41 protein-coding genes, 1 tRNA gene and 1 pseudogene (1 of these 43 running past the window's edge) are annotated in these 57671 nt (G+C 65.3%); 29 read left to right on the forward strand and 14 right to left on the reverse strand.

Annotated elements, in window-relative coordinates:
* The 5 genes and pseudogenes from O3684_RS06650 to O3684_RS06670 form a co-directional block, all read left to right on the forward strand.
* Positions 1–126: pseudogene (locus O3684_RS06650) on the forward strand (IS30 family transposase); the annotation flags it as partial.
* Between the two features lie 79 nt (positions 127–205).
* Complete coding sequence (locus O3684_RS06655; protein WP_500065838.1) at positions 206–1555, forward strand: N-acetylmuramoyl-L-alanine amidase family protein; 1350 nt, start codon at positions 206–208, stop codon at positions 1553–1555.
* Positions 1556–2076: 521 nt separating this feature from the next.
* A complete protein-coding gene (locus O3684_RS06660; protein WP_500065840.1) occupies positions 2077–4692 on the forward strand; it encodes a leucine-rich repeat protein in 2616 nt (871 codons plus the stop codon).
* Between the two features lie 197 nt (positions 4693–4889).
* Positions 4890–8804 (forward strand): S8 family serine peptidase, encoded by a 3915-nt coding sequence (locus tag O3684_RS06665; protein WP_500065842.1) that lies wholly within the window; start codon positions 4890–4892, stop codon positions 8802–8804.
* A gap of 444 nt (positions 8805–9248) precedes the next feature.
* On the forward strand, positions 9249–13313 hold the full coding sequence (locus tag O3684_RS06670; protein WP_500065843.1) for a S8 family serine peptidase: 4065 nt from the start codon (positions 9249–9251) through the stop codon (positions 13311–13313).
* 789 nt (positions 13314–14102) lie between these two features.
* Here O3684_RS06670 and O3684_RS06675 read toward each other — a convergent pair.
* Positions 14103–16043, reverse strand: coding sequence for a solute carrier family 23 protein (locus tag O3684_RS06675; RefSeq protein WP_500065844.1), 1941 nt, complete (start codon positions 16041–16043; stop codon positions 14103–14105).
* A 593-nt stretch (positions 16044–16636) separates the two neighbouring features.
* Between O3684_RS06675 and O3684_RS06680 the strand changes: the two genes are divergently transcribed.
* Positions 16637–16918, forward strand: coding sequence for an HU family DNA-binding protein (locus tag O3684_RS06680; protein ID WP_003790058.1), 282 nt, complete (start codon positions 16637–16639; stop codon positions 16916–16918).
* A gap of 209 nt (positions 16919–17127) precedes the next feature.
* On the opposite strand, the gene O3684_RS06685 is transcribed toward O3684_RS06680, so the two are convergent.
* From O3684_RS06685 to O3684_RS06700, 4 genes are all read right to left on the reverse strand, one after another.
* The gene (locus tag O3684_RS06685; RefSeq protein WP_500065846.1) at positions 17128–19179 is read right to left on the reverse strand and encodes an ABC transporter ATP-binding protein; all 2052 of its coding nucleotides are present in this window, start codon (positions 19177–19179) and stop codon (positions 17128–17130) included.
* Positions 19180–19189: 10 nt separating this feature from the next.
* Positions 19190–20089, reverse strand: a complete 900-nt coding sequence (locus O3684_RS06690) for an ABC transporter permease (protein WP_500063167.1) — start codon at positions 20087–20089, stop codon at positions 19190–19192.
* Positions 20086–21045: an ABC transporter permease gene (locus O3684_RS06695; RefSeq protein ID WP_500063168.1), complete on the reverse strand. Its 960-nt coding sequence runs from the start codon at positions 21043–21045 to the stop codon at positions 20086–20088. Before O3684_RS06695 ends, O3684_RS06690 begins: the two co-directional genes overlap by 4 nt.
* Positions 21046–21124: 79 nt before the next feature.
* Positions 21125–22921, reverse strand: a complete 1797-nt coding sequence (locus O3684_RS06700) for a peptide ABC transporter substrate-binding protein (protein WP_500065848.1) — start codon at positions 22919–22921, stop codon at positions 21125–21127.
* A gap of 249 nt (positions 22922–23170) precedes the next feature.
* On the opposite strand from O3684_RS06700, the gene O3684_RS06705 reads away from it, so the two are divergent.
* The 7 genes from O3684_RS06705 (at position 23171) to O3684_RS06735 (ending at position 30434) form a co-directional block, all read left to right on the forward strand.
* On the forward strand, positions 23171–24319 hold the full coding sequence (locus O3684_RS06705; RefSeq protein WP_500063170.1) for an ROK family protein: 1149 nt from the start codon (positions 23171–23173) through the stop codon (positions 24317–24319).
* Positions 24316–25773, forward strand: a complete 1458-nt coding sequence (locus tag O3684_RS06710) for a M81 family metallopeptidase (RefSeq protein ID WP_500065850.1) — start codon at positions 24316–24318, stop codon at positions 25771–25773. The genes O3684_RS06705 and O3684_RS06710 overlap by 4 nt, the downstream gene beginning before the upstream one ends.
* A complete protein-coding gene (locus O3684_RS06715; RefSeq protein WP_500065852.1) occupies positions 25770–26702 on the forward strand; it encodes an ROK family protein in 933 nt (310 codons plus the stop codon). Before O3684_RS06710 ends, O3684_RS06715 begins: the two co-directional genes overlap by 4 nt.
* The gene (locus O3684_RS06720) at positions 26699–27379 is read left to right on the forward strand and encodes a copper homeostasis protein CutC (RefSeq protein ID WP_500065854.1); all 681 of its coding nucleotides are present in this window, start codon (positions 26699–26701) and stop codon (positions 27377–27379) included. The genes O3684_RS06715 and O3684_RS06720 overlap by 4 nt, the downstream gene beginning before the upstream one ends.
* A 75-nt stretch (positions 27380–27454) precedes the next feature.
* On the forward strand, positions 27455–28228 hold the full coding sequence (nagB, locus tag O3684_RS06725) for a glucosamine-6-phosphate deaminase (RefSeq protein ID WP_007590223.1): 774 nt from the start codon (positions 27455–27457) through the stop codon (positions 28226–28228).
* 134 nt (positions 28229–28362) lie between these two features.
* Complete coding sequence (locus O3684_RS06730; protein ID WP_500065856.1) at positions 28363–28695, forward strand: DUF3039 domain-containing protein; 333 nt, start codon at positions 28363–28365, stop codon at positions 28693–28695.
* On the forward strand, positions 28692–30434 hold the full coding sequence (locus O3684_RS06735) for a DEAD/DEAH box helicase (RefSeq protein WP_500065857.1): 1743 nt from the start codon (positions 28692–28694) through the stop codon (positions 30432–30434). Before O3684_RS06730 ends, O3684_RS06735 begins: the two co-directional genes overlap by 4 nt.
* Before the next feature lie 105 nt (positions 30435–30539).
* On the opposite strand, the gene O3684_RS06740 is transcribed toward O3684_RS06735, so the two are convergent.
* Positions 30540–31883 (reverse strand): nicotinate phosphoribosyltransferase, encoded by a 1344-nt coding sequence (locus O3684_RS06740; protein ID WP_500065859.1) that lies wholly within the window; start codon positions 31881–31883, stop codon positions 30540–30542.
* A gap of 81 nt (positions 31884–31964) precedes the next feature.
* On the opposite strand from O3684_RS06740, the gene clpS reads away from it, so the two are divergent.
* The 4 genes from clpS to O3684_RS06760 are packed head-to-tail and all read left to right on the forward strand — an operon-like array spanning position 31965 to position 34473.
* Complete coding sequence (gene clpS / locus O3684_RS06745) at positions 31965–32252, forward strand: ATP-dependent Clp protease adaptor ClpS (protein WP_500063177.1); 288 nt, start codon at positions 31965–31967, stop codon at positions 32250–32252.
* 3 nt (positions 32253–32255) lie between these two features.
* Complete coding sequence (locus O3684_RS06750; RefSeq protein WP_500063178.1) at positions 32256–32828, forward strand: DUF2017 family protein; 573 nt, start codon at positions 32256–32258, stop codon at positions 32826–32828.
* A 17-nt stretch (positions 32829–32845) separates the two neighbouring features.
* Complete coding sequence (gene murI, locus O3684_RS06755; RefSeq protein ID WP_500063179.1) at positions 32846–33676, forward strand: glutamate racemase; 831 nt, start codon at positions 32846–32848, stop codon at positions 33674–33676.
* A complete protein-coding gene (locus tag O3684_RS06760) occupies positions 33673–34473 on the forward strand; it encodes an MBL fold metallo-hydrolase (RefSeq protein WP_500065861.1) in 801 nt (266 codons plus the stop codon). Before murI ends, O3684_RS06760 begins: the two co-directional genes overlap by 4 nt.
* A gap of 46 nt (positions 34474–34519) precedes the next feature.
* Here O3684_RS06760 and O3684_RS06765 read toward each other — a convergent pair whose 3' ends face one another.
* Positions 34520–35437, reverse strand: coding sequence for a LysR family transcriptional regulator (locus O3684_RS06765; protein ID WP_500065862.1), 918 nt, complete (start codon positions 35435–35437; stop codon positions 34520–34522).
* Positions 35438–35523: 86 nt separating this feature from the next.
* Here O3684_RS06765 and O3684_RS06770 point away from each other — a divergent pair, with 86 nt between their 5' ends.
* Positions 35524–35856 (forward strand): CBU_0592 family membrane protein, encoded by a 333-nt coding sequence (locus O3684_RS06770; RefSeq protein WP_048677472.1) that lies wholly within the window; start codon positions 35524–35526, stop codon positions 35854–35856.
* Positions 35857–36128: 272 nt separating this feature from the next.
* The gene (locus tag O3684_RS06775) at positions 36129–36251 is read left to right on the forward strand and encodes a hypothetical protein (protein WP_016460073.1); all 123 of its coding nucleotides are present in this window, start codon (positions 36129–36131) and stop codon (positions 36249–36251) included.
* Between the two features lie 75 nt (positions 36252–36326).
* Here the strand turns inward: O3684_RS06775 and rdgB are convergent, their stop codons facing one another.
* Complete coding sequence (rdgB, locus tag O3684_RS06780) at positions 36327–36941, reverse strand: RdgB/HAM1 family non-canonical purine NTP pyrophosphatase (RefSeq protein WP_500063182.1); 615 nt, start codon at positions 36939–36941, stop codon at positions 36327–36329.
* Positions 36938–37705 (reverse strand): ribonuclease PH, encoded by a 768-nt coding sequence (rph, locus tag O3684_RS06785; protein WP_500065864.1) that lies wholly within the window; start codon positions 37703–37705, stop codon positions 36938–36940. Before rph ends, rdgB begins: the two co-directional genes overlap by 4 nt.
* Positions 37706–37741: 36 nt before the next feature.
* Between rph and nudC the strand changes: the two genes are divergently transcribed.
* Both nudC and O3684_RS06795 read left to right on the forward strand, forming a co-directional pair.
* A complete protein-coding gene (gene nudC / locus O3684_RS06790) occupies positions 37742–38677 on the forward strand; it encodes an NAD(+) diphosphatase (RefSeq protein ID WP_500065865.1) in 936 nt (311 codons plus the stop codon).
* A gap of 26 nt (positions 38678–38703) precedes the next feature.
* Positions 38704–40719 carry an ATP-dependent DNA helicase UvrD2 gene (locus O3684_RS06795; protein WP_500065867.1) on the forward strand — a complete coding sequence of 672 codons (2016 nt, stop codon included), beginning with the start codon at positions 38704–38706 and terminating at the stop codon, positions 40717–40719.
* Here O3684_RS06795 and O3684_RS06800 read toward each other — a convergent pair.
* Both O3684_RS06800 and O3684_RS06805 read right to left on the reverse strand, forming a co-directional pair.
* The gene (locus tag O3684_RS06800; RefSeq protein ID WP_500065869.1) at positions 40697–41599 is read right to left on the reverse strand and encodes a hypothetical protein; all 903 of its coding nucleotides are present in this window, start codon (positions 41597–41599) and stop codon (positions 40697–40699) included. The genes O3684_RS06795 and O3684_RS06800 overlap by 23 nt on opposite strands.
* A gap of 110 nt (positions 41600–41709) precedes the next feature.
* Positions 41710–43176, reverse strand: coding sequence for a zinc-dependent metalloprotease (locus tag O3684_RS06805; protein WP_500065871.1), 1467 nt, complete (start codon positions 43174–43176; stop codon positions 41710–41712).
* A 136-nt stretch (positions 43177–43312) separates the two neighbouring features.
* Between O3684_RS06805 and O3684_RS06810 the strand changes: the two genes are divergently transcribed.
* Positions 43313–44491 carry a YlbL family protein gene (locus O3684_RS06810; protein WP_500065913.1) on the forward strand — a complete coding sequence of 393 codons (1179 nt, stop codon included), beginning with the start codon at positions 43313–43315 and terminating at the stop codon, positions 44489–44491.
* A gap of 99 nt (positions 44492–44590) precedes the next feature.
* On the opposite strand, the gene O3684_RS06815 is transcribed toward O3684_RS06810, so the two are convergent.
* Entirely contained in the window at positions 44591–45160 is a 570-nt protein-coding gene (locus tag O3684_RS06815) for a PPA1309 family protein (protein ID WP_500065873.1), read from the reverse strand.
* Positions 45161–45261: 101 nt separating this feature from the next.
* Here O3684_RS06815 and O3684_RS06820 point away from each other — a divergent pair, with 101 nt between their 5' ends.
* The 4 genes from O3684_RS06820 (at position 45262) to O3684_RS06835 (ending at position 51692) form a co-directional block, all read left to right on the forward strand.
* Entirely contained in the window at positions 45262–48378 is a 3117-nt protein-coding gene (locus O3684_RS06820; protein WP_500065874.1) for a UPF0182 family membrane protein, read from the forward strand.
* Positions 48379–48826: 448 nt separating this feature from the next.
* Complete coding sequence (locus tag O3684_RS06825) at positions 48827–49486, forward strand: hypothetical protein (protein WP_500065876.1); 660 nt, start codon at positions 48827–48829, stop codon at positions 49484–49486.
* 104 nt (positions 49487–49590) lie between these two features.
* A tRNA-Met gene (locus O3684_RS06830) sits at positions 49591–49667 on the forward strand.
* 147 nt (positions 49668–49814) lie between these two features.
* Positions 49815–51692, forward strand: coding sequence for a vitamin K epoxide reductase family protein (locus tag O3684_RS06835; protein WP_500065878.1), 1878 nt, complete (start codon positions 49815–49817; stop codon positions 51690–51692).
* Between the two features lie 73 nt (positions 51693–51765).
* On the opposite strand, the gene O3684_RS06840 is transcribed toward O3684_RS06835, so the two are convergent.
* A complete protein-coding gene (locus O3684_RS06840) occupies positions 51766–52458 on the reverse strand; it encodes an MgtC/SapB family protein (RefSeq protein WP_500063653.1) in 693 nt (230 codons plus the stop codon).
* Positions 52459–52673: 215 nt separating this feature from the next.
* Here O3684_RS06840 and O3684_RS06845 point away from each other — a divergent pair, with 215 nt between their 5' ends.
* The 3 genes from O3684_RS06845 (at position 52674) to O3684_RS06855 (ending at position 55502) form a co-directional block, all read left to right on the forward strand.
* Positions 52674–54176, forward strand: a complete 1503-nt coding sequence (locus tag O3684_RS06845; protein WP_500065879.1) for an amino acid permease — start codon at positions 52674–52676, stop codon at positions 54174–54176.
* A gap of 114 nt (positions 54177–54290) precedes the next feature.
* Entirely contained in the window at positions 54291–54923 is a 633-nt protein-coding gene (locus O3684_RS06850) for a DUF4232 domain-containing protein (protein WP_500065881.1), read from the forward strand.
* Between the two features lie 228 nt (positions 54924–55151).
* The gene (locus tag O3684_RS06855; protein WP_016460057.1) at positions 55152–55502 is read left to right on the forward strand and encodes a hypothetical protein; all 351 of its coding nucleotides are present in this window, start codon (positions 55152–55154) and stop codon (positions 55500–55502) included.
* A gap of 126 nt (positions 55503–55628) precedes the next feature.
* Here the strand turns inward: O3684_RS06855 and O3684_RS06860 are convergent, their stop codons facing one another.
* A protein-coding gene (locus tag O3684_RS06860; protein WP_500065883.1) for a glycoside hydrolase family 66 protein crosses the window boundary here: on the reverse strand, positions 55629–57671 show its 3' portion. It continues 759 nt past the right edge of the window; only the last 2043 of its 2802 coding nucleotides appear in the window; its start codon lies beyond the right edge, outside the window — the gene reads right to left on this strand; it ends in the stop codon at positions 55629–55631.

Genomic DNA, 57671 nt, shown 5'->3' on the forward strand with positions numbered 1-57671 from the left:
ACCACTAGAAACGAGAAGCCCTACCTCGACGCCATCGCCTACGAACCGGGCAACTGCCCCAGAGCCACCCTCGACTACCGCACCCCCACCCAAGCATTCAACGAACCCATCGCTACCACCCATTGACACCGCCGCCACATATTATTAGAATTAGAACGAGCTGCTTTGCATTCTCATTTCGCACTATCAATAGAGGAGGACGATGATGTCCTGTCGAAAAGTGTCTATGCTGGCTGTCGCTGCGGCTGGTGCTCTTGCTCTTACTGCGGTTAGCGTGCCCGCCGCCTACGCGACTGAAGAACACGTCACCAACGAGAGTAGTGTTGTTGCGGGTGGCGACCCCGGATGGACGTGTCCCCCCGAAGAACAGTTCCGTATTACTCCTAAAGTCATTACGTTGACCCCGGGGCAGCAGTACCAGATGTCGTGGTACTTCTGGTGGGATCCATACCACGACATGTGGTACGCAGTGGATACCTTGGATCAGAAAGTTGCAACTGCAACTGACCAGGGTCTCCTCACAGCTGTTGGTGAGGGCGATACACAAGTGGTTGTGTGGGTTCCGTATCACTTCTATCAGTGTGCCCGTGCTCGTGTTCAGGTTCGTTCCGTGTCTGAGGATGCGGGCATCGCCTTGGCGCAACCGTTATTTCAGGTTAAGCCTGGTTCAGAGCTGACCGTGGGAGCCTTTCTCACGCCTTCGCTCCAGGGGCAGCAGGTGACCTGGTCGTTGGAGCCTTCATCGTTGGGCGCAATGACAACGATTGAGGGGACTCTTCCCGCTGTCAAGCTTGCTGCTTCGGATGTGGAGGGAACGGGCACGCTGACGGCCAGCGTAACGACACCCTCGGGTGAGGTAAAAACGACGTCTGCGCAGGTTGAAGTGACAAGAAATGCGCCTTCAGACGAATTAAGGCCGGAAGCGCGCGTGGGAAAGTGGTTGCAAGATGCTCACGGTTGGTGGTATCGGAACCCGGATGGGACCTTCCCGGCCAATAAGGCGGTAGTTATTGATGGTGCCACTTATCGTTTTGATGAGCAAGGCTACATGCGCACTGGATGGGTACCTGAGGGGGACACGTGGTTCTATCACGATGCTTCGGGTGCTCAGGCGAGTGGCTGGGTGCAGGATGGTGGCTCCTGGTATTACCTGATGCCCGGTAGTGGTGCGATGGCGATCGGCTGGGTGAAGGACGGTGAGTCCTGGTACTTTATGCGTCCCAGTGGGATGATGATGACCGGTTGGGTCAACGATGGTTCTGCCTGGTATTACCTGTCCCCTGGCAGTGGCGCGATGGTCAAGGGCTGGGTGCAGGTCGGTAGCTCGTGGTACTACATGAACCCCGATACGGGAGCGATGATGGTCGGCTGGGTCAAGGATGGTAGCGCGTGGTATTACCTGAGACCCGGTAGTGGCGCGATGGCCACTGGTTGGCTGATGGATGGTGGTTCCTGGTATTACCTGAGCACTGACTCGGGTGCGATGTATACCGGTGGTCACTGGATTGGCTGGACGTGGTACAACTTCGCCGATTCGGGACGCCTCATGAGCTGACGCCTCACGCGAGAGGTTGAGCTGGGAAACCATGTGCCCGCGCCCCCGGAGAATCTCCGGGGGCGCGGGCCTTTTCTCACCCATACACCAAGCCATCTGGTCGATGGATGTCAGGGGAGTCTGCGCGAGGAAGAGTGAGATTGGAAAAGAGACTCGTTCATTGCCACTTCGACCATTAGGTCGATTCATCGACAAGGAGGACACGTGTATGCGGCTAATTGTTGGGTCCTGTCACCATAATCTGCGCGCTCGGTCGATTTGTCAGATGCGTTGGAAAGATGCTGTGAAACCCTAGATAAATTGGGCGCAATCATGCCCGTGCCCGATCCCTGAGTGCTCTCCGATCGTGTGGGTTGACGCAGGGTACCCCATGCAAAGAAGCGATACACTCACCGACACATGGTGAGAAGGTGAGTCTCAGGGGGTATCTGAAAACCCTTCGAAGGGATATGTTTGACATCGGGTATCGCGTTGCTAACACGGATCCCACCCTTACCAGCTGTCAATAGAAGGGGTTTCATATGTCCCATCGCAACTCAATTGTGCTGGCGTTTGCGCTCGCCGGCGCCCTGTCCCTGACCGGGGTAGGTGTCCCTGCCGCGCTCGCGGCCGACACGGGCGCATTCGGTCAGGTCAATGTTGCCGCCCCGCTGCGCGCCGATGCCGATGGGTTCACCATCGACGACGGCGTCCTCGTGTCGTACACGGGTAGCGCAACGCAGGTGCGCATCCCCGAGGGGGTGACCGAGATCAGCACGAACGCCTTCAGCGGTGCGCAGCTGACCAGCGTGTGGATCCCCGCGAGCGTGCGCACGATCGACGACTCTGCTTTCGCCGGCCAGCCGCTCACCCAAGTCACCTTCCAGGATGAGGACGCGCACCCCTCGCAGCTGGAGACGATCGGAGAGCGCGCCTTCGCCTACACCCATCTTGAGAGCGTCACCCTGCCTCGATCCCTCAAGACGGCAGGCCTCGAGACCTTCAGCGATATGGACAAGCTGCGCTCCGTCCACGTCGGCCCGAACGTCCAGGCCGACGGCCTGTTCGCAGCATTTGCGCGCACCCCGCTCCTGGAGAGCATCGAGGTTGACGCGGCGAACCAGAACTACCAGAGCCTCGACGGTGTCCTGTACACGAAGGATCTGACGCACCTGGCGACATACCCGCAGGCGAAGAACTCGGGCGGCTCGTACACCGTTGCCGAGGAAACCGCATTCATCGACGAGGGTGCTTTCGCCTCTGCGCAGATCACCTCCGTGACCCTGCCCTCGCATCTGCGTAACGTTGGCAAGGGTGCGTTCGTGGGGGCGCGGATCACGTCCCTGACCCTGCCTGACGCCTTCGAGTCCATGGACGACACGGCTTTCTGGTACATGCCCAAGCTGGAGCGCGTTGACCTGGGTGGTGCCACGATGCTGCCGGATAGTGCCTTCCGCTACGACAAGTCCCTCGCCGAGGTGAATTTCCGTCCCGACCTGAATCGCCTGGCCGAGGTCGGCGACTTCGCCTTCGATACCACCGCGCTCACCTCCGCCACACTCCCCGACTCGGTGACATCGATCGGTAAGGGTGCCTTCTCCAACGACACCGCGCTGACCTCTGTCCACCTGGGCTCGGGCATTGCCACCATCGGAGAATCCGCATTCGTGGACGCGAACAACCTCGCCTCGCTGACCGTGGACCCCGCCAACACGGTGTACTCCGTCGAAGACGGTGCCCTGTACAGCAAGGGCGACGCTGGTCGCACCCTGGTCCTGTACCTGCCCACGAAGACGGACACAGACGTGACGGTTCCCGACGGCACGGTCGCTATCGCTGATGCTGCCTTCGCGAACAACACGTCCCTGCGTCGTGTCGTCCTGCCCGAGGGCCTGACGACCATCGGCTACGGCGCCTTCGACGGCGATACGAACCTCACCGACATTGTCATCCCCGACTCGGTGACGGTCGCCCGCGGCCTGGTCAACAACGGCCTGGATACGATCGAGCTGGGTTCGAAGGTCACGGAACTGTGGATGACCCCGCGCGAGACCACCACCCCGCGCCACATCATCGTGCGCGGCGGAAACGACGGCGAGTTCTACTACGAGGGCAAGGCCTCCAACGGCCGTCCTGACAGTGCCTTCTTCGGCGAGGGGATGACCCGATTCACCTTCTGGTTCGACACGCCCCGCGTCCTGGTGCTGCCCTCGACCGTCGAGGAGATCAAGCTCGCCGCCGACATGGACGATGACCTCAAGGCGGGCACCGAGATCTACGTCGCCGCCCCCAAGGGCTCGAAGGCGTGGACGCTCACCGAGACTGCCATGAAGGACGCCGGCTACAACACGGCCAACCTCTTCGAGTACGCGAAGCCCCAGGTCACGGTGTCGGGCACCGGCATCAACGAGGCCGGGGCCGGGTACACGCTCACCAGCGCGGTGGGCACGCCGACGACCGTCAACGTCTCCGCGCAGGGCGGCACCCTGGGCGGACGCGAGCTGCGCGTCGTGCAGGTCGGCGCTGACGGCACCGAAACGGTCCTCCAGGATTGGGAGTCGATGCAGGGCAGCTCGGACGAGAGTGCGTCCACCGACTCCTACACGTGGACCCCGACCAGCGCTGATGTTTCCCTGCGCGTCGACGTGCGTCAGGACCCCCACGCCGTCACCTCGACGACCGTGACCCTCAAGGCCTCGTCTGATACGACGCCCGCCGAGGGTGCATGGGCCTGGGGCGCTCGCGGCTGGTGGTACCGCTACTCGGATGGCACCTATCCGGCCAACACGAGTAAGACCATCGACGGCCAGGTGTACCGCTTCGACGCGGATGGCTACATGCGTACCGGCTGGGTCTTTGACGAGGGCAACTGGTACTACCACACCCTCTCGGGCGCGCAGGCCAGCGGCTGGGTCCTCGATGGCGTCTCCTGGTACTACATGGATCCCGCCACGGGCACCATGGTCACGGGATGGGTCAAGGATGGCGCGCACTGGTACTACCTGAACCCTGCCAACGGCAAGATGCTGACTGGCTGGGTGAAGGACGGTGATGCCTGGTACTACCTGAAGCCCGGAAGCGGCCAGATGGTGACGGGTCGCGTCTGGATCGGATGGAAGTACTACCGCTTCTCCGACTCGGGCCAGTGGATCCACTAAGCGCCTGACGACAATGCATACCCACGCGTCGCGCCCGCCCTCCCCGGACTTGTTCCGGGGGAGCGGGCGCGCTCGCGAGGAGACGCGGGTGCAGCCGCTGGCCGCACCCGCCACATCGTGCGTCCATGCGAATGCAGCGCGCGATCACTCACCCTCATGCAGCTCAACACTTTAGGTGTGAAGAAAGCGAGCCGACAATGTTCCACTACCGACGCGTAGCGCTCACGCTGATAGCGGCCGGTGCTCTCGCATTCACGACGACCGGCGTGCCCGCGGCCTTCGCTGCTGACGCCGACGCAACCCAGGCCTCGTCGTCCCAGCAGGCCGGCGATGACTCGCCCAGCACGATCATCGTCCAACTCGACGCGCGTGATGACGGAGTCGACCGCGCAGTGTACTACGCGCAGATGAAGAAGCGCATCGGCGAGGCCGTGGCTGCGGCCAGCCCGGGCTCCACCATTTCCGATGTGCGCGACTACCTCCACGCCTTCGATGGATTCGCGATCCAGGCCCCCGCCTCGACCCTCACGGCGATCCGATCGACGGCCGGCGTGAAGGGCGCGTTCCTGGACGGCTATAACACGTTCGTCACCGACGAAGAGATCAACGGACAGTACCGCGCCGCTGCTGGCGGCGGCGACTCCGGCATCACGTCCGGAGCGGCAGCGCGGATGATGCGCGCCAACGCGGCCACCCAGAAGGGCCAGGGCCAGGTCATCGAGCTCATCGACAGCGGCATCGATACCTCGCACGAGGCCTTCGCCGGCGACATGGAAGCAGCGTCGCTGCGCCTCACGCAGGATGGGGCGGCTTCCCTGACCTCACAGCTGGGCGCAGGCAAGGCGGGAGTCTGGGTCAGCCCCAAGATTCCTTTCGCCTACGACTACGGTGACGGGGACACGAACGTGCTCGCCACGGACGAAGGAGACGACCATGCGCACGCTGCGAACACTCAGGGCACGCGCGTCGCCGCCCTCGCGGCCGCCAATGGGGGACAGTTCTCCGGAGCCGCACCCCAGGCGCAGCTGATCGTCGCGAAGGTGACGAAGGATCCGGGCAACAACGCGAGTGATGTCGACCTGCTGGCGGCGCTTGACGACGCGATGGTCCTGCGTCCCGACGTCGTCTCCGTGTCTTTCTCCAAGACCGAAGGAATGAGCGACGCCGCCGCGTCCCTCTATTCCCAGGTCTACGAGACCCTCGGCGCGCAGGGCACGACCGTCTACGCGCCCGCCGGGGACGTTGAGCGCTACGGGCGCGCGGACGACCCGGACAACGGCGCGCTCGGTTTCCCGGCCTCTTTTTCCTCGACCCTCGCGGTCGCCTCGGTCAACGAGCAGGAGATCATGGGAGCCATCACCTTCGGTGATCACCTGATCGGATACCGTCCCGTGACCCGCATGGGCAAGGGCGACGGACCAGGCTTTGACTCTCTCGCCGAGGGAACGTACCGCGTCGTCTACGCCGGTAACGGCTCGAGCGAGGACCTGACGAAGTACCTGGGCGCGGACTATGGGGACCTGTCCCACACGATCCTTCTCGAAGAGCTGGGAGGCACCGACTCGCGGGGCAAGGACGTGGAGGTCAAGCACAAGATCAAGGCCCTGAAGTCCCTGACGAGCAAGCCTGCAGGCGTTCTGCTCGGCCACTGGTACGACACCGAAACCCCTGTGAAGTGGTCGGTCGACCGCTGGTTTAGCATCCCGATGGGCACCATCACGACCTCGGATCGCAACCGCCTCTACGACGCGATCAAGGCCTCCGGCACCGGATCGATCGAGGTCAGCGTCTCGCCCTCCACGACTCTCACCGTGCCCGAGGGCCTGTCCGCGTCGGACTTCTCCTCGAGCGGTGCCACCCCTGACCTGCGGCTCAAGCCCGAGATCGCAGCACCCGGCGGCAGGGTCGCGTCCGCCACGCCCGGAAACGACTACGATAACGAGTCCGGCACGGCCGAGGCCTCGGGTCAGGCCGCCGCGGTCGCTACCCTCGTGCGTCAGCGCGTGGCATCCGACCCCGCCTTCGCGGGTCTGTCGGACGCCGAGAAGAACGCCGTGGTCACAAAGCTCCTGATGGGCACCGCACGCCCGATCGCGGATGCGCAGCAGGATGACGGTACCTTCTACTCGCCTCGCCGAGTGGGTGCCGGCCTGGTCGACGCTGCGGGGGCCACGACCTCGTTCGTGTACCCGAGCGTCGTTGGCGCGGCCAACCCGTCACGTCCCAAGGCTGACCTGGGTGAGGGCACCTCCGGCTGGAGCTTCCAGGTCACCCTCACGAACGTCTCCGACAGTGCGCGCACCTATACCCTCGGCGGCCAGGCGCTGTCCGAAAAGGTCGAGAGCATGCTGCTGTCGCACCACTCGACCAACTGGGCGGGGAAGGGCATTGACCTGACGTTCTCCGCGGACTCGGTGACCGTGCCCGCCAAGGGGGAAGCCACCGTGACCGTCACCGTGACCCCGCGCGAGGCCTTCGCCTCGTACGCGGCCGCGAACACCCCCAAGGGAACGTTCATCGACGGTGCCGTGACCTTCACGAGCACCGACGGGGCACCGAACCTCACCGTCCCCTACATGGGCTTCTACGGCTCCTGGGGCGCGCCCGCCATCTTCGACCAGGTCACCCCGAACAACCACATCAGCGGCTACGGGTCGACCTTCATGGATGGAAACCTCCCGTTCGGACAGCAGAGCCCCTTCGACGTCGAGGACGAGCGGATGATCAACGGGGTCAATCCCGACCTCTTCATCATCACCCGTTCGACGGATGAGAACGCGCGCAGGGGCGTGCGCCCGGGTACCGTGCTGCTGCGCTCCGTGTCTTCCCTGACCTACACCTTCGCCAACGAGGCAGGCCAAACCATCCGCACCTTCACGTGTGGGCGCGCGGATCGGTCCATCTACGACGTGCAGGAGCGCTCGCCGCGTACCGTCGAGGACTCTGTGCCCGGATGCGCCCCCTGGTTCTCCGGCTACGCGCCCGATGGAAGCGAGCTGCCGGACGGACGGTACACGCTGACGATCGAGGGCACGACCGAGGGGCCCTCGCCCTCAACCCAGCAGATCAGCTACGGCCTCACGCTGGACACCAAGGCCCCCGTCATCTCGAACGTGACGGTCAGTGGCGATGGTAATGAGCGAACGCTCTCCTTCGACGTCGCCGACTCCTCGCCCATATCGGCCGTCGGCTTCTCGGCCACCGCCGATGGCCCCATCGTCGAGCGCGGCGCCGAGGTCTACCCGACCGAACGCGGGGAGGATGGGCTGGTTCACCGCCACTTCGACATTGCGCTGAAGGATACTCTGGCCAGCATCGGTGGGGACCCGTCGTCCATCTACCTGCACGTGTGGGACTGGCCCGCCAACAAGGGAACGGCTTCGGTCGCCCTCAAGGCGATCCCCATGACGTCGCTGGCGCTCTCCCAGACGTCCGCGACGCTGAGGGTCGGTGAGACGCTGACGCTGAGCGCCACCCACGAACCCTCGGACGCCAACGTGACGGCACTTACCTGGTCCTCCTCGGACGAGGCCGTGGCAACCGTCAGTGCCACCGGCGAAGTCAGCGCGGTGGGCGCGGGCGACGCGACCATCACCGTGACCGACCCGACGCAGCCCAGCGTGACTGCCAGCGCCACCATTCACGTGAGCGCTCCCGCGCCCGAGGCGAAGAACGGAACATGGAAGTGGGACGGCCGCGGATGGTGGTACCGCTACGAGGACGGGACCTACCCCGCCGACACGACCCTCGCCATCGACGGGGCCACGTACCGCTTCGACGCGCGCGGCTACATGCGTACCGGCTGGGTCAAGGAACAGGGCTCCTGGTACTACCACAAGGCATCGGGCGCGCAGGCGAGCGGATGGGTCCTCGACGGTATCTCCTGGTACTACCTGGATCCGGCCACGGGTGCCATGGCGACCGGCTGGGTCAAGGACGGTGAGACCTGGTACTACCTCAATCCCACCACCGGCAAGATGATGACGGGGTGGCTCAAAGACGGCGGTGCCTGGTACTACCTGAAGACCGGGAGCGGCGCGATGGCCACGGGCCGCCTGCGCATCTTCTGGACCTGGTACACCTTCTCGGAGACGGGACAGCTGATCAGCTAGAACGCCACTGAGGTGGCTCCAGGCCCGCGGCCCCAGCATCGTGCTGGGTCCGCGGGCCTGCGCATCTGTCAAGGAGATCAGCGCCAAAATTCCCAGGGTTTTTTCAGGTTGTCTTGTCGTTGTCGCAAGGTTCGTCCGTTACACTCAATGTCATCACAAGGGAATACGGCACGGACCACGAGGGTCCGGGACATGCCGACGAAACTTTTTCGAGGAGCTTTCTGGGAAGACTTGCACTGTGTTGATGGGATAAGCCGAGGGGCCGACCGCCAGGTCGGCCCCTCGGCTTATGCGCTGCCGTGCACAAAATGTCAATGGGTGGACGCTGCTGCTCTCTATCGGACATGCATACTGCACAACTGGGAGAACTTGCGCATAATGGGACGGCGCGCCACGCGGGTGCGCAACTCATCGTCACGTCGTCGATACGTAAGTGAGCCATTGATGTCCCATCACTCCACCCCGGCACTCGCCCTCGTCGCCGCCCTTGCCCTGACCGGCGTGAGCGTTCCGGCGCTCGCGGTGAGCCCCCAGCCGGGCGGTGTCCTCCCCGCCAACCCTGCCCAGGCCTCGTCCCCCGAGGCGCGCACGGGCACGCGCGTCGAGGACCCCCTCCTCTCCATCCGTCAGGCCGAGGCCGGGGGAGTGACCCTGCCTGACGCCGCCTCTACGCAGGAGGTGGCCGACGACACCCCGACGACGATCATCGTCCAGCTCGAGGAAGCCGCGGTCGGCGGCTCTGCACCGGCCACGCGCGACGAGGTCAAGGCCCGCATTGCCTCGGCGGTTCAGGCGGCCGTGCCTGGCGCGAAGGTCACCACCGTGCGTGACTACACGAACGCGCTCGACGGCTTCGCTATCGAGGCACCCGGTTCCGCACTCTCCGCCATTCAGAAGGTCCAGGGCGTGAAGGTCGCGTTCATCGAGGGGGTGCACAAGCCGCTGGAAACCAGCGCGGATGGAGCGGGTACACCCGTCCTCAAGAACGCCTCCTCCCTGGCAATGACGCGCGCGGCCGAGGCTGCCCAGAAGGGCGACCGTCAGGTCATCGAGGTCATCGACTCCGGACTGCAGACCGACCACGACGCCTTCGCCGGCTCGATGGACGGCGTCGACGTGCGCCTGAGCCAGGCCGACGTTCAGGCCTTCGCGAGCAAGCTGCCGCACGGGTCGTCCGGAACCTACGTCAACAGCAAGATCCCCTTCGCCTACGACTACGCCGACAACGACGCTGACGTTGTTCCCCACTCCGAGAAGGACCTGTCCCACGGCACGCACGTCACCGCGATCGCGGCCGCCAACGCCGACGTCCTGCAGGGCACCGCGCCCCACGCACAGATCGTCGTCGCCAAGGTGGCCTCCGACGCGGATGGGTCGATGCCCGATAGTGCCCTCCTGGCCGCCCTCGACGACGCGCTCGTCATCAAGCCCGACGTCATCAACCTCTCCCTAGGCGACGACGCTGGCATGAGCAGCGACGCCGGCAGCGTCTTCGCCGGGGTGTACGAGAAGCTGAATGCCGCTGGCATCACCGTCAACGCAGCGAGCGGCAACGCCTTCTCCAACGCGTACGGCAACAACTCCGGCCAGAACAAGCCGTTCGCGACAGACCCCGACACGGGCACGCTCGGCGAACCTGCCTCCTACAAGTCCACCCTGGCCGTCGCCTCGGTCGACAACCAGGAGGCCCTGTCCTACGTGACCCTGGGGGACCGTAAGATCGCCTACCGCGCCGCGCTCGACGGCCAGGGCGAGGCAGTGCGCAGCCTGCGCGACATCCCCGAAAAGAGCTACCGCGTCGTCGATGCCGGCGCTGGCGGCGGCGACGAGCTCGACAAGTACGCGGGCACCAACCGGTTGAGCCTCGCCGACGCGATCGTCCTCGAAGACAAAGGCGGCACCGACACCCGGACCGGTACGGCGATGACTGACGATCTCAAAGCCTCGTACCTGACGGGCTTCCCGTCAGCGCCCGCGGCCCTCATGATCGCCGACACCGACGAATCGACCACGCCCTACCAGTCGTTCCTGGGGACCACGACCTCGATGCCGACGGTGACCATCACCAAGAAGGACGGCGAGGCGATCCGTGAGGCCCTGGCCGCTGCCAATGGCGCGGACGTGTACCTGACCGTGACGCACTCGGGCATCGTGCTGGCCTCGAACAACCCGACGGCCTCTGAGTTCTCCGCGTGGGGCGTGGCCCCCGACCTGACGCTCAAGCCTGAGATCGCGGCCCCCGGCGGCGACATCATGTCCGCGTACCTCGGCAACGAGTACCAGCGCCTGTCGGGCACCTCGATGGCATCCCCGCAGGTCGCGGGCATTAGTGCCCTCGTGCGCCAGCGCATCGCGGGCGACCCCGCCTTCTCCGGTATGGGCGCCAAGGAGAAGAACGCCGTCGTCACCAACCTCCTCATGGGCACCGCCCACCCGCTCATCGACGTCGAGCTGGGGGACGGCACCTACTACTCGCCGCGCAAGGTCGGTGCGGGTGCCGTTGACGCGGTTGCCGCCACCACCGCGACCGTCTACCCGACCGTCGTCGGAGCCGCCGATACCTCCCGACCCAAGGCCGACCTCGGCGACGGAACGAACGGCTGGACCTTCCAGGTGCGCCTGACCAACCTCTCCGACGCCGCCCACACCTACACGCTCGGCGGACAGGCCCTGTCCGAGATGGTCGAGGAAGGCCTCTTCCTCGAGCACTCGCAGAACTGGGCGGGCGCGGGCATCTCGCTGTCCTTCTCCGGTGATGGCCTCGCCGAGGCCGGGGGCACCCAGCAGGTCACTGTCCCCGCTGCATCGACCGTGACCGTGAGCGTCACGGTGACCCCAGAGGCTGAGTTCGCGGCCTTCGCCGCGCAGAACACCCCGCAGGGAACCTTCATCGACGGTGCCGTGACCTTCACGAGCGGTGACGAGACGCCGAGCCTGACCGTCCCCTACCTGGGCTTCTACGGCTCTTGGGGTGCCCCTAGCGTCTTCGACGGCAAGTGGTCGGACAACGAGACGACGCCCGTGCACGTCTACCGTTCCGCGCTGGTCAACGCCCACTCGTCCATCCCGCTGGGCGCGCTGAACCCGCTGTCGGACAAGCAGGACTCGAACCTGGTTACCACGATCAACACGCAGCGCCTCATCACCTCGCGCGCCAAGTGGGCGGGAGCCCCCGACAAGATCGCGCCGATGACCGGCATGCTGCGCTCCGTCCCCTCGATGACGCTCACCTACCGCAACTCCGCGGGTCAGTCCGTGCGCTCCTACACGATCAACCGCGTGCGCAAGTCCCTCTACGACCTCGAAACCGGCTGGACGAAGCCGGGCGAGTTCGCCGGTGAGGAGCCCTTCTTCGACGGTTACGACCAGTCCGGAAACGCGCTGCCCGACGGACGCTACACGCTGACGATCGAGGCTGCGACGGATGGACCATCCTCGCGAACGCAGCAGATGAGCTACGAGTTCACGCTGGACACGAGCGCACCCGTCGTCTCCAACCTGACGGTGAGCGGCGAGGGCGACGCGCGCACCGTATCCTTCGACGTCACCGACTCCTCGCCCGTGGCCGGTATCGACTTCCACGAGGATGCCGACGGCGCGTGGTACTACCGAAAGCTCGTCGAGGACGATGGCGAGATCCTGGCCGACGGCTCGCACCGCTACCACTTCGACGTGCCCGTCTCCGAGCTCACGAGCGCGTGGGTGAAGCAGGGGCGCACCGACGAGGCCCCGGTGACCCCCTACCTGTACGCCTGGGACTGGGGCGTCAACCCCGCCAAGCAGGAGGTTCGCCTCCAGGGCGACCCCGCGCCTGCGCCTTCTGCGGACCCGACCCCGGCGCCGACTGCTGAGCCGACGCCTGCTCCGAGTACGGACCACACCCCTGCGCCGACTGCTGAGCCGACGCCTGCACCTGAGCCGTCCCCGGTGCCGTCGTCGGACCCGACGCCTGCTCCGTCTCCGGATCCCACTCCCGCTCCGTCTCCGGATCCGGTTGCTACCCCGCAGGGGGGAGCGTGGATCAAGGATTCGGTTGGCTGGTGGTACCGCTATGCGGATGGGACCTATCCGGCGAGCCAGAGGGTGCAGATCGGCAATTCGACGTATCGCTTCGGTGCGGATGGCTACATGCGTACCGGCTGGGTGAGCGAGGATGGCGCGTGGTTCTTCCATGATGCGTCGGGTGCGCAGGCGAGTGGCTGGGTGAAGGATGGTTCGTCCTGGTATTACCTGGATCCGGCGTCGGGTCGTATGGTGACCGGTTGGCTGCTCGATGGCCTCACCTGGTACTACCTGATGCCCGGTAGTGGTGCGATGGCGATTGGGTGGGTCAAGGATGGTTCGTCCTGGTATTTCATGGCTCCCAGTGGGGCACTCACCACTGGTTGGGTGCTGGATCGTGGTTCCTGGTATTACCTGAGCACCGACTCTGGCGCGATGTATACCGGCGGTCACTGGATTGGCTGGAAGTGGTACTACTTCGCCGACAATGGCCAGTGGAACGGCTGACGCCTGACGCGAGGCATTGAGCTCGTACGAGGTCGTGTGCGCCCCCGGGAGACCGGGGGCGCACACTCGTTGTGCTCCCAATTGTCTGCGGGGTCAAAATCCCAGGGATTTCTCAGCCGCCCTTGCCGTTGCCGCAAGGTTGGGGTCCTACACTAGGTGCCATCACAAGGGAATACGGCACGAGCCACTCGGGCTCAAGCGATGCCGACGAGAGACATGTTGAGGAGCTTATTGGGACTACTTGCACTGTGTTGATGGGATACGCCGAGGGGCCGACCGCCAGGTCGGCCCCTCGGCGTATCTGCATCCAGGACGATCAGTGATGCAACCGTGTGCGAGTGTTCCATGTCGTTGGCGTGCTGGCCTTCGGGTCTGCACTACTGAGTTTGTGCGGCGGAGTGTGGTGAGCACTCTGCGCTACTGAGTTTGTGTGGCGGTGCCTGCACTGTGGATTTTCTGTGGCGGAGCGCGTGTGGCGGAGTGCGTGTGGCGGAGTGCGTGTGGTGGGGCCTGTGGTACTGAGTGTGGTGAGGGGTCTGCTCTGTAGGACCGCCTCTGTTTTGGATGTGTTTCTCAGCGCCCACCAATTTCGCATGCAATTCCCTCCAAAAATCATATTAGTCTGTTTCAGTTCGCATTCGTGTGTCACTTGTGTTTTGGAATTGCATGCGACTTTGGGTAGTGAGGCTCGCATGTGCTGCGGGCTGTGCTGGGCATGAAAAACCGGGGCGCGCCAGGCATATCGCCCGACGCGCCCCGGCCTCGTCAGTTGGAGACCCTGAGTGTTACTCAGAGGCGCTCAAAACCGGCGTCCCACGCTGCGCGCATGGGGTTCGCGTCGGCGACCAGCTGATCGAAACGCAGGTCGGCGATGTCGATGACCTCGCCGAGGGCGAAGCGAGCCTCGCGAGCAGGGGAGTGCTCGACGCGGCGCCAACCCGAGGACAGCAGGTGCTTGCGGTCCACCACGTTGTCCACGCAGATGACCAGCGGACGATTGAACTTCTCGCGGTAGGCGGCAGCCAGAGCGCGCAGCTCCTCGGCCTCCTCAGAGGACACCTCACCCACGGACAGCGACGAGGTATCCGAGCTCGCCTGCTCGTCGCCTGCGCCGTCGAGGACCAAGGAAACGACGTCCGTGTAGGAGGCGATGAGCTCCTCGGCCTCCTCGGGGGAAGCCGACAGGACGGCGTCCTCGAAGGAGGAACGCAGCTCGGACACGGAGGCAAAGGGACGGGACTCCCAGGCGCGCTCGACCGGCCACGTGTGCGAGGAGAACATTGAGGAGAAGGTGGCGACGAACTGGTCGCGATCCATCGCGTTGACGTCGTCCAGGTTGATTTTCCTGCCGTCCACCACGGCCACGTCCGGCGAGGCGGGGCGTCCGATGTGGAAGAACAGGAGGTTCAAGATGATGGCCGTCAGCGAGCCGATGGTCACGCCGGAACCGAAGATGATCTGCAGCCAGGAGGGCATGACCGTGACGATGCCGGGCTTCAGCGTCACGAGGAGGGCGAGGCCGATTGACGTGGAGACGATGACCGCGTTGCGGTTGTCTCGCAGGTCGACCTTCGACAGGGTCTGGATGCCAACAACCGCGACGTTTGCGAACATCGCCAGGGAGGCGCCGCCGATGACGGGCTGCGGGATCGCCGCGACGATGGCCGCTGCCTTGGGCAGCAGGCCGAGGATGATCATGAAAACACCTGCTGCGGTGACGACCCAGCGCGACTTCACGCGGGTCAGGCGCACCAGGCCGACGTTCTGCGCGAAGCAGGTGTAGGGGAAGGAGTTGAGGACACCGCCCAGCAGGGTGGACAGGCCGTCGGCGCGCAGGGCGTTGGCGATGTCGCGCGGGGCGATGCGCTTGCCCACGACCTCGCCGGTGGCGAAGACGTCGCCCGTGGTCTCCACGGCGGTGACCGCCATGACGATGATCATGGCGATGATTGCTGTCAGCGAGAACTTCGGGATGCCGAAGTAGAAGGGGGTTGTAATGGCAACCCAGCTGGCCTCGCCGACGCCGGAGAAGTCGGTCTTGCCCATTGCGAAGGCAACGGCCGTCATGATCAGCAGCGCGAGGAGGACGGAGAGCGTTCCCATGAAGCCCTTGAAGAGGCGCTGAATGATGATGATGATCGCGATGGTGCCAAATGCGAGGCCGAGAGCCTCGTACGTCGAGGCCGTCTTCGCTGCATCATCAGCCGCCTTATCGGCCCAGGCGACGATGTCTCCGGCGGAGACGGACAGGAGTGTCGTGCCCATGACCGTCAGCAGGGTGCCCGTGACGATCGGCGGGAAGAAGCGCAGGAGCTTGGCGAAGAACGGGGCGACGAGGAAGACGATGAGGCCGACGGCGATGATGGAGCCGTACATGGTGGCCAGACCGGTCCTTGGGTCGGCACCGGGGGGTGTGGCCGCCGCGCCGATCGCGATGAGGGGGGAGACGGCGGTGAAGGTGACGCCCTGAATAAGGGGGAGCTTCACGCCGATGAAGCGACCGATGCCGGCCGACTGGATGATGGTGGCGATGCCACAGGTGAGCAGGTCTGCGTTAATGAGGTGGACCAGCGTGTGATTGTCGAGCCCGAGGCCGGAAGCGATAACGAGGGGGACGACCACGGCACCTGCGTAAAACGCGAGGACGTGCTGAATACCCAGAATGGTGAGTTTCCCAAAGGGGGGAACTTGATCGACGGGATGGGGAGCGGACGAGGGGCTTGATGCCATCTGTGTCTCCTGGACATTTATCCAAGTGTTGAAGGGACTCATCCATTGTCTGTGATCAGGGGGCAGATTTTACGAGTTATTTAAAAAGTGTGGCGAGTTATATCTTGTTTCTCCTTGTCGTCGGAGGTGTGAAGTGGGCGAGTTGTTGGAGGTCGGGGTTGAAATGTCGCGTTTTGTCCCTCCGTTGATGGTTGTGAGGTGGTGGACTTAGTCGTCGCCTGTCGTTGGTTTCCGTCTCGCTTCGTGAACGATGGGGTGTGAAGCGGGGGACGTGCGGGCGTCCTCGGGGAGCGATTGGCCATCGATGTTTGTCAGGTGTTATGAGAGGGGTCTGCCCTCGGTTGTGGGAGGCATTCCTGTTACTGGGAAACGTGCCGGTGATACCGCATTTGAAGGTGGTGAAATAACAACCACTCGGCAAGTTTGAGTGACCTGAGACACAGAATTAACGGTTTTTGGGCAAAAAAACGAGGATTTTTCGTGAAATCCGCGAAATCCTGCCCTAAAGTCGGCGAAATCGTCGAAGATTTCGTAGTGTGTCATTCGTGGCCACGAAAGTGGTAACCAAGAACGAACAGGAATGAGGTTTCTCAATGTCCGTGAACCGTACCGAGCTTGTCGCTCAGATTGCCGAACGTGCCGACCTGACCAAGGCGAAGGCCGACGAGGCCCTGGCTGCCTTCCAGGCCGTCCTCGTTGAGTCCCTGGCTAAGGGCGAGGCCGTCAAGGTCACCGGCCTGCTCTCGGTCGAGCGTGTTGAGCGCGCCGCCCGCACCGGCCGCAACCCCCGCACCGGCGAAGAGATCAAGATCCCCGCTGGCTACGGTGTCAAGCTCTCCGCTGGCTCCACCCTGAAGAAGGCCGTCTCCAAGTGACGCGCTGACGACAGCGAAGCGTGTGGGGCGCGACCGCGTGGTCGCGCCCCACACGCGTCTTTGTGGCCATGATGCCGCCGCGATGGGCAGTGGCGCCCCGGCATGCTCGTGGCCGTTGGAACCGCATAGTGTTCTGCCGCGCATGACGGTGCCCCCGGCCTGATGACTCAGGCCGGGGGCACCGCTTGGAGCTCGCATGAACGTATGTGTCAGGCGTCCACCTTTTCCTTCACGCTCAGCTGCAGGAGCGGGTGGTGGCAGGCCACGCGGTGCGTCTCATCCGTGAGCATGGGCTGCACCTTGCACTCTTCGCCCGCAAACGGGCAACGCGGGCGGAAGCGGCAACCCTCGGGCGGGTTGATGGCGCTCGGCGGCTCGCCGGTGAGCTTGATGGCATTCTCGTCGTGCTTGAACTCCGGGTCGGGCACGGGAATCGAGTCGATGAGCGCCTTCGTGTAGGGGTGCTTCGGGTTCTTGACGACCTCGGAAGCTGGGCCCTCCTCGACGATGCGGCCCAGGTACATGACGCCGATGCGGTCCGCCATGTATTGGACGACGGCCAGGTCGTGGCTGATGAACAGGTAGGACAGGCCCAGTTCCTGCTGCAGGTCCTTCATGAGGTTGAGGACCTGTGCCTGGACGGAGACGTCAAGCGCGGAAACGGGCTCGTCCGCCACGATGAGGTCGGGTGCCAGGGTCAGCGAACGGGCGAAGCCGATGCGCTGGAGCTGTCCGCCCGAGAATTCGTGCGGGTAGCGGTCGAGGATCTCTTCGGTCAGGCCGACCTGTTCGAGGATCTCCAGGATGCGCTCGGCGATCTGGCGAGCGTTGCCGGTCTTCTGGATGCTCATGGGCTCGGCCAGGATCTGGTCGATGCGCATGCGCGGGTCCATCGCCGCGTAGGAGTCCTGGAACATCATCTGCACGTCGCGGTGGATGCGCACCGCGTCGCGTCCCTTGAGCGTGGCCAGGTCGCGTCCATCGAGCTCGATGGCACCACCCGAGGGCGGCTCAAGGCCTGCGATGAGACGGCCCACCGTGGACTTACCACAGCCAGATTCGCCGACAAGGCCGTAGGTCTCGCCCTTCTTGACCGTGATCGAGACGCGGTCGACGGCGGAGACGACGCCCTTTTCGCGCTTGAAGAAGCCCGATCCGGCCGACTCGTACTCGCGCGAAGCCTCCTTGACGTCGAGCAGCGTTTCGTGGGAGATCTGCGGGACGTCCGCGGCCGCACCGTCGGTCTTGTTGGAATCCAGCTTGCCCTGGAGGACCGCGGGAGACTCGTCGCCTTCCTGAACCGGGTGGAAGCAGGAGAAGGTGTGGGTCTCGTCGCCGCTCAGGTCCGGGTAGCCCGCGCGGCACTCGTCAGTGGCCCACAGGCAGCGGGCCGCGAAGCGGCAGCCCACCGGCAGGTTGGTCAGCGACGGGGGAGCGCCAGGGATGGAGAAGAGCTTGGTGCCGGCCGCGAGGGCGCGCTCAGGCAGGGCCGCCATGAGCGAGCTCGTGTAGCGGTGCTTCGGCTCGGTGAACAGCGTCTTCGTCGGTGCGGTTTCAACGATGCGTCCGGCGTACATGACGGCAACGCGGTCGGTGTGACCGGCCACAACACCCAGGTCGTGGGTGATGAGGATGACGCCCATCTTGTATTCGTCGCGCAGCTCGTCGATGAGGTCGAGGATCTGCATCTGCGTCGTCACGTCCAGGGCCGTCGTGGGTTCGTCCGCGATGAGGATGCGCGGCTTGCACACGAGGGCCATGGCGATCATGACGCGCTGACGCATACCGCCCGAGAGCTGGTGCGGGTAGTTGTTGATGACCACCTCGGGACGAGGCATACCGACGCGCTTGAGGATCTCGACGGCGCGTTCGAGGGCTTCCCTCTTCGACAGGCCCTCGTGCACGCGCAGCGGCTCGCACACTTGAAGGCCGATTTTCATGGTCGGGTTCAGGGAGGTGAGCGGATCCTGGAAGATCATGCCGACCTTGGTGCCGCGCAGCTTGCGCTTCTCCTTGAGCGGCAGCTGGGTGAGGTCCTGTCCGTCGAGGATGATCGACCCGGAGGAGACCTTGCCGCCCTGGGGGAGAAGCCCCATGAGAGACAGGGCGGTCATGGTCTTGCCGGAGCCGGACTCGCCCACGATGCCGAGGGTTTCGCCGGGGTTCACGTGCAGGTCGACGCCCGAGAGGGCACGGACCACGCCGGAACGGATCTCAATGTCGGTGTGCAGATCTTTGATCTGGAGGAGTGGAGTATTCATAGTTCAGTGCTCACCTCTTGCGCAGTCGAACTTCGAAGGCGTCACGCAGGCCGTCGCCGATGAAGTTGAACGACAGGACCAGGAGGATGATGAGGACGCCCGGCGGGTAGAGCAGCCACCAATTGCCCGAGTAGACGTGCGACTGGCTGTTGGAGAGCATGGCTCCCCAGTCAGTGGCGGGAGGCTGCGCGCCCAGGCCGAGGAACGACAGGTAGGCGACGTAGAGGACGGCGTCGGCGACCTGGAAGGTCGCGTTGACGATGACGGTGCCGATCGTGTTGCGCACGATGTGCGTCCGAATCGCTCGGGGCATCGATCCGCCCATACCGCGCATCGCGACGACGTACTCGCGCGTGCGCAGGGAGAGGGCCTCGCCTCGAATCAATCGGGATGTGCCCAGCCAGGACAGTGCCGACATGATGATGATGAGGACCGGGACGGTCGGGGGGATCATCGTGGCGATCAGCATGAAGAGGAACAGGACGGGCACGGACATGAGTGCGTCAACGATACGCATCATGACCGCATCGATCCAGCCGCCCACGAAGCCGGCGATCGCACCGTAGAGGGTGCCGATCGTTGTCGCGAAGATGCCTGCGAAGAGGCCGACGATAATCGAGGTCTGGCCGCCCTTCATGAGGCGTCCGAGCTGGTCGTAGCCGACCATGTCGGTGCCGAGCGGGTGCTCCGCGGAGGGGGCCAGCGCTGAGTTCGCCAGGTCGGTGTGGACCTGGTCGGTCACATAGAACATGGGGCCGATGAACGAGAAGGCCATCAGGATGAGGATCAGGCACACGCCGAAGACGGCGAGCTTGTTTTCCATGAAGACCTGCAGGCCCTGAAGCTTCGTCGACTTCCGGGCGGTGCGCGCCTTCACGGGCGCGCTCACGGGTGCGGTTGCTGTGGTCATTTGGCACGTCCTGCCAGTCGGATGCGGGGATCAGCGAGGGCGTAGAGGAAGTCTGCCAGGAGCGCGCCGATGACGGTCGCGAAGGAGACGATCAGGGCGACGCCGAGGAGGATCGGGTAGTCGCGCCTGCCGGTCGCCTGGTAGTACAGGTAGCCCATGCCGTTGAAGTTGAAGAGCGTCTCGATGACCAGGGCACCACAGAACATCGCGGGGATGTACAGGCCGATCATCGTGATGACGGGGAACATGGCGTTGCGCAGGGTGTGGACGAAGACAACGCGGAACTCCGACAGGCCCTTCGCACGGGCGGTGCGCACGTACTGCTCGTTGAGGTTGTCCACCATGGAGGAGCGCACGTAGCGCGCGTAGGCGGCGATCGTTCCAATCGAGAGGGCGCACACGGGCAGAATCAGGTGATCCCACTGCTCCCACATGACCGCGAGATCCTCGCCTTGCGGCGCATCGTTGGGCAGGATGGGCCACACCTGGGAGAAGAGGACGATCAGCAGAAGGCCCGCGAAGAAGATGGGGGTCGAGTAGGCGAGCAGACACGCGATCGTGACCACGTAGTCGGGCGCTTTATTTCTTTTCACTGCCTGCCACACGCCGAGGGGAATCGCGACGATGAGGGCGAGGATGGTGGACAGGAGGGACAGGAAGATGGTGCGCGGCAGGCGGGCGGCCAGCAGGTCGTTCACGGACTGGTTGTGCTGGTAGGAGTATCCGAAGTCGCCGTGCGCAATTTTGTTCAGGTAGTTGACGTACTGCTCGGGGATCGGGCGATCGTATCCGTTCTCGTGGTCGAAGGCCGCGAGCTGTTCTTTGGTCGCATCCTTACCGAGGGCCGCTCGGGCTGCGCCGCCCGGCTGGGATTGGAGAAGGATGAAGGTGATGATGGTGACCAGGAAGACGACGATGACTGCCTGGCCGAGGCGTTTGAGGATGAATTGGATCATTGCGAACTCCACAGTAAGGGGGCAGGCGCCCGCATGTGCGGGTGCGGGCGCCTGCCCCATGAGGCGTCAAGGCGAAGGGTTACTTACCTTCGGTCGACCACGACCAATCCTCGGGCCAGGTGTCGCCGGTGGCGTCGATGTCGCCCAGGTTGAGCGTCTTCTTCACCGCGGTGATCTGGTAGTACGGGTTGGGCATCCACAGAACGGGGAGGTCCTCCGCGAGGTAGTCGTTGTATGCCTGGAGAGCGTCGGGCTCGGAGGAGCGTGTCGACTCTTCGATCAGCCTGTCGGCCTCGGGGTTGGAGTACTGGCCGAGGTTGACGGGTGCGTCAGTGGCGAAGAGGCGCTCGCCGGAGGCGTAGATCGGGAAGCCCCACGAGGTCTGGGAGCCGAAGAAGGACATGTCCCACGTGCAGGGGGTCTCGTCGTCGCATGCCTGCGAGGCGCCGACCGAGTCGGGAACCTCGTTCATGTCGATCTTGATGCCGACCTTACCGAACTGGGAGATGATCTCTTCGAACATCTGGTGCGTGGAGACGAAGCCCGACTGGGAGATGAGCTTGAAGTTCAGCGCGTCGCCGGCTGCGATGCCCTCACCGCACTGGCCCTCGCCGGTGCCGGGGTTCTCGCAGGTGCTGGCACCGTCGGGGTTGATCTTCCAGCCGTGGTCCTCGAGGAGCTTCTTGGCGTTGTCGGGATCGAACTTGTAGACGCAGCCCTCGGTGGTGCCGACCTTGTCGGCCGGCATGGGGACGGGGCCACAGGTCGGGGAAGCGGTGCCGGACCAGATCTTCTCAGACAGGGTCGGCTGGTCGATGAGCTCCTGCATGGCCTGGCGGATGTACTTCTGCTTGATGAACTTCGAGCCGGGGGCCTTGTCGTAGAAGTTCAGTGCCAGGTAGGTGATGGAGTTGCCGGGCCACAGGAAGACCTGGTAGCCCTTGTCCTCAACGGCCTTGCGCTGGTTGTACTGAGCGGCCGGGATGTAGCCGAAGTCGATGGCACCCGAGCGCACGGAGTTGAACTCCGCGTCGTCACCCGTGAAGGCCTTGTAGATCAGCTTGTCGATCTTGGGCTTGTCCTCGCCCCAGTAGTTCTCGTTGGGAACGAGCTCGAGGCCCTGGTCGGGGGTGAAGGAGGAGAGCTTCCAGGGGCCGTTCACCGTCTGCCACAGCGGGTTGGTGGCGTAGGAGGAGAGGTTCTTGGCCTCGCCCTGCAGGTAAGAGAAGACCTTCTGGGCGCCCTCGGGGGTGCGGTCGAGGTCGGAGACGGCCTCGTCGGCGCTGGACTTGTCCCAGGCGTGCTGGGGGAGGAGGGCAACCTTGTTGATCTGGTTGTCAATGAACCAGGCCGGCGCGAACTTATCCTCGGTGGTGATAGAGAAGGTGTGCTCGTCGACGATCTTCAGCTCGGCACCGTCGGGGAAGAAGCCCTTCTTGTAGGAGGCCCACTCGTCCTTGTTGTTGGTGACGAGGTTCCACCAGAACTCAACGTCGCGGGTGGTGACGGGGGTGCCGTCGGACCACTTGGCGTCGTCGCGCAGCTTGATGGTGAAGGTCTTACCGTCTTCGGAGACCTCGGGAACCGTGCCCAGGGACTTGGGCAGGTTGATCTTGTAGGGGGTGTCGGAGGTGGACTTGTAGGCGAAGAGGGGGCGGTACATCGCCTGGATGAACTGTCCGTTTTCGCCCTGGGTGTAGCCCTTGGCGGAGACCGGGAAGATCCAGTTCGGGGTGCGCGAGGCCATCGTGACCTCGTTCTTTCCGGTTTCCGAGGTGGCCGCGCGGTTGCTGCCACCACAGGCGGACAGGCCCAGAGTGGCGACCATTGCGAGCGCCGCTCCGGTGGCGATCCACCGCTTCTTACTGAGATTCATGACTGCTCCAAATCAACGTTGATCGGGGGACACTGACGGGAGTGGGCCCTGCCAGATGGCATACATCATATGACAGTTTGTCGGCCAATGTTGCTGCTATGACCAAAATTCGGAATGTTGCGAAAAAATAACGAAGAATTTTGGCGAAAGAAGTGCCACACTTTCTTCGATGGGGCATAATTGGGGTGTTCTCGACGATGAGCGCTGTGTAACGTTGAAGTTACCGCATATCTATGTGAAGGAGGTGTCATGGCCACGCATGACGTCGATGAGACCGTCCTGACGCTGATCGGATCCGGTCAGGCGGATACGCGTCCCGCAATTGTCAAGCAAACCGGCCTTGCACCGTCAACGATTTCGGCGGCCGTCTCCCGCCTCGTTGAGGCGGGCAAAGTCGCAGAAGCGGACGAGTCTGTCTCGACCGGCGGGCGCAGGGCGCGCCGACTCGTTACTTCTGACGGAGTCGGCGCTCTTGCTCTCGTGGAACTGGGAGCGCACCACGGCCTCGTCGCCCTGACGGACTCCGCGCGCGGAGTCGGCGTGGCGAGCAGTCTCCTTATCGACATCGCGGAAGGTCCCCAGGCGGTACTGGACGCTGTCATGGAGGAAGTGTTCCGCCAGGAAGAAGCTGCCGGCGTGCGGGTCGGCGGCATTGCCCTAGCGGTTCCCGGTCCCGTGGACGCGGATCGCTCGCGCGTCATCCGTCCCGCCCGAATGCCCGGATGGGACGGAATCAACGTCGCCGAGGCCGTGACGGAGCAGTGCGGTCTGCCCGCCCTCATCGAAAACGACGCCCGCGCGGGAGCCGTCGGCGAATCCGTCTACCGGCGTCGGCTGGAGGGCGTTGCCCCCATCGACACGCTCATCTATATCAAGGCAGGCTCCGCTATCGGTGGTGCCTACCTCGTGGAGGGCGTGCCCCAGGTGGGCCAGGGTGGGCTGGCCGGGGATATCTCGCATATCCCCGTCGAGGCCGCCTCTGGTCGCCCCTGCAAGTGCGGTAACGTCGGCTGCCTCGAAACAATCGCGTCCGCCGACTCGATCCGCGCGGACCTGGCCGCCGCAGGCCTCGTCTATGAGAACAACGCACAGCTTCTCGCCGCCGCACGCGACGGTATTCCCGAAGTTGCGACGGCCATCCGCCAGGCGGGAACCCTTCTGGGCCACAGCGTCGCCCACCTCGTGTCCTTCCTGGCACCTCAGGGAGTCATCGTCGGAGGGGCCCTCTCCGCCGTCGACGCCTTCACCGCGGGAGTGCGCGCCGCACTCCACCAATCCTGCCTCCCCTCGATCATGGAACACCTCGTGATCGAATCGTCCCGATCAGGGCGCGAAGCCGCGCTCTGGGGGCTCTCCACACTTACCCCCTCGAAGATCTCAAAGGAGAATCGCTCATGACCAAGCCCCGCATCGCGGTTGCCGGCATTCACATCGAATCCTCGACGTTCACCCCCTACATCTCGACTGCCGACGACTTCATCGTCACGCGTGGCGAGGAACTGATGGACCGCTTCTACTGGCGCGATGAGGACTGGGCCACCCAGATCGAGTGGATCCCCGTCCTGCACTCGCGCGCCCTGCCCGGCGGCGTCGTCGAGCGCGGCGCCTACGACGCCTGGAAGGCCGAAATCCTCGAAGGGCTCGCCGCTGCCGGTCCCCTCGACGGCCTCTTCTTCGACATCCACGGTGCCATGAGTGTCCAGGGCATGGACGATGCGGAAGGGGACCTCATTAACGCCATCCGCGGCGTCATCGGCCCGGAACCCATGGTCAGCGCCTCGATGGACCTGCACGGAAACGTCTCTCAGGACCTCTTCGACGGCTGCGACCTGCTCACCTGCTACCGCCTCGCACCCCACGAGGACGCTCTCGAGTCGCGTCGTCGCGCCGCCTACAACCTGGGCATGCGCCTCCTGAACGGGCAGCCCAAGCCCGTCAAGGCCCTCGTGCATGTCCCCGTCCTGCTGCCGGGTGAGAAGACCTCGACCCGCATCGAGCCCGCCAAGTCCCTGTACAAGATGATCGACCCCATCGAAGCGATGGACGGCATCCTGGATGCCGCGATCTGGATCGGCTTCGCGTGGGCGGACCAGCCGCGTTGCAAGGGCGCGGTCGTCGTGACCGGCGACGATGCGGAACTCGTCAAGGAGCAGGCCGAGCGTATTGGCCAGTACTTCTGGGATGTCCACGACCGCTTCGAGTTCGTCGCCCCCGTCGCCTCGATGGAAGAGTGCCTGGCCGCTGCCGAGGTGGGACCCAAGCCCTTCTTCATCTCTGACTCCGGCGACAACCCGGGTGCCGGCGGCGCCGACGACGTGACGGTTGCGCTCGCGGCCCTCCTCGCGTGGAAGCCCGTCCAGGAAGCGACGCTCGACGTCATCTACGCCTCGATCATCGACCCCGCCGCGGCCGCGGTCGCATGGGAGGCCGGCGTGGGTGCTGAGGTGGATCTCGAGGTCGGCGGACACATTGACACCCGCGAGCCCGGAACCCTGAGCGTGCACGCGACTGTCGAGGCCCTCGCCGACGACCCGATGGGCGGCCACACCGCGCTGCTGCGCACGGGTGGCCTGCGCTTCATCGTCACCACGAACCGCAACCAGTACACGATGTTCTGTCAGTTCGAGCTGCTCGGCGTGGACATCACGGCCGCCGACGTCGTCGTCGTCAAGATCGGTTACCTCGAGCCCGACCTGTACGAGACCCAGAAGGGCTGGCTCATGGCGCTGACTCCGGGTGGTGTCGATCAGGATCTCATCCGCCTCGGACACCACAAGATCGACCGCCCGATGTTCCCCTTCGATCCCGACATGGCAGATCCTGATCTGCATGCACAGGTCGTCGAACCATGAGTGCCGTGAAGGATTCCCAGGGTCCGGTATTCGCCGGCATTGACATCGGCGGTACGTCCATCAAATGGATGATCGTCGACGAGGCGGGATCGATCCTCACGCAGGGCAACGAGCCTACCGATCGCGAGGCCGTGGCCGAGCAGGTGGGGCGCATCGGTGCTCGGCTTGCCAGCGACTACCCGGGACTGGTCGGCTTCGGCCTGATCTGCCCCGGCCTCGTTGACGAGGAGAGTGGGACCGTCGTGTATGCGGCCAACTTGGAGCTGCGCGGCGTCCAGTTGGCCCGCGCGGTCGAGGAAGCCACGGGAGTGCCCGCCGCGCTCATGCACGACGGGCGCGCCGCCGGCCTGGCCGAGGGGCTTCTCGGCGCGGGCCGTGGGGCCTCCTCCTTCCTGATGATGCCCATCGGCACCGGTATCTCCGTGGCCCTCATGCTGGGCGATAGCCTGTGGAGTGGCGCGACGTTCAGCGCCGGAGAAGTCGGGCACGCCCCCGTCTTCCCGGGCGGTGAGTCCTGCCGCTGCGGTTCGCGCGGGTGCCTGGAGGTCTATGCCTCGGCGAAGGGGATTGCCCGACGCTATGAGCAGGCGACCGGCGAGAATATCGGCGCGAAGGCTGTCGAGGCCGGCATCGGCACCGACCCGGTCGCGACCGAGGTGTGGAACACGGCCGTGCGCGCCCTCGCCCTCTCGCTGACCCACATGACGCTCACCGTCGACGTTGAGCGCATCATCATCGGCGGCGGCCTGTCGCACGCGGGCGAGCATCTGCTGGCGCCGCTGCGCGAGGAATTTGCCTCGATGCTGACATTCCGTGACGCCCCCGAGATCGTCCGCGCTTCCCTCGGGGGAGCGGGCGGCCGTTGGGGTGCGGCGATCCTGGCCGCCCGCGTGGGCGGCTCGACGTGCTACGAAAGGTGGCAGCCGTGACCGTTGTTGAGATTTGCGTGGAAGATGCGCTCGGCGTGCGCCGTGCGCGCGACGGGGGAGCGGATCGCATCGAGATCTGCACCGACCTGTCGTGCGGCGGCCTGACTCCCGCTTTCGACGAGGTGGCGGCCGCCCTCGAGGTGGCGCCCGCTGGCGGCGTTCAGGTGCTTGTGCGCCCGCGCCCCGGGGACTTCGTCCATTCCCGCGAGGAGGTCGACCGTATCGCCTCGGATATCGTGACCCTGGCGGCGATCGGTCGCGGAGCGCCCGTGACCCTCGGCTTCGTCGTCGGCGTCATCACGCGCGATGGGCAGATCGACGTGGATGCGGCCGCCCGCCTGCGCGACGTGGCCGAGGACGCGCCGCTGACCTTCCACCGCGGCTTCGACCAGGTCGTGGACCAGGATCGTGGGCTCGACGTGCTCATGGAGCTCGGCTACGACCGAGTGCTGACGACGGGCGGCGATCCGGCGGTCGCGCAGCCGGAGGCTCTCGCCCGGCTGGTTGAGCGCGGGGGAGACGACATCATCATCTTGGTGTCGGGCGGTCTGCGTGCCCACAACGTCGCCGAGGTCGTGGCAGCCTCGGGTGCTCGCGAGGTCCACATGCGTGCGCCGGGGACCTCCGGGACCGATCAGGCGGAGGTCGAGCGAATCGTCGCTGCGCTGCACGGATAACCCAGCTCACACATTTCTGAAAAATCATCGCTGATTCGTCTGACAAATCGACGTCGACAGTGTAAGGTTAAACACATGAGAATTGGAATTTTCAACGACGAAGATCAGATCGCATCCCTCGCAGCGGACCGCATCCTCGAGGTCTACCGCGCTAAGCCGAACTTTGTGCTCGGCCTGGCCACCGGTTCCTCGCCGCTGAAGCTCTACGCAGAGCTCGTGCGCCGCTACGAGGCCGGTCAGATCTCCTTTGCCCAGGTTCGCTCCTACAACCTCGACGAGTACGTGGGCCTGCCCCGCGATCACTACGAGGGCTACGCGAACTTCATCCACCGCAACCTCGTCGACCTCGTCGACATGCCCGAGGGTGCGGCACACGGCCCCGACGGCTGGTGCGATGACCTCGAGGCCGGCGCTGCCGCCTACGACGAGGCCATCAAGGCCGACGGTGGCATCGACATCCAGGTCCTCGGCATCGGAAGCGATGGCCACATCGGCTTCAACGAGCCCGGCGGCACTCTCGCCTCGCGCACCCACGTGGGCGTCCTGACCGAGCAGACCCGCCGCGACAACGCACGCTTCTTCGATGGCGACATCGACCAGGTCCCCACGCACTGCGTGACCCAGGGCCTGGGCACGATCATGGACTCGCGCGCCCACATCTTCATCGCGACCGGCGAGGGCAAGGCCGACGCGGTCAAGGCCATGATCGAGGGCGGCGTGACCCAGCGCTGGCCCGCGTCCATCCTCCAGCACCACCCCGACGTCACCGTGCTCCTCGACGAGGCCGCCGCCTCCAAGCTCGAGCTCGCAGACTTCTACAAGGAGGTCTGGGAGAAGGAACACCTGTGAGATAGGTTCCCCATCCGACCGTGCCCCGGCCTCGTGAATGCGAGGTCGGGGCCTTATTGTGAGCGTTGCTTCTTCGCTCCCGGCGCACGCGTGCCACCCGTTGGAAGCATCCCCAGGCACGTACAATAGGCACCATGCGTAATGCCCTCGACGAACCTACCGGCCCCTCCGCGCCCTCCGGTCCCTCCACCGCGTCCTCGACCGGTCTGCTGGAGCGTACCGAGACCCGCAAGGAGCGCACGGACGGGGACGGCGATCGTTTCGCCCACTTCGTGCGCAAGGACAAGGCGAACTCCTCCATGGTGACGGGCCAGCCCGTCGTCGCCCTGTGTGGCAAGGTGTGGATCCCTACCCGCGACGCCTCGCAGTACCCGGTGTGCCCTACCTGCAGGGAGCTGCGTGATTCGATGGGTAAGAACGGGCGTCACTGGCCCTTCTCGGACGGCGGAAAGGGCTCCGACAAGTGAGTGAGACAACCCGGCGCGCACCCGTTGGCAGGCTGCGCGCCTGGCAGGCTGCTGCCTTGGATCGCTACATGGCTGCCTCCCCGCGCGACTTCCTGGCGGTCGCGACCCCGGGTGCAGGTAAGACGACCTTCGCGCTGACGCTTGCGACCGAGCTGATTGCGCGCGGCGTCGTCGATAAGCTGACCGTCGTGTGCCCCACCGAGCACCTCAAGGGTCAGTGGGCGTCGAGCGCCGCGCGCTTCGGTATCCACATTGACCCCGACTTTACGAACTCGCAGGGCGTGGCCGGCTCGCACTTCGACGGCGTGGCCGTCACCTACGCGCAGATCGGCTCCAACCCGGCCGTCCACGCGGCGCGCACCCGCGCCTACCGCACCCTCGTCATCCTCGACGAGATCCACCACGCCGGCGACTCCCTGTCGTGGGGCGACGGCGTGCGCGAGGCCTTCGCGGACGCGACGCGCCGCCTGGCCCTGACGGGCACGCCCTTCCGCTCCGACACCTCTCCGATCCCCTTCGTCACCTACGAGGAGGACGAGGAGGGCATCCGTCGCTCGCGCGCGGACTACACCTACGGCTACGGTGACGCCCTCAAGGACGGCGTCGTGCGCCCGGTTCTATTCATGTCCTACTCGGGACAGATGGCCTGGCGTACCAACACCGGCGACGAGGTGAGCGCCCGCCTGGGCGAGCCCCTCACCAAGGACATGATGAAGCAGGCCTGGCGCACCGCGCTGGACCCCAAGGGCGAGTGGATCCCCGCCGTCCTGCGCGCCGCCGACCTGCGCCTCGAGGAGGTGCGCCGAGCCGTGCCGGACGCGGGCGGCCTCGTTATCGCCTCGAACCAGGAGCACGCGCGCGCCTACGCCCGCCACCTGCGCCTCATCACCGGCAAGGCCCCAACGATCGTCCTGTCCGACGACGCGGACGCCTCCGACCGCATTTCCGAGTTTGCGGACTCCACCGACAGGTGGATGGTCGCCGTGCGCATGGTGTCCGAGGGCGTTGACGTTCCGCGCCTGGCTGTCGGCGTCTACGCCACGAATGCATCCACGCCCCTGTTTTTCGCCCAGGCGATCGGTCGCTACGTGCGAGCGCGCCGCCGCGGTGAGACGGCCACCGTCTTCATTCCCTCCGTCGTGCCCCTGTTGACCCTCGCCGGCGGCATGGAGATCGAGCGCGACCACGCGCTGGATCGCCCCAAGCGCGAGGAAGCCAGCGAAGACGACATGTGGAACCCCGAGGACGCCCTCGTTGCTGCCGCAAACCGTGAGGACAAGGCGTCCTCCGACCTGCTCTCCCAGTTCGAGGTCCTGGGCGCGGATGCCGAGTTCGACGGCGTCCTCTTCGACGGTGCCGCATGGGGTGCGGGCGCCGAGGTCGGATCCGAGGAAGAGCAGGAATACCTGGGCATTCCCGGCCTGTTGGATGCCGACCAGGTGACGACCCTGCTGCGTGCCCGCCAGGCCGACCAGGTTGCCGCCCAGAAGAAGAACCGCGCCGCCCAGAAAATGCGCGAGGAGAACGCTGGCATCCCGGCGCACAAGCTGCGCGCCGCCAAGCGCAAGGAACTCCAGCACCTGGTCTCCACGTGGTCGCGTCGATCCGGTGAGACGCACGCGACCATCCACTCGCGTCTGCGTTCGCGCTGTGGCGGCCCCGAGGTCGCCCAGGCCACGACCGAGCAGATTGAGGCGCGTATCGCGCTGCTGCGCGAGTGGTTCGTCGGCCGCCACTGACGCGCGGCCGCGTCGCACTCGGCGAACACTGACATATCACGAGGCCCCGGCCTCGTCCCTCTGAGAGAAGGACGAGGTCGGGGCCTCGCGCAGTGTGTGAAGCGGTCAGTCGACCTTCTCGTAGCGCGTGGGGATCGCGGCCTCACCTTCGGAGAGGCGCCACGCCTGGTAGGGCAGCTCGTTGCGGGCACGCAGGTGGTGCTCCTGGGCGCGCGACAGCGCCTCGGAACCCCATGCTGCGGCATCGATCTGACCGCCGCGCACCAGCTGGACCTGCAGCGGGCGGGCGCCACGCTCGGCGAGGAGCGCCTGGCCCTCTTCGAAGGAGGTGCCGACGAGCAGGAGCTCTTCGGTCGCGTAGCCGTCCTCGCCCAGGACGCGGCCGGCGACCTTGCGCCCGCCGACCGTGGACTTCGACTCCGCCTTCTTGGCGACGAGAACGGTCTCGCCGTTGGAATTCTCGCGCTGGACGACCTTGTAGACCAGGGCAGCCGTCGGCACGCCCGAGCCCGTCACCAGCTTGGTGCCCACGCCGTAGGAGTCCACGGGGGCCGCGCCCAGGGCGGCGATCGCGTACTCGTCCAGGTCGGAGGTCACCGTGATCTTCGTGGTCGTCGCGCCCATCGCGTCGAGCTGGCCGCGCACCTTGAACGCCTCGGCGACCAGGTCGCCCGAATCCAGGCGCACAGCGCCCAGCTCGCCGCCCGCGGCGCGCGCGGCCTCGACCGCGTTGATGACGCCCTGCCTGATGTCGTAGGTGTCCACGAGCAGGGTCGTGCCCGCGCCCAGCTTGGCGACCTGGGAATCGAAGGCATCGCGCTCGGTGTCGTGCAGGAGCGTAAAGGCGTGGGCGGCCGTACCGATGCAGCGGATCCCGTAGCGCTTCGCAGCCTCGAGGTCGGACGTGCCCTGGAAACCACCGATGATGGCGGCGCGAGCGGCGGAGACCGCAGCGCGCTCGTGGGCGCGGCGAGCACCCATGTCCATACAGGGACGACCGTGGGCGGCGATCGTCATACGCGAGGCGGCCGAGGCAACCGCGCAGTCGTGGTTGAGGATCGACAGGAGCAGCGTCTCCAGGAGGGTGCAGTCCGCGAAGGTGCCCTCGACGGTGAGCAGAGGAGAACCAGAGAAGTAGCACTCGCCCTCGGCGTAGCCCCAGATATCGCCTGTGAAGCGCCACGAGGCCAGGAACTGTGCGGCCTCCTCGGAGATGATCCCCTGGTCGCGCAGCCAATCGATCTGCTCAGCGTCGAACTCGAAGCGCTCCAGCGCCTCGAGAATGCGGCCGGTACCGGCCACGACGCCGAAGCGGCGCGTGGCGGGCAGGCGGCGCCCAAACAGCTCGAACGTGCAGCGACGATGCGCGGTGCCATCCTTGAGGGCGGCGTCGAGCATCGTGAGCTCGTACATATCAGTCAGCAATGAAGTAGATGTCGATGCAGGCATACTGTGAGCCTACCCTGAGAAGCGTGTCACCGCGGTGCGATTTCGCTTCCCAGACACATCCTTTCACCGTACTGTTGGCATATGACAACGATCCTCCAGCCAGCGTCCCGCGCGCAGGAAGCACCCACTGCGGTGCCGCGCTGGCGTGCCGTCGTGTGGGACGATCCCGTCAATCTCATGAGCTACGTGAGCGCCGTTTTTCGGCAATATTTCGGCTATTCCGCACTTCGCGCGGAGGAATTGATGATGGCCGTCCATACGCGCGGGCGCGCCACCGTCTCCACGGGAGTGCGCGAACGTATCGAGGCCGACGTCATGGCGATGCACTCCTATGGGCTGCGCGCCACCATTGAAGAGGACAGAGACTAAAAGATGGAAGGTTTCGCTCCTCGAGACGGCGGCTTCGCTTCGTCGATGAGTAGCGGCGAAGCGCTCCTTCTGCGCCAGCTGGCCACCGAGGTCCTCGTCGTCCTCGACGATCCGGGCGACTTCGGTGTGACCTCGTCGATGCTCAGCGCATTCACGGAAACCGAACAGCGCCGGGAGGCTCCGCGCGAGCGCACGCTGCGCATGCTGCTCCCCTCCATGAGTGAGGACGGGGACGATGCGGCCCGGATGCGTGCCCTCACCGAGGACCTCCTGCGCAGCGAGAAGTCGGTCCGGCTGCGCTCAATCGTCAGCGATCTTGACCACATCGTTCACGGGGAGACGAACACCCTCGTTGTGCGGCCCGGCGACGTGTGGTCGTGGCTGGGTGCCCTCAACGACATTCGGCTCGGCTTGGCGGGTGAACTGGACCTATCCGATGAAAGCGACGCGCAGCGGATCGAAGAGCTGGCGATGCGCGAGCCGACGGGGGAGCGCTCACAGACTGTTGCTGCGATCTATATGCTCGTCACATGGTGGCAGGACTCACTTCTTGAAGCCGTCAATAATTCCCAGTAACGCATAAAGTCGGATATATGAATAACGCCCCGATCGGAATTTTCGACTCGGGCCTAGGTGGGCTGACGGTGGCGCGCGCAGTCATCGATAAACTGCCCGACGAAGAGATCATCTACCTGGGCGACACCGAGCACACGCCCTACGGCCCTCGCGCTATCGCGCAGGTGCGCTCGCTGACGCTCTCCGCTCTCGACGAGCTGGCCTCGCGCGGCGTGAAGGCCCTTGTCATTGCCTGCAACACTGCGACAGCGGCAGCGCTCGCGGACGCTCGCGAACGCTACTGGATCGACGCCGGCATCCCCGTCATTGAGGTCATTACTCCGGCCGCCCGACAGAGCGTCATCGCGACGCGCAACCACCATGTCGGTGTCATCGGAACGAAGGCGACCATCCAGTCCGAGGCCTACCTGCGTGCGCTCGCGGCGGTCCCCGGGCTGACGGTGAGCCAGCAAGCGTGCCCCGCTTTCGTCGACTTCGTCGAGGCCGGGGTGACCACGGGCGAAGAAATCGAGTCCGTGGCGCGCGAGTACCTCACCCCGCTGAAGGAGGCGGGCGTGGATACGCTGATCCTCGGCTGCACGCACTACCCGCTTCTCACCGGCGTGATCGGACGCGTCATGGGTGAGGGCGTCACCCTGGTCACCTCCTCGGAGGCGACTGCGAACGTGACCTACAACGAGCTGGTGGACCGGGGGCTTTTGCATGACCCGTGGCCCGCTGGGCAGGGGCCGCAGCATCAGTTCCTGGCCACGGGCGCGTCCGACGCCTTCCCGCGCCTGGCCAGGCGCTTCCTCGGGCCCGAGGTGGGGTCCGTCGTTCGCGTGAGCACCGGCGGTGGTATCGCGTGAAGCTGACCGTCATTGGTGCGACAGGCTCGATGTCGGGGCCCGAGTCCCCCGCATCCTCCTACCTCATTCAAGCGCGCGGCATCGACCCCCAATCGGGCGGGGAACGCGTGTTTTCGCTCGTGTGCGACCTGGGACCTGGTTCTTTTGGGGCGCTGTGGACGCACGTGTGCCCGTGCGAGCTTGACGCCCTGGTACTGTCTCACTGCCACGCCGACCACATGGGTGACATCATCTCGCTGCAGGTCTACCGCAAGTGGGGTCCCGGCTCCTGCGCCCTCCGGCCAGTGTCGCTGTTTGGTCCCGAGGAGACGATTCGTCGCGTCCGTCAGATCGAGGGTGCGACCGATGATGAGAGCTATGAGGCTGAGTTCGCCTTCACCCACATGCAGCTGGGTGAATCGTATGCTGTGGGGCCCATGACGATTCGTCCGTTCCGTGCCCTGCATCCGGTCGAGGCTTTCGGCCTGCGCATCGAGGGGCCTGCCGAGGACGATCCGTCCCGCCGTGTGTCCCTGTTCTATACGGGTGATACCGACCTGTGCGACACGATCATCGAGGGGGCGCGCGGTGTCGACGTGCTCCTCAGTGAGGTTGGCTTTACGAGCGACGAAACCGAGCCGGACATGCACATGGATGGTCTGCGCGCGGGAACTCTCGCGACGAGGGCTGCAGTGGAGCGCATGATCGCTACCCATATTCAGCCGTGGACGCCTCGTGAGCGGGTTGCATCGGAGATTCGTCAGGCGTGGAGCGGGCCCCTCGAATTCGCGACGTCCGGCATGGAGGTCAGCCTCTGAGCAGTCCCTTGCCCCGTCGACCGGCCGGGCGCGGACTCCGAAGGCATCAGTCCGAGGGCTTTGAGTAGGTGGCGTTGTGGCGCTTCCACTCAGCAAGGTAGGCGGCGACGCGTGCGGGGCCGCCGGCCGTGGACCAGCCGTGATTCTTGTGCCGCAGCAGGATCTTGCGTGTGCCCAGCGACGGAAGAGGCGTGATGCGCATCCCCTCCGTGTGTGCCCCCGCCAGCGCCATCGCGGGAAGGATTGTCGAGCCTGTGCGTGCCCGCACGAGGGAGCGCGCGGCCTCGTACGTCGTGTACAGGTGCGGTGCCCAGCGTGTATCCGGGAACGCCTTGGTGATGCGGCGCATGACGTGATCGCCGCTGGTTCCGGGATTGACGCGTAGCCACGTGAGGTCGGCCAGGTCTTCAATTGAACCAATCGGGGGAGCGGAGTCGGGGGTGACGAGCACCCAGGGCTCGTCGAGGAATGGGATGTCCGTGTATCCGCGCGGGGGGAGGCCCGGATCCTCGTCTCGTTCGATGACGAGGATGTCGTAGTGGCCCGTGCGCAGCGCAGCCATGCCGGGGGTTTCTTCGGTTTCCTCGATGCGCAGGTCGACGCCGGGGAGGGCCTCGATGAGGTCGGGGAGTGCGGGAATCAGGGTAGATCGGCAGATCGTCAGGAACGCGCCGATAGTGACCGTTCCTGTGACCTGTCCCGTTAGGGGGCGCAGGGCCTTGAGGGCTTCGGCGATGTCTGCGTTGATGCGTTCGCCGGCCTCGGCGACGATGGTGCCGGCGGGGGTGAGGATGGCGCCCGAGGTGGTGCGCTCAACGAGCTTGAGGCCGACTTCTTCCTCGAGTTTTTGGATCTGCTGGGACACTGCCGAGGGCGAGACCATGAGGATGTCTGCGGCGGCAACAATGCCGCCTTCACGCGCGACGGACAGGAGGAAAGGCAGGCGGCGAGGGTCGATGTCCATGCGAACTCCTTTGTTAAGCGAAACTGTAAGATAACTATAGAACCATTCAATTGTGCTTGACTAGCGGAAGGTGCATCATATGAGTCATGACGATCTTCTCTCTCGCAATCACGATCCTTGGATGGGTTGGCGCGGCCGCCTCCATCGCCGCCTACTACCTGGTCTCCTCCAAGCGCTTCGCACCTGACTCGCTGCGCTACCACTCCCTGAATGTCTCCAGCTGTATCCTGCTGGCGATCGCCTGCGCTTCGACCGGCGCATGGCCCTCCTTCCTGACGAACGCCATCTTCATCGGCGTTGGCTGCACCATGATCTGGCGTGTGCGCGACCGTCTCGCGCGCCGCATCATGCAGGTTGTTCGCTTCTTCGATGTGCGCCGCTACCTGCCGCGCCGTGTGCGACTGGCGCGCGCCCGCTGACTCGACGTTGAATTGGGGGTAGTGAGGGGGTAGGCCCAGGGCCTGCCCCCTCACTGTGTCTATTGTTATGGGCCTGTATCCACCGTCGGATTAATTAAGACAATCAGCGTTTCATAGTCAAGACTTTATCAAGTGGTTTCAAGGAAAAGTCTGTAAGTTGCACTTCACAGAAAAATTAGAAAATATCGATGGAAAATGCGCGATTTTAGGCGCACCATAAAAGTACGACGCGGTGACAGATCCATCGCACGGTACTCAAAGAGGAGCACACCATGTCTCGTTTTGTCGCAGATATCCTTCGTCGCTTCGCCCATCACTTCAGGGTGCGTCAAGAGACCAATCCCCTGCAGTTCTCGATGGACCGCCCCATCTTCGGTAACCTCGTCGCCCGTTGATGGCGCGCCTGCGGGCGCATCACACAAGTGCCGGACACCCTCGGGTGCCCGGCACGATTGTGTCTGCGCTACGTATCAGCCGCGCAGATACTCCACGATGTGGGGCATGAGCGCGCGGAAGGCGATGCCACGGTGGCTGATCGCGTTCTTCTGCTCGGCGCTCATCTGCGCGGTCGTGACCTCAAAGCCCTCGGGGACGAAGATCGGGTCGTAGCCGAATCCGCCCTCGCCGCGGGGGGAACGCGTCAGAGTGCCGCGTACTTCGCCGCGCTTGACGAACTCGCGCCCGTCGGGGGTGACCAGGACGGCGGCCGATACGAAGGCTGCGCCGCGGTGGCGGTCGGGCACATCGGAGAGCTGATCGAGGAGCAGATGAAGGTTCGCCTCGTCATCCCCGTGGGAGCCGGACCAGCGCGCCGAGAAGATGCCGGGTGCCCCACCGAGCACGTCCACCGTGATGCCGGAGTCGTCGGCGATGGCCGCCAGGCCGGTGGCGCGAGCCAGGGCGCGGGCCTTGATCAGCGAGTTTTCCTCGAAGGTCACCCCGTCCTCGACCGGGGAGGCCACGTCAAAGTCGCTCATGCGTGCCACGCAGCCCGCCTCGAATCCTTCCCATGCGGGGGCCAGGATGGCCTCGAGCTCGCTGACCTTGTGGGCGTTGGAGGTCGCGAAGACCAGGCGCGCGCTCACGGGCGCACCTCGACGCGCTCCATGAGGGGTGCTTCGAGTGCGAGCTGCTGTGCGCGGGCGAGCTCGGCGTTGCCCAGCGTCGCCAGGTCGAGGAGCTCGCCCAGCTCATCACGGTTGAAGGGCGCGTGCTCGGCGGTTCCCTGCACCTCAATGAAGCGGCCGTCGCCGGTCTGCACGACGTTCATGTCGGTCTGCGCGCGCACGTCCTCGACGTAGGGCAGGTCCAGCATCGGGGTGCCGTCGATGACACCCACGGAGATCGCGGAGATCGAATCGGTGAGGACCTTCGCGGAGGGCTTGAGGATGCCCTGGTCCTTCGCCCAGGTCACTGCGTCCGCCAGGGCCACGTAGGCGCCGGTGATGGCCGCGGTGCGGGTGCCGCCGTCGGCGCGCAGAACGTCGCAGTCCAGGACGATGGTGTTCTCGCCGAGAGCTGCCACGTCCACGATGCCGCGCAGAGAACGCCCGATGAGTCGAGAGATCTCCTGGGTGCGACCCCCCACCTTGCCCTTGACGGATTCGCGGGAGGAACGCTGCTCGGTCGCGCGCGGGAGCATCGAGTACTCGCCGGTCACCCAGCCCTCGCCGGAGTCGCGCTTCCAACGCGGCACGCCCTCAGTGAAAGAGGCGACACACAGGACGCGGGTGTTGCCGAGCTCGATGAGGGCGGAGCCTTCGCCGGTACCCGACCAGCCGCGGGTAATGGAGACGGGACGGAGCTGGGACGGGGTGCGCCCATCGGCGCGCAGCGGAGTAGTTGTCATAGTGCCTAGGGTAGCCCACCGCGTTACCGTGGAGTTATGAGTCTTGATCTACCTCTCGTTCGCGGTCACGTTGATCCGGCGGTCGCGCTGCGCGATTCCGTGGCTCCCGCCGCCCTCGTGCGCGCCGGTGAGGCCGATGTCATCGTCGTTGACGCTGCCGGTTTCGTCCTCCTCGACGAGGCCGGGGCGCAGCGTGCGGGTACGCCGACCCTGCGGCGCCTGAGTGGGGATGAAGCCGCGCGCCGCCTCGAGGGAACCACGGCCTCGTTCATCGGGGTGGCGGGTGGACGCAGCGTCATCGCGATCGAGACCAGCCGGGACGAGGCCTGGGGGCGCTGGGAGCACTTGCGCGCGGTTGGCTGGCAGCTTGACGGCGACGATGCGGCCCTGGCGCTGACCGCGCTCACTCTGGCGCTCTGGCATGCGAATTACCGCTACTGCTCGCGCTGCGGGGCGCCGGTGCAGCTGGTGTCCGGCGGGTGGGCCGCGCGATGCGAGACGTGCGACCGCCTGGAGTATCCGCGCCAGGATCCGGCGATCATCGTCCTGGTCCAGGACCACGATGGACGCGTCCTCCTGGCGCATAACGCGCTGTGGCAGCCCGGTTTCGTGTCGATCATCGCCGGCTACGTCGAGGCGGGAGAATCTCCGGACGTGACGGTTGCGCGTGAGGTCGCCGAGGAGGTCGGCGTCGATATCGAGACGCCCACGTACGTCGCGACGCAGCCCTGGCCTTTCGGGCGGTCGCAGATGATGGGATACCGTGCGCGAACCCTCGAGGCGCACCCGACACCGCAGGCGGACGGCGTGGAAATCGAGTGGGCGCGCTTCTACAGCCGCGAGGAGCTGACGCGCGCGCTTGAATCCGGTGAAATCAGCGCGCCCGGTCGCGCCTCAATCGCTTACGCGCTCCTTCGGGAATGGTATGGTGCCGACCTGCCGAGCGGGCCCGAGGGTGCGGGACACAAGTGAGCGTGGGCGATGAAAGAATGGGGGCCATGAACCCCGAGGAACTGCTGAACGCCCTGGATCCCGATCAGCGTGCCGTCGCGACGCAGGTTGCGGGCCCGCTAGCCGTGCTGGCCGGCGCGGGCACGGGTAAGACCCGCGCGATTACGTACCGCATTGCCTACGGGGCGGCCGTCGGCGCCTTCGATCCATCGAACGTCTTGGCCGTGACCTTCACGCAACGCGCTGCCTTTGAAATGCGCCATCGCCTGGCGCAGTTGGGGGTCCCGAAGGCGCAGGCGCGCACCTTCCACTCCGCGGCGCTGCGCCAGCTGCGCCACTTCTGGCCCACCGTCGTGGGCGGGCCGCTGCCCGACGTCATCCCGCATAAGGCATCCCTCGTTGCGGCCTCAGCCGCGCGCCTGGGGATCACGATCGACCGCACGAACGTGCGCGACATCGCGGCCGAGGTCGAATGGGCGAAGGTGTCGATGATCGACGCCGCGCACTATGCGTCGCGCGTGGCGCGCCTGCGCCGCGACGTGCCTGCCGGTCTGGACGCGGGGGATATGGCGCGCCTCCTCGACGTGTACGAGGATGCGAAGAATGAGCGCGGCGTCATCGATTTCGAGGACATTCTCATCTACCTGTGCGGCATGCTGCAGGAACGCGCCGACGTTGCCTCGATCGTGCGTAAGCAATACCGCTCCTTCGTGGTCGATGAGTTCCAGGACGTTAACCTCCTCCAGGCCCGTCTGCTCGACCTGTGGCTGGGTGGGCGCCACGACGTGTGCGTGGTCGGCGACGTCGCGCAGACCATCTACTCCTTCACGGGTGCGTCCCCGGACTACCTGACTGGCTTTGGCCGCAAGCACCCGGGCGCACGCATCGTCGAGCTGACACGCGACTACCGCTCGACCCCGCAGATCGTCAGCGTGGCAAATGATGTCCTGGCTCGTTCCTCCCAGCGCGAGGGCACGGTGCGCCTGTCCAGTCAGCGTGACGGCGGAGCGCACGTCGGCTACTGCACCTACGACGATGATCATGCTGAGGCTGAGGGCGTTGCGGCTCAGATTGCGGACCTCATCGCTGGCGGCGTCCAACCCCACGACATTGCTGTCCTCATGCGCACCAACGGCCAGTCGCAGGCCTTTGAGGAAGCCCTGGGCGCGCGCGGTATCCCCGTAGCTGTCGCGGGCGGGAAGCCCTTCTTCGCCCGAGACGACGTGCGCACCGCCATCTCGCGCCTGCGGGCCGCGGCAGCAGCCGCCACCGACGACGGGAGCGTGGGCGAGATCGTCCGCGACGTCCTGTCGGGCGTCGGCTGGGCGCCCGAGGCCCCCTCTGGTCAGGCGGGTTCCGAGCGCTGGTCGAACATGAACGCGATCGTCGGCTGGGCGGACGACAGCAAAGCGGAGACGCTCGCCGCCTTCGTCGCCGAACTCGACGAACGCGTCGCCTACCAGGTCGAACCGGACAAGGCTGGCGTCGAGTTGGCGACCATTCATGCCGCCAAGGGCCTCGAATGGGACGCGGTCTTCCTCGTCGGCGTCGCCGAAGGACTCCTGCCAATCTCGTACGCAAAGACAGCCGCCGCGCGCGAGGAGGAACGCCGCCTGCTGTACGTGGCCGTCACGCGTGCGCGCGATCTGCTGACCTTATCGTGGGCGCGCTCGCGGGGGGCCGATGGGCGCGGCAAGCGCAAGCGCAGTCGCCTGCTCGACGGTATCTGGCCCGAGGAGGCGCGTGTGGGTGCCCCCAAGAAGAGGGCTCGTGCATCCACGCGTGCCCTCAACCAGGCCTTCGAAGAGGAGGCCTCGCCCCAGGCGATCGAGCTCTTCGGTCGTCTCAAGGCCTGGCGTCTCGAGGTGTCGCGCCAGGCGGGGGTGCCGCCCTTTGCGGTCTTCACAGATCAGACGCTGCGCGACATCGCGCAGGCCATGCCCAAGAACACGACTCAGCTGCGCGTCATCCGCGGCATCGGAGACGTGAAGGTGCAGCGTTTCGCCGCCCCCGTTCTCGCGCTCGTGCGCGGCGAAGAGGTCATCGTCGACGAAGGGGCGTGAGCGAGGAAGCGAGCCCGTCGATGCCGCACACGCAGTTGCTGGCGGGCTCTACCTCCTCGATGCGCATCGACCCGTCCTCGCCGATCGTGGCTACCTGCGCGCACTGCGATTGAGTGAGCGCCCCCGAGACGAAGTCCATGACCAGCTGACCCACGCGTTGAGCGGCCGCAAAGTGAGCGAGCAGAGCCAGTGGTGCGAGCGGCCAGCTTTCCAGCTCACGCAGGTGAGCTAGGTGGAACGGGTCCGCTGCAGCGCGTGCGTGCTGCGAGCACTGATAGCAGGGGGTGACGCCCGGGATGACGAAGGGGCCCACTTCGTAGGAGTGCTCACCGCGCGTGACGATGAGGTGCGCGGAGTCGTGCGCGGTCAGCTCGAAGGGGATACCTGGGTCGACGACCCTGTCCGCGGAAACAATCGAAAGTTCGGGGGTGCCCTGTGCGTAGAGCTGCGAGAGTGGGATGAGATCGCGCAGGGTGCGGCGCACTGCCCGATGGCGCGGTGTGCCCGTGTAGTGGCCTCCGAACACGCGGTCCCAATCCTCGTCGACCAGGGTGTGGGTCTCGATCGATAGCGACAGTGAGAACGTGTCGACGAGGCTGTGGAGGGCGAGGAGCGTTGCGGGCACTGCCCCAACAATGCCGAGTGCAAGGTGGGGGAGTGCCTCGCTTCGATCCGTCAGGCGCGCCTCGGCCAGGGCTGCGAGAAGCTCCGGCGAGGCCTGGGCGTCCTCACGCTCGTGGGTCCAGTGTGCCTGGTTGCTCAGCCAGATCTGGTCGCTCGCATGCAGGTTGTCGAGCAGGATGTGTCGGCTGCGGTCGCCACCGATCTGCACGCTGCCCGGTCCGCGCCAGAGGATTGCCGTATTGTGTGCCAGGTTCATATCAGTCTCCTTCGGTTTGTACCTGATGGAGCCATGATGGACCTATAGAGCGTTCGCGTGAGGGCGTTTGAGAAATCTGTGGAAAACTTGTCAGATCTCTTGAGAACGTTTCAGTTCGTTTCGCCTGGCTCGTCTGCTTCCCCGGTGTCCGAGGACGACTCGTCCGAACCGGCCGAGGCCTCGTCGCCGGGCTGCAGTCCGTCCGCCCAACCGAGCGTCCCGTCGAGAAGAGAGGTCAGCGCAGCGTCGATATCCGCGTCCTCCTCCGCAGCCGCACGGCGCAGGGTCAGGAACGTGTCGGGCGTGGCCAGCTCGGTCTCCGTGGGCACCATGTCCGGATGTGACCACAGGGCTTCGCGGGCCTCGCGACCGCCGTCGGCCTCCACCAGGGTGAAGATGGACGCTGCGCCGCGAGCCTGGCGCGGGCGCATCTTCAGTCCCATGAGAGTCCCCAGGATCTCTTCGGCGGGACCGCCGGAGGCGCGCCGACGGCGCATCATCTCGCGCAGCGCATCCGCGTGGGGCAGATAGGGCAGTGTGGCCTGGGCCGAAACGACCTCGACCCAGCCCTCGATGAGGGCGAGCATCGTCTCCAGGCGCGTGAGGGCGCGGCGCTGGTCCGGCGTCGTGGACAGCGCGAACACGCCGCCGCTGAGCGCCGATTCCACAGACTGCGGATCCGAGGGGTCAACAGAACGGGCGGCCTCGGTAATTGCCTCCGTGTCGATCGCGATCTGAGAGGCGTAGCGCTCGACAGCGCGCACGAGGTCGCCCTCCAGCCACGGAACGGACGCGAAGAGGCGCCGGTGCGCGGCCTCGCGCACGGCGAGGAACTGACGCACCTCGTCGAAGGGGATGTCGAGCCCCTCGGAGAACTGGGCGATGTTGTGGGGGAGGAGCGCCGCGTGCGAGGTATCCGACAGGGGGATGCCCGTGTCAAAAGTGCCGAAAGATTCGCCCGCCAGGGCAGCCAGTACGCGGGAAATCTGAGCGGAGAACATCATCGCCGACAGGCGCGGCATCATCTCCTGGGTCTTGCCGAGCATCGCCGCCATGCCGTCGGGAAGCGAAGCGGAATCGTCGAGGCTGCCCTGCCCGAACTGCTCAGACAGCGCTGCAGACAGCGCGCGCGACACGTTCAGGGCAATCGGCTCGCAGATGCGCTTCCAGGTGGGGATCGTGTTTTCGACCCACGACACCCTGCTCCACACGCCCCGATCCACCGGGCCCGACGCGAAATCCGTGACCGCGTCGAGCCACAGGTCCGCGACCGTCATCGCCTGACGTGCAGCCTCAGCCTCGGTGGCCGTGGGGGCAGGGTCGCCGCTGGCGTACGCGGCCTGCTTCGCGCCGTCCTCCACCAGGCGCCAATTGACCGGGCCGGCTGTCGTGTTCATGAGGAACTGGAACTGGCCCATCGCGGCGCGCATGCGCGCAGGATCGGAAAACTCTGCGGGCAGGTTCGCGGGGTCAAAGCCCTGCGCCTGTAGCGCGCGAGCGGCCTCGGCCGCGGCCTCGTCGCCCAACACGGAGCGCAGGAAATCCTCAAAGGGGGTGCCGGACTCGTTCTCGTTCATGAGCTCAGCCTAGCGAGCGCTCGTGCGACTCAGCTGGCAAATCCCTGCGAAAACGCTGAGAGCTGAACGCGCTGGGCCCGGCGCGCGTGCAACCGCGCCCCGCGTGGGACACAATGACACGGTGAGTGACACACAGATGACCTCGTCAGCCGACAATCTCCTGTCCTTCGAGCAGGCTCCAACGAAACGTACACCGATCATCAGCTGGCGTATCCTCACAGCTATCCTGGCTGCTCTCGCGATGGTTGTGATCCTCTTCCTGGTCCCTGTTCCCTTCGTGGTCAATAGCCCCGGCCCGACGTTCAACGTGTTGGGGTCGGACAAGGGTGTCCCGGTCCTCGAGATCGACGGGACTGACCCAGCGACGGGAGAACCCATCCAACAGGATGAGCCCGAGTCCGCTTCGTATCTCGATCCGGCGAAACCCGGGCAGGGTCAGCTGCGCATGGTGACGGTCTCCGAATCGGGCAGTCCCGACTCTCGCCTGAATTTTGCTCAGCTCATCGCCGCCTACCTCGACCCTCACAGCAAGATCATGGACTACGAGTCGGTGTATCCCGCAGGGACCACGCGCCAGCAGGTGAGCGACGCACAGTTGGCCATGATGCGTAACTCGCAGACGACGTCCCAAGTCGCAGCCCTCGAGTACCTCGGATGGGACGTTCCCGCGACCGTGACCATCGAGGGGGCGGTTGAGGGATCGAACGCCGAGGGGATCGTCGAGCAAGGCGATATCTTGCGCGCCATCACCACGCCCGACGGGACCCGCCACGAGGTCGCGGAAGCAGTGACGCCCTTTTCGCTCATGCGCACGGTCCCCGCGGGATCGACGATGACGCTGACGGTCGAGAGGAATGGTGAGACCCAGGAGCTCTCCTTCGACTCCGTGGCAGCCTCGGCGACGGAAAGCGGCTCCAAGCTGGGAATCTACCTCTCCGTCGAGCCAACCCTGCCTGTCACCATCAGCGTCAACATCGAGGGCGTGGGAGGTCCGAGCGCCGGCATGATGTTCTCGCTCGGCATCATCGATCGCCTCACCCCCGGTGACATGACCGGCGGCAACTCGATCGCGGGCACTGGAACCATGTCCTACGACGGTCAGGTCGGCGCCATCGGAGGCATCCAGCAAAAGCTGTGGGGCGCACACCGCGATGGGGCCCAGTGGTTCCTCGCCCCTTCCACAAACTGCGACGAGGTCGTCGGGCACGTCCCCGACGGCCTGCGTGTCGTGTCGGTGTCCACCCTCGACGAGGCAGTGACCGCCGTGCATTCCATCGCTGACGGCACCGGGGATAGCCTGCCGACCTGCCAGTAGCGCTCGCTAGCCCACCCACCGCCTTCGGTCAGGTGGGTGCGACATGGCCCCGGCCTCGTCCTTTTGGTCCGGGACGAGGCCGGGGCCTCCTCATGCGCCTCAGGCTTGTTCGTCCGTGACCGGCTCGAGGGATGCGCGCAGGGCGTCAACCAGGGCGGGAACGAGGTTCGAGCCCTGCCCGACCTTGTCATCGGAGTCGAAGGCGCGGGTGCGCAGCGCACACCAGGACTCGCCGCTGCGCATGACGCCGACGGCTAGGCGCACGTCGGTGCGCAGCGGGTGGTTAGCCACGAACGCGAGGGCCTCCTCGGGGTCCTCGGGGGCCTCGTCCTCGACCTCCGGGGGAACGACGATACGCTCGACCGTGATCGCCGCACCCGGCACCGTCTCGGGCCATGCCAGGTGTGCCAGGACCTGCTCGATGTCGTCGTCGGCCAGATCCTCCTGGATGATGGCGCTCAGGTGCTCATCGCTGCCATCCCAGCCGGAGCGCAGCTGCTCGGCGATGTCGGCGGGCAGATTCGGGTCGGCCAACAGTGTCGCCGTGGGGACCAGCGCATAGATGGAAGGCGCGTGATCCCAGCCCACCCGGGCAGCGCCCTTCTCGATATCGACAACCACGTTGGCCAGCGCGATCTCGCGCGCACTCGGCATCATCTCAACAGTCATGCCTCCCATAATCTCACGGAGAGCGAATAAGACCGAGGCGAAGTTACCTCTGTACGCCGCTACACTGGTTTGAAGCCATCGGTTTGACAGAGAGGAATGCCGTGAGCTTCGATTTTTCAGTCTTTCCCCCGGGTGGAGCGCGCGCTCCGCGAGACCCTGATCGTGCGCCCAGGCAGCTCACCGTCCGCAAGCCCGGTCCCGCCGGCATCACGATCGTGGCGCTGGCAGTTATCGGAGCCATCATCTACGCGGCGTCCATCGTGTGGACCGAGATCCTGTGGTTCCGCCAGATGAGCGCCACACGCGTCATCCTCACGCAGTGGGGAGCGCACATCGGCCTATTTGTCGTTGGCTTCGTTGTGGCGACGGCCCTCATCTATTTCTCGATGTCCTTCGCCTACCGGCATCGTGCGTCCTCGACCCGCGGCGAGGCCTCGGCTGCCCTGCGCGGCTACCAAGAGGCACTCGAACCTATGCGTCGCCTCGCGTTCTGGGGCGTCGCTCTCTTCTTTGGCTTCTCCAACGGTGCGCGCCTGGCTACTGAATGGCGCACACTCCTGCAGTTCCTCAACCGTTCGTCCTTCGGGCAGGTTGACCCCCAGTTCGGGCTGGACATCTCCTTCTTCGTGTTCGTCCTGCCCGCACTCAAGGTGCTCGTTTCCTTCCTCATGACGGTCACCGCCATCGGCCTGGTTGCAGCAATCATCGTGTCCTACCTGTACGGGACGATTCGCCTCGCCCCGCGTCCTCACGCCTCCAAGCAGGCGCGCTTGCAGACCGGCATGATGGCTGCCTGCCTGTCCCTGTTTATCGGCGTGAACTATTGGCTGGGCCGCTACGAGCTGCTCACCTCGGATTCCGGCTCCATCCATGGCGCCATGTACTCCGATATCAACGCGACGCTGCCGGCGCACTCGATTCTGGCGGTCATCTCCGGCCTCGTCGCGGTCCTCTTCGTCGTCGCGGCCTTCAAGGGCACGTGGCGCCTGCCCGTCACCGGTGTGGCCGTTACCGTTGTCGCCGCCCTCGTGCTGGCTGGTGCCTACCCGGCCCTCGTCGAGCAATTCCGCGTGCGCCCCAACCAGCGCACCCTTGAATCGCCCTACATTCAGCGAAACATTGATGCGACGCTGGCCGCATACGGGCTCGACAACGTCGACTACCAGACCAACTACGACGCGGCGACGACGGCCTCTGCCGGTCAGTTCGACAACGACACACTGACCTCCCAGGTGCGCCTCCTGGACCCCAAGGTCATCACGAAGACCGTCCAGCAGCTCCAGCAGTCGCGCCTCTACTACGGCTTCAACTCCGGCATGAAGGTCGATCGCTACAACGTGGGCGGGGAGCGACGCGACACGGTCATCTCCGTGCGTGAGCTGAACCTCTCGGGCCTGTCCGCCGAGCAGCAGACCTGGGTCAACCAGCACACCGTCTATACGCACGGCTACGGTGCGGTCGCCGCCTACGGCAACCAGCTGACCAGCGACGGCCTGCCGTCCTACTGGGAGCAGTCCGTGCCCTCGGTCGGCGAAATGGGTGACTACGAGGAGCGCGTCTACTTCAGCCCCGGTTCGCCCGACTACTCCATCGTCGGTGCCCCGCAAGGCGCCGACCCGCAGGAGCTCGACTACCCGGACGACACCGCGGTGGGCGGCCAGGTCTCCACGACGTTCACCGGCAACGGCGGCCCGTCCGTGGGCAACGTGTGGAACAAACTCCTGTACGCGATCAAGTTCGGTTCCACGGACCTCTTCTTCTCCTCTCAGACGAACGAGGCCTCGCAAATCCTGTATGACCGCGACCCGCTGCTGCGCGTGTCCAAGGTCGCGCCCTACCTGACGCTCGAGCAGTCCGCCTACCCGGCGGTCGTCGACATGGACGGGGACGCCTCGACTCCCAAGCGCCTCGTGTGGGTCGTCGATGCGTACACCACCACGAACAACTACCCCTACGCCCAGCACGAGTCGCTCTCGGACGCCACGGTCGACTCGCAGTCCACGCAGATGGGCCAGTACGTGCAGGCGAACAAGATCAACTACATGCGCAACTCCGTCAAGGCCGTCGTGGACGCCTACGACGGATCCGTGCGCCTGTTCCGCTGGGACGATCAGGATCCGATCCTGCGCACGTGGGAAAAGATCTACCCAGGCAGCGTCGAGCCCATGTCCGCTATCTCCGGCGACCTCATGAGCCACCTGCGCTACCCCGAGGACATGTTCAAGGTGCAGCGCAACCTGCTGGCCACCTACCACGTGACCGACGCGGCGGGCTTCTACTCCGGTGGCGACCGCTGGCGCCTGGCCGAGGAGACCTCCACCTACGGCGCGGCTTCGTCCGCCGATTCGAGCCCGCGCACGGACGCGGCAGGCAACCCGCTGCCCGCACCGACCGCCCTGCAGCCCCCGTACTACCTGACCATGCAGATGCCCGGCCAGGATAGCGCCGAGTTCTCTCTGACCTCCGTCTTCGTCCCCGGTGGCGGCGGCGAGGGACGTCGCGAGGCCATGGCCGGCTTCCTCGCGGTGGACTCGGAGACGGGCAACACGCCGGGCCAGGTGCGCGAGGGATACGGCAAGCTTCGCCTGCTGGCCCTGCCATCGTCGACGACCGTGCCGGGTCCCGGCCAGGTCCAAAACAAGTACGACTCGGACGAGAAGATCGCCACCCAGCTCAACCTGCTCAACCAGGCCGATTCGACGGTTATCCGAGGCAACCTCCTGACCCTGCCGGTCGGCGGCGGCCTGCTCTACGTGCAGCCCGTCTACGTGCAGGGCACCGGATCCGCGTCCTACCCCGTGCTTCGTTCGGTGCTCACCGCCTTCGGTGACAAGGTTGGTTTCGCGCCGACCCTCGAGGAGTCGCTGCGCCAGCTCGTGTCGGACGATTCAAGCTCGTCAACCTCTCCCGGTGCGACGACTCCGCCATCGGGGGACACCTCCCAGTCGGGTGTGAACTCTTCCGACGCGAGTACCCAGCTGTCCCAGGCCGTCAGCGATGCCGCGCAGGCGATGCGCGACGCAGATGCGGCGATGAGCAAGGGCGACTGGACCGCGTACGGCGAGGCCCAGACGCGCCTGCATGACGCCCTGACTCGTGCGGAGGCCGCGCAGGCGGCGCTCGGTACGTCCTCGTCGGCGACCTCGAACTCCGGATCGCGGGCGCCCAGCCCGAGCCCGAGCGCATCTGCGACGAGCGGAGCACAAAGCGGCTCATAGGCGCTCTCGGTGCGTTGCGCGCCCGGCCCTGCCGATCACGTTGTGAGGTGGGCCGGGCGCGTCCCATGTGACGGTGGGGTTTGTGCACGGCCGGGAAAGTCCCTCCGTGTGTTTCGTCATGTCGGTAGCATGCTGCCGATATGATGAAGATCATGCGTGCTCACGCGCCACCAACACACGCGGAAGGAACCTGACAGTGAGCAATTCTCAAATCCCGAATCCCCTGCCCAGCCCTCCCGGCGGTGCACATGGGGCTTACACTGCTCCCGGTCAATTCTCCGGTGCTGCTCAGGGGGTCCCGTACCAGGGTGGCGCTCAACCGATGCCCACACCGCAAGCCTGGGGACAGCCGGGCCCCTACGCGATGGCTCGACCCACGCGTCCACAGCTCTCCACGCGCGTGCGGGTGTGCCTGAGGCTTGAGCTGATCCTTTGGGTAATCGCGCTCGTGAACATCTTCATTCCCTATTTCTTCGACGACTTGAGCATCTACTTCGAGCGTTTTACGAGCGTCTGGTTCTATGAGTCGGTCATTACGTACATCGCGGCGATCGTGCTGTCCGCTGTCGCGCTCAAAAAACGAAGCAACGCAGTGCGCTACGCTCTGGTCGGCGTCGTTCTCGTGTCCTTCCTGCTCATTGACCCGGTGTTTGCCGTCTTGGAAGGCGGGCGCTGGTACTGGCTATTTATGCCTCCGACGCTCGATCCGTCGGTCTTCGGTGATGTTTGGTATGCCTCCTTGCTCGTTGTGCGTATGGTTCTGATCTGGCTGATCGTGCGCTCCGGTCTCATCATTGCCATTGTGCTTGCTGTACCCGACCGGCGTTCCTCTGCTTCCGCTCCCGTCGGTGCTCCCTTCGGTGCTCCGGTCGGCTATTACCCTCACGGGACGGCTCCTGCTCAGCCCGCGCCCCCACAGGGAGCTTCGATGCAGGTGTCGGCAACCCCGCCCGCACCCCCTCAGGGAGCTCCGATGCGCGTGTCGGCAACCCCGCCCGCGCCGCCCCAAGGGATGCCGGTGCAGGCTCCGAGTCCCACGCTTGCGCCTCCGAGTGGCGCGCCCGTGGTGCCTGGAGTTCCGGATGATTCCGCGCAGACTGCGCAGTAGGGGCTTCGCTTCGACTGCTCCTGACAGTGCCCTGTAGCTAGGACGTACATCACCGCTTTCGGTTTGTGTCCTCCCGTTGAATGCTCTAAAGTATCTAGAGCCGACGCGGGGTGGAGCAGTTCGGTAGCTCGCCGGGCTCATAACCCGGAGGTCGCAGGTTCAAATCCTGTCCCCGCTACCACCACAGACCCGGTCCCGTGAGGGGCCGGGTCTTTTGCTTGTCACCGGCATGTCAAAGGGTAAGCGCCTTGACTAATCCGCGTCTTGACGCGATAGTATTGGATGTTCGCCATCAGGAACTGCGCCTTCGGGTGCGAGAGGAATTGAGATGAGCACTATTGATCTGTCGCAGCTCACCGCTGCAGACATGAGCAATCCGGCGCTGACAGCACAGGATCTCGCCGATATCACCGCCGCTCGTGCGGATCTGCATCCGTATGTGGCGTCGCACCCGTCGCTGTACCCAGCGCTTGCCCAGTGGCTAGCCAACCGAGGTGTCGTTCCCGCGCAGCCCCCCGTGGCTCAGCCCGCTCCCGCATCTGCTCCCGTACAGCCGACTGACCCCTTCAGCCCCCAGGCCGGCGAGCCGACCGCACAGGCTGCGCCTGTTGCTGAGCCCGAACCGGTGCAGTCTGATGCGTGGGGTGCTCCGCAGGCCGAAGCTACTCCCGTGGTCGAGGAGGCTCAGCCGTCCGTTGAACCCGAGCCGGTCGTTGAACCCGAGCCGGTCGTTGAACCCGAGCCGGTCGTTGAACCCGTGCAGTCTGATGCGTGGGGTACTCCTCAGGCCGAGGCCGCGCCCGTGGTTGAGGAGGCTCAGCCGTTCGTTGAGCCTGCGCCCGTTGCCGAGCCTGAGCCCGTGCAGTCTGATGTGTGGGGTACTCCTCAGGCCGAGGCTGCGCCCGTGGTTGAGGAGGCTCAGTCGGTCATTGAACCCGAGCCGGTCTCCGAGGAGCCCCAGGTGGCACCCGTGACGGAGACGCCCGTGGATGCGGCGTCTTCGATCTCGGACGAGGACCTCGAACGCACGATCGTTGAAGGATCCGGCGAGCGTTCCACGGCCGAGACTGCCGCCGAAGAGAACGCCGCGTCGCAGGCTTCTGCCTACGGCCAGAATCCGGCCCAAGCTACCGGTTCTCAGCAGGGCTACGCCCAGCCGCAGTACGGCCAGCAGGCGGGCCAGCAGTCCCCGTACGCTGCTCAGAGCGGCCCCCAGGGGTACGCGCCGACCGGTCAGCAGTCCCCGTACGCCGCCCCGGGCGCTCAGCAGGGCGCGTCGACTGGCCAGCAGTTTGGGGCTGCCGCGCAGCAGTTCGGTGCGGCCGCGAACACGGCGTTCAACCAGTTCCAGAACGCTGTCGTCAACGAGACCGGCAAGGTGAAGGGCCGTTCCGTGCGCGCGACGTACGCGCTCATCGGTATGGCGGCGTCCTTCGTCCTGTCGATCGTGTCGATGGTCCTGCCGTTCGCGTCGGTGTACGGCATTTCCTTCTCGATGTTCGGGGCGGGCGGTTACGCCTTCTTCCACATCTTCCTCATGCTGGTCGTCCTTGGCCTGGGAGCTGCCTACTGGTTCACGAATCAGAAGTGGGCGTTCCTGTCCTCGGGTATCGCCGCGATCGTGGTCGCTCTGCTGGGCGTGCTCCAGTTCCTGAGCATTCTCGGTGAAGCGACTCCCAGCATTGGCGGAATTCTCTTCTTCCTCTTCTCGATTGGCCTCGGTGTGTCCGGCGGCATCCTGCTCCTTGAGCTCAAGAACGGCAAGGTCGCGCCGGTGAATGACCCGAACGCTTTCGGTGGCGCTTTCACCGGGGCACCCATGAACCATCCTGGCCAGCAGCAGTACGGTCAGCAGGGCCAGCAGAGTGGTTTCCAGGCTCCGCAGGGTAACCAGCAGAACCAGCAGCAGTACGGCCAGCAGGCCGGTTACCCGGGTGCTCAGCAGCAGGGTGGCTTCCAGGCTCCGCAGGCCACGCAGGGCCAGTACGGTCAGCAGCAGTACGGCCAGCAGGGGCAGCAGGGCGGTTACCCCGGCGCTCAGCAGCAGGGTGGTTTCCAGGCTCCCCAGGCGGCGCAGGGCCAGTACGGTCAGCAGCAGTACGGCCAGCAGCCTCAGTACGGCCAGAATCAGTATGGTCAGCAGGGCTACAACAACCAGGGTCAGCAGGGCGATAAGCCCTACAACCCCTTCGGGACGCGTTCCTGACACGCTCGGAGAATGTAACGGGAGGGCCCGCGGCAAGCGCCGCGGGCCCTCCCGTATGTGTGGTGTGGGACGTTTACTCGTCGTCGTCCTCGCTGATATCCACACCCGCGACGCCGTCGAGGTCGGCGAGTGTGGTCACGAGGAGAGACCGCGAGAGGTCTTGGCGAGTCGTCGCCGTGAATCGAGCGGTAGTAGCGCGCTCAGACGAATCCGTGCGGGTCGATACGCCTGAGACGTTCCAGCCGAGGGAGGAGACCTGGCCCAGCAACGTCGAGAGTACCCCGTGGCCTGGCGTGTAGTGGATGGTGAGCGTGACCTTGTGCCCGTGGGTGCGCATGAGGATGAACTGGACGAGCGGGGTCAGCAGGGCGATGACGATGAAGTGCAGGACGGTTCCGGCGAGGGCGAGCCACCACAGTCCGGCGCCGCAGGCCATGCCGATAGCGGCGGTCTCCCAGATCGTCGCGGCGGTCGTGAGGCCTCGGATCGCCCCGTGCCGGGTGAGGATGATGCCCGCGCCGAGGAAGCCGATGCCCGACACGATCTGCGAGGCGACGCGCGAGGGGTCGTAGCGGGTGATCCCGTCGACGAGGATGTCGGAGAAGCCGTACTTGGAGATGAGCATCATGAGGCAGGCGGTGAGGCCGACGATGGCCTGTGTGCGGATGCCTGCGCTCTTGCCTCGGATCTGGCGTTCGAGGCCGATGGATGCAGAGAGGACGAGAGCGAGGAGCATCCAGCCGATGCTCATGAGGGACTGTGTCATAGGGACCTCCTGCGGTGGCGTGGGTGGGTTTAGTGTAACCGCCTCGTGTGTGTGAGGCGCGTGAGGGGCGACGAGGCGGTGGCGAGGAAGGGGGTGTCAAGAGCGGAAATCGGCCCCGACCTCGTTAAAGAATGAGAAAAGAAACTACCAAGTTCGACACAAGCATTTGTGGGGCTAAGATGGGACTCGACGATCGACAGATGAGGAACCCAGTCATGGAAACCCCCACTCCCGACGACATCGCCACCGATGTGCAGGAGCGCTCCAATACAGCGCTGAAGCGCGGCCTGGCGTCGCGTCACATGCAGATGATCGCCATCGGCGGAGCGATCGGCACGGGCCTGTTCCTGGCCTCCGGTAGGACGGTCTCGAACGCCGGTCCGGGCGGTGCTCTTCTCGCTTACGCGGCGATTGGCGTGATGGTGCTACTCCTCATGCAGTCCCTGGGCGAGATGAGCGCGCACCAGCCGGTCGCGGGCTCCTTCCAGACCTTCGCCACGAAGTTCGTCTCCCCGTCCTTCGGTTTCGCGATGGGGTGGAACTACTGGTTCAACTGGGCGGTCACGGTGGCTGCGGACCTCGTGGCATCGGGCCTGGTCATGGCCTACTGGTTCCCCTCTGTGCCCTCGTGGATATGGGCGGTGGGCTTCCTCGTCATCGTCGTCGGGCTCAACGCGCTCTCGGCGAGAGTCTACGGCGAGGCCGAATTCTGGCTGGCCGCAATCAAGGTCGTCATCGTCATCATCTTTGTCCTGTCGGGCGTCTTGATGATCGCCGGCGTGATGGGCGACAACTCTCCGGGCCTGTCGAATTGGACGATCGGGGACGCGCCCTTCCATAACGGTTTCGTGGGCGTCATTGCGGTCTTTATGATCGCGGGCTTCTCTTTCCAGGGCACAGAGCTGGTGGGCGTGGCCGCGGGCGAGTCTGAGAATCCGCGCAGGGACGTGCCTCGCTCGATTCGCACGGTGTTCTGGCGCATCATGTTCTTCTACATCGGAGCGATCGCCGTGATCGGCACGCTGCTGCCGTACACGGACCCGAGCCTGCTGAGCGCGGCCGATGACTCGGCGAACAACATCGCACAGTCGCCCTTCACGCTCGTGTTCGCGCGCATGGGGATCGGCGTGGCGGCCGCCGTCATGAACGCGGTCATCCTCACGTCGATCCTGTCGGCCGGTAACTCGGGCCTGTACGCGGCCTCGCGCATGTTGCACTCGATGGCCCTCAAGCGCCAGGCGCCCGCGATCTTCGCGCGCGTCACCAAGGGCGGCGTGCCCGCCTATGCGATGGCGGTGACGACGATGATGGCGGCGTTGGGCTTCCTCACGCAGCTGGTATTCAACGACGCGTACATCTGGCTGGTGAACATCGTTGGTATTTCCGGCATCATCATGTGGCTGGGCATCGCGGTCAGTCATCTTCGATTCCGCCGCGCGTACCTGCTGCAGGGGTATCGCCTCGAGGACTTGCCGTATCGATCGCCGTTCTTCCCGGCCGGTCCCATCATCGCTTTCGTCATGTGCCTGGTCGTCATGGCCGGCCAGAACTATGAAGCAGTGCTTCACGGCCAGGTCTGGGAGGTTGCCTCCTCCTATATCGGCCTGCCGCTGTTCGGCGTGGTCTGGTTGGGCTACCACGTGGCCCGCAAGGATCGGGTGGTGCCGCTGGCTGAGATGGACGTGGCCCCCGTGGAGATCGAGCCTGTCGCTCGATAACGGGGACGAGGCCGGGGCGCGGCGGGTGGTTCGCTCGAGTGCGCCGCTTGTCACCCCTGGGCGCTGCCCGGCGTGGCGGTGCGTGAGCTGCGCGTGGCTCCATAGGATGGGCGCATGATCAACACGCGACGCATTCTTGCCGTGACCTCCCTGTCGGCTCTCGCACTGGGGCTTGCCGCCTGTTCCCCGAAGGGTGCTACTCCCGAGCAGGGGTCCACGACCTCGTCCGCATCCCCGAGCGCCTCGGCCTCCCAGAGCGGTATGCCCGCACAGAGCGGCGCGAGCCCGCAGAGCGGCGTGCCCAACGAGGGTAACCAGGCCCCCGAGGTGAATGTTGCCGACAACGATCAGCGCTGCGACCTGTCGAACCTGCAGCCCGCGATCGATAGCACGCAGGAGGCGGGCGGCACGACCTACGTGTCCCTGGGATTCACGAACGAGGGTCCCTCGTGCTGGATTGACGGCTTCCCGCAGGTTGTTTTCTCCAGCGGCGGCTCGGTGCTCTCGACCGCCGTTCGCGAGGGCGAAGACCCTGGCAATGTGTACACGATCGCTCAGGGTGGGCGCGTGGGAGTGACTCTGACGGCCGAGTCGACGGACGGCGTCGACGGCTGCAACCCCGCTGATTCGGAGCTGGTCGATATCATGTCCGAGGCCGGCAGCGGCGCGACGAGCCTGCAGCTGACCCTGCGCGTGTGCAGGGAGATCCCCTCGGTGTCGGTGAGCCCCTTCGAGCCGCTGTCCTGAGTGAGTGTGTGCTGCTGCCGGATGCGCGTCGGGCGTCCGGCAGCAGCACATGTGGGTGCGCGGCTACATGGAAATAGGTGATTGGGCGCACTCCTGATACGCTGAGTCTGCTAGAAGAAGGAGCTCCTCTTTCTCGTCATATCGAAGCGAGTGTGTATGTCCTTCTTCGCCGGTCGACGCGTGACCCGTGCGCCGACTGCGCCAATAGAGATCCTGAAGGAGACACTCATGGGTATGCGTTCCACGACGCAGGCGTTTCAGTTCAACGTGCCGTTCGAGCAGCTGTTCCCGGCAGCTACCCAGGCCGTGCAGGCGGTCAAGAAGGCGACGCTGACGGGCGCCGACCCGAACGGCCGCGTGATTACGTTTGATACCCCGATGGGCATGATGTCCTGGGGTGAGAACCTCGTCGTCGGTTTCATTCCGAATGAGGAAGGTGTCGTCGTCGAGGTCACCTGCTCGACGAAGGGCATGCCGAACCTCATGCAGAACGGCCTTAACCGTAAGCAGATCGGCGCCTACATCACGGCGCTGTCGAACCTGGTACAGGCGCCGTTCGTCGAGGTTGCCCGCTCCTGACGCTCCGTCTCACGCTGACTCGGCCCCGGCCTCGTACATAATTGACGAGGCCGGGGCCGAGTCTTGTTGCAGCGCACCGGGGCGCTGTCTCCTCCCCGGCTGTGCCCGTGCCGGGGAGGGGGCGTCTTAGCGCCCGGAGACGTTCGTGAGCGTCCAGCGCTGCGACGTGGAGGCGTCAGAGCACTGCGAGATGACCGCCTGCGTGCCTTCCTGCGTCGTATCGCCCGGAATCGTCAGGCACAGGCCCGACGCGCGGTTCACCAGCTGACCAGAGCCGTTGATATCCCACTTCTGGGAGTCGAGCCCCGGGTAGCACGTCCACATGTGTGCGACCGTGCCCTCGCCGGTGTAGCCGCCGACCACGTCGACGCAGCGATCGCCGATGCGCAGGTGCCCATCACCCTGGTAGATGACGGTCTGCGCGGTGCTGCTGACGGCGCAGTTGCTGTTCCACACGGGGGTGCCGTTGGAGCCCTTCGGATCATGGGAGGTCAGGCACTGGCCGAGGCCGTTGCGCAGCTGGCCGACTGTCGTCGCGGGCACGAGCCCCGCATTGTCCGAATCGGCGTTGCCTGACGTGTTCGGAGCTGTGCGGTCTGCGGACTTGGTGGGGGAGAAGACGACCATGTCCCACGAGGACAGCCAGCCCACGTTGAAGGTGAGAGTCGTGCGATCCTGCTCATCCGTGCCCGTCGTGAAGTCGAGCTGCGTCGGGCGGCCACCATCAGCGTCAGGGCTGACGACAAAGATAGAACCGGGGACCTGCTCGCCCTGCTCCAGGTGGTAGGTGACGGACGTGTCGCCGAATGGGAGGATCCGCTTCGCGGCGTTACGCCAATACTCGTCGTTGCCGTCACTGTCGTTGGTGCGCAGGTTGATCAGGTGCAGGGCCGTGCCCGCGTTGGACGTCATGGTGTTCGCCCAGATCGTGTTCGCGGATCCGTCCGTCGACGTCGGCAGGCCTACGCCAGCGGTCGAGACCTCGACCTGGTGCTCCTTGCGCGTCAGGTTGTCGCCGAAGAGCAGGTTCTCGTAGGCGGTGGAGATGTTGTAGTAGTTCTTCATCCACGTCTGGAGATCAGCGGACATGCCGCGGCCGGATTCAGGGAAGAACTGGTTGTCCAACATGCGCCCGTAGTCGCCGAGCTCCAGGTGATGCGCGCCGTTCGCAGCGAACACCGCGTCCGCGAGCTTGACGGAGTCCGAGTTGAACTCGCGGAAGGTAATGCAGTCGATGTTGACGGGCGCGTACTTCTCGTACTTGTCGATCGGGAAGGAGATCGTGTGGGTGCCCGGGGTGAGCTCCACGTTGATGCTGATATCCTCGCGCCAGTCAGAATCGCTCTGCGTCTTGTTGAACGTGACGTACTTCAGGAGCTTTTGCTGCCCGGTCTTACCCATGTCAATCATCACCTGGTGGCTGGCGCCATCGGCCTGAGGGCTCGAGTACCGCGGTGAGAAGGTAAAGGTACCTCCCTGTCCTGCGTCAACGGTGAAGGTGACGGCGTCGCCGTCCTTGGCAATGCCCGACGCGTAGGAGCCGCCCGACGCGGATGCGTCACCGGACACGATAGTGACGTCGCCGCTCACGCTCGACTGGTCGGCCTCGGCCTCGATACGCACGCCGTTGTCGGCAGCGATTTCGGGGTGCTTGTACTCGTTGGCCGCTGCATCCCAGTAGAGGGTGGTTGGATCGTAGTCGTTTGCGTAGGCGGCCACGATCAGCGGTTGCTTTGCGCCCGAGCTACGCACGCCCTGCAGGTAGGAGGCCACCTGCGCGTTCGTCTCGTTGTTGTTCCACAGCTCGGTGTACAGGTACGTGGACGAGCCGTTAATGAGCTTGTCGTTGCCGGCGCCATCGGGCAGGTTGACGCCCACTGCGCCCTTCGTCTTCTCGGCGGTCTCGTCAACGAGCGACGACAGGCCCTCGGTCAGGTCGAGATCGTTACCGGAAGCATCCTTCTTATGGGTCTCACCGAGCGTGTCGATGTGCGTGCCGGTGAAGTTGAACGCCTTCTTCTGGTCCACGTATTGGCCGGTGATGTAGTCGCGCCAGCCCTTGTTGTTGACGTTCATCATGTACTGGTGGCCCGCCGGCTTGTCCACGCCCTCGGGGGTCTGAACCCACCACTGTACGCCGAGTGGGCGGTCCCAGTAGGAGCCGTTCTC

The organism is Pauljensenia sp. 20925_1_27 (assembly GCF_041432835.1).
Taxonomy (GTDB): Bacteria; Actinomycetota; Actinomycetes; order Actinomycetales; family Actinomycetaceae; genus Pauljensenia.

Excerpts from the sequence above, each read along its gene's own strand:
- O3684_RS06655 (WP_500065838.1), top strand. The coding sequence starts at position 206 with ATGTCCTGTCGAAAAGTGTCTATGCTGGCTGTCGCTGCGGCTGGTGCT.
- O3684_RS06660 (WP_500065840.1), top strand. The coding sequence starts at position 2,077 with ATGTCCCATCGCAACTCAATTGTGCTGGCGTTTGCGCTCGCCGGCGCC.
- O3684_RS06665 (WP_500065842.1), top strand. The coding sequence starts at position 4,890 with ATGTTCCACTACCGACGCGTAGCGCTCACGCTGATAGCGGCCGGTGCT.
- O3684_RS06670 (WP_500065843.1), top strand. The coding sequence starts at position 9,249 with ATGTCCCATCACTCCACCCCGGCACTCGCCCTCGTCGCCGCCCTTGCC.
- O3684_RS06675 (WP_500065844.1), bottom strand. The coding sequence starts at position 16,043 with ATGGCATCAAGCCCCTCGTCCGCTCCCCATCCCGTCGATCAAGTTCCC.
- O3684_RS06680 (WP_003790058.1), top strand. The coding sequence starts at position 16,637 with ATGTCCGTGAACCGTACCGAGCTTGTCGCTCAGATTGCCGAACGTGCC.
- O3684_RS06685 (WP_500065846.1), bottom strand. The coding sequence starts at position 19,179 with ATGAATACTCCACTCCTCCAGATCAAAGATCTGCACACCGACATTGAG.
- O3684_RS06690 (WP_500063167.1), bottom strand. The coding sequence starts at position 20,089 with ATGACCACAGCAACCGCACCCGTGAGCGCGCCCGTGAAGGCGCGCACC.
- O3684_RS06695 (WP_500063168.1), bottom strand. The coding sequence starts at position 21,045 with ATGATCCAATTCATCCTCAAACGCCTCGGCCAGGCAGTCATCGTCGTC.
- O3684_RS06700 (WP_500065848.1), bottom strand. The coding sequence starts at position 22,921 with ATGAATCTCAGTAAGAAGCGGTGGATCGCCACCGGAGCGGCGCTCGCA.
- O3684_RS06705 (WP_500063170.1), top strand. The coding sequence starts at position 23,171 with ATGGCCACGCATGACGTCGATGAGACCGTCCTGACGCTGATCGGATCC.
- O3684_RS06710 (WP_500065850.1), top strand. The coding sequence starts at position 24,316 with ATGACCAAGCCCCGCATCGCGGTTGCCGGCATTCACATCGAATCCTCG.
- O3684_RS06715 (WP_500065852.1), top strand. The coding sequence starts at position 25,770 with ATGAGTGCCGTGAAGGATTCCCAGGGTCCGGTATTCGCCGGCATTGAC.
- nagB (WP_007590223.1), top strand. The coding sequence starts at position 27,455 with ATGAGAATTGGAATTTTCAACGACGAAGATCAGATCGCATCCCTCGCA.
- O3684_RS06730 (WP_500065856.1), top strand. The coding sequence starts at position 28,363 with ATGCGTAATGCCCTCGACGAACCTACCGGCCCCTCCGCGCCCTCCGGT.
- O3684_RS06740 (WP_500065859.1), bottom strand. The coding sequence starts at position 31,883 with ATGCCTGCATCGACATCTACTTCATTGCTGACTGATATGTACGAGCTC.
- clpS (WP_500063177.1), top strand. The coding sequence starts at position 31,965 with ATGACAACGATCCTCCAGCCAGCGTCCCGCGCGCAGGAAGCACCCACT.
- O3684_RS06750 (WP_500063178.1), top strand. The coding sequence starts at position 32,256 with ATGGAAGGTTTCGCTCCTCGAGACGGCGGCTTCGCTTCGTCGATGAGT.
- murI (WP_500063179.1), top strand. The coding sequence starts at position 32,846 with ATGAATAACGCCCCGATCGGAATTTTCGACTCGGGCCTAGGTGGGCTG.
- O3684_RS06765 (WP_500065862.1), bottom strand. The coding sequence starts at position 35,437 with ATGGACATCGACCCTCGCCGCCTGCCTTTCCTCCTGTCCGTCGCGCGT.
- O3684_RS06770 (WP_048677472.1), top strand. The coding sequence starts at position 35,524 with ATGACGATCTTCTCTCTCGCAATCACGATCCTTGGATGGGTTGGCGCG.
- O3684_RS06775 (WP_016460073.1), top strand. The coding sequence starts at position 36,129 with ATGTCTCGTTTTGTCGCAGATATCCTTCGTCGCTTCGCCCATCACTTC.
- rph (WP_500065864.1), bottom strand. The coding sequence starts at position 37,705 with ATGACAACTACTCCGCTGCGCGCCGATGGGCGCACCCCGTCCCAGCTC.
- nudC (WP_500065865.1), top strand. The coding sequence starts at position 37,742 with ATGAGTCTTGATCTACCTCTCGTTCGCGGTCACGTTGATCCGGCGGTC.
- O3684_RS06795 (WP_500065867.1), top strand. The coding sequence starts at position 38,704 with ATGAACCCCGAGGAACTGCTGAACGCCCTGGATCCCGATCAGCGTGCC.
- O3684_RS06800 (WP_500065869.1), bottom strand. The coding sequence starts at position 41,599 with ATGAACCTGGCACACAATACGGCAATCCTCTGGCGCGGACCGGGCAGC.
- O3684_RS06805 (WP_500065871.1), bottom strand. The coding sequence starts at position 43,176 with ATGAACGAGAACGAGTCCGGCACCCCCTTTGAGGATTTCCTGCGCTCC.
- O3684_RS06810 (WP_500065913.1), top strand. The coding sequence starts at position 43,313 with ATGACCTCGTCAGCCGACAATCTCCTGTCCTTCGAGCAGGCTCCAACG.
- O3684_RS06815 (WP_500065873.1), bottom strand. The coding sequence starts at position 45,160 with ATGACTGTTGAGATGATGCCGAGTGCGCGCGAGATCGCGCTGGCCAAC.
- O3684_RS06835 (WP_500065878.1), top strand. The coding sequence starts at position 49,815 with ATGAGCACTATTGATCTGTCGCAGCTCACCGCTGCAGACATGAGCAAT.
- O3684_RS06840 (WP_500063653.1), bottom strand. The coding sequence starts at position 52,458 with ATGACACAGTCCCTCATGAGCATCGGCTGGATGCTCCTCGCTCTCGTC.
- O3684_RS06845 (WP_500065879.1), top strand. The coding sequence starts at position 52,674 with ATGGAAACCCCCACTCCCGACGACATCGCCACCGATGTGCAGGAGCGC.
- O3684_RS06850 (WP_500065881.1), top strand. The coding sequence starts at position 54,291 with ATGATCAACACGCGACGCATTCTTGCCGTGACCTCCCTGTCGGCTCTC.
- O3684_RS06855 (WP_016460057.1), top strand. The coding sequence starts at position 55,152 with ATGGGTATGCGTTCCACGACGCAGGCGTTTCAGTTCAACGTGCCGTTC.